Source organism: Salipaludibacillus neizhouensis (assembly GCF_002886185.1).
Taxonomy (GTDB): Bacteria; Bacillota; Bacilli; order Bacillales; family Salisediminibacteriaceae; genus Salipaludibacillus; species Salipaludibacillus neizhouensis.
The window spans coordinates 612,248-669,918 of sequence record NZ_KZ614146.1; the positions used below are offsets into that span (position 1 = coordinate 612,248).

The window sequence follows — 57,671 nt, forward strand, 5'->3', positions numbered from 1 at the left end:
GTGTCTATTTGCAGACACCTCCTCTTTTTACATTCTCATTAAGCAGTAATGGGTTCTTGCTGATTAATATCCCTTTTCTTACGACGATGTTGTAAGGTTCCAATTAAGAAAAACAATACTAAACCTGATAATTCAATTGGTAGATTCTCTGGATAAATAAGCATTATCCCAGAAATTAATAGTAGAATTCGCTCGTACCATTTGAAGCGATACACAAAGTAATTCATCATTGTTGCACTTACAGCCGCCATTCCAAGAAGGGCAGTAGCAACTAAAGTGATTACTTGGAATACTTCCGCGTCCTGTAACAATAGAGCTGGGCTATATACAAAAACATAGGGAATAATAAACCCAGCAATTGCTAACTTGAAGGCGGCGACACCTGCTTTCATCGGATTAGCTTTTGCTATTCCTGCACCGGCATATGCTGCTAAACACACAGGCGGTGTTATGTCGGCTACAATTCCAAAGTAAAAAACAAAGAAGTGAGCAGAAATATCCGGTACTCCATAAGCCATTAATGCTGGTGCTGCCATTGATGCAGTAACAACATAGTTAGCTGTGGTGGGTAAGCCCATTCCAAGTAAAATAGAAGCAATCATTGTAAAAAACAAAAGTAAAAATAAATTATCACCAGCAAGACTTAAAAGTCCACCAGCTATTTTCCCACCTAGACCAGTGAATACAACAATACCTACAATGATACCAGCGGAGGCACAAGCGGCGATAACCGGCAAGGCAATACGAGCACCTTGCTCAAAAGCGTCTATAATATCTTTAAAGCCCATTCGAGTATCCTTACGGAAGAAACTTACTAGATAAGCTGTACCAATACCAGTTAATGCCGCATAAGTAGGTGTAAAACCATTTACAAGCATTGTTATAATGGTTACTAACGGTAATAAAAGGTAAGCCCGTTTGGCAAGTCCGTTAAAGGAAGGTAATTCACTCTTCGGCTGGCCAGTAATCCCGTAACGTTTTGCTTCAAAATGTGTTCCCATGAAAACTCCGGCAAAATAAAGCGCAGCAGGAATAATACCAATAATAATGATGTCACTGTAAGAAACACTAGATACATATTCTGCCATAATAAATGCTGCAGCACCCATGATTGGTGGCATAATTTGTCCACCGGTAGATGCGGCTGCTTCTGCTGCGGCGGCAAATTCCGGTCGAAATTTAGCTCTTTTCATCATAGGTATGGTGAAAGAACCAGACGCAACTGTATTGGCGACAGAACTACCTGTGACTGTACCTTGCAGTGCAGATGCTGCTACTGCTGCTTTGGCAGTACCACCTGTATAACGTCCAGTTGCACCAAATGCAAGGTCATTAAAGTATTGACCTACTCCTGTTTTGGTCAACATAACACCAAAAAATAAAAATAAGTAAATATAGGTGGATGATATTTGAATAGGTGTTCCGAAAATAGCGTCGGAAGAAAAGAATAATCTCCTTGAGAGTCCAGACCAATCAAAACCACCGTGTCCGAAATACGGAATATTCGTTCCGTACATTCCATAAACAATAGCTAAGCCGGCAATGACTACGATTGGTACGCCAACTGCACGTCTGGTAGCTTCTAACAATAGAAAAATACCGAGCGTTGCTACGAGTATATCAAGTGGGGTAAACCCCATAATTCTTGCTGCACCTGTAATCCAATCATATCTAAATAAAATATAATAAACAGATCCCATAGATAAAAAGGCAAAAATAACATCGTACCAAGGTACTCCGACTTTTTTAGCACCATTTCTGCGCGCCGGATAAAGTAAGAAGATTAATCCTAGCGCAGTACCTAAATGCACAGATCCTTGCATTAGATAAACTAATGGTCCTCCAGTTTGCGGAAAGGCTCTCCATAAGTGGAAAAGTGTAAGGGAAATAGCAATAAAAGAGACAACCCAAGTCCACTTTCCTAAATTTTGACGAAACGATGATTCTTTATCATATTTTGCAAGTAATTCTTGTTGTTCTTTTTCTGACAACGTTTCTTTCTCGGCCATAGTTTCACCTCTACTCGTATAACTTTACATCATAATACCGTTTGAAATAATTCTTATCCACGAAAACGTAGGAGAGATGTATCCTGCTCTTTCGTCGATGTTCTGCAAATAATGGAGCGAAAGCAGAGATAACTGACTTGAAAAGTTTTAATAATGAACATGAAAATCAAATTTCATTTTAGAAAAGGCCGGACACTTAGATAAGAGATCCGGCCTCAATTTTATTCTTCTTCTTATTCAATTCCTTCTTCATCAAAATAACGTTGTGCACCTGGATGAATAGGAAGATCGTCTGAACCAAGTAGGATATTTTCTTTTGTTGTGTGATCTCCTTGAGGATGAGTGATATCATCACTATTCTCATAAAGAGCTTTAGTAATTGCATAACCAAGGTCCTCATTAATTAGATCTGTCGAACCTACAAGAACTGCATAAGCTGTAATAGCAGTCACGTCTTCGTCTAGGAAGTCATACGTGTCAGCGGGAATTTCAAAAGATCCGTAACCACTGTTTTCTTCTATATAAGCCAATCCATCTTCAGTTAATGAAATAAAGTTAACATCACGAGAAATAGCTAACTCTTCAATACTTGATGCCGGAAGTCCAAGAAGTCCAAAAGAAGCATCTAAGTTACCGTCTTGAATACGTCCTGCTGCATCACCAAAATCTTCTTCATAGGCATTATAATCGCCATCTTCAAGACCATGAGCCTCTAAAATGAGTCTGGCAGCTGATTGTGTACCACTTCCAGGGGGACCGATTGCAATATCTGCCCCTTCTAGGTCCTCAATAGTTTCAATCCCGGAATCGGCAGGTGTAACAATTTGCATAACTTCAGGATAAATGTGACCCATAAATCCGAAATTTTCCACAGCAACACCTTCAAAATCACCAGCACCTGTAAGTGCATCTACTGCAGGAAGGTGAACCGTCATACCTAATGCTATTTCACCTTGTAAAATATTGGATAGGTTATCCACGGAAGCACCAGAAGATACTGCACTTAAATCGAAACCTTCATACCCCTCGATATTAGCACTTATAACAGTTGCCATTTCCTGACCTAGTGGATAATATGTCCCACCAGTGCCACCAGTACCGATTTGAAGATTTCCTACATTGACATCACTCGCCACTTCGTCATTGGCAGCTTCGTCGTTCTGCGCCCCATCATTTTCATCGGCGGCATTTTCTTCTGCGGTGTTGTTTGCACCTTCGTTAACGTCAGTACCACCATTGTCTGTGGAATTGTCGTTTTCGCCCCCACAAGCAGATAGTACGATACTACCTGTTAAGAGTAACGCAAACATGGAACCAAATTTCTTCTTCAAAATCCATACCCCCTTATTTTTTTAGAGTTGAAAAAATATCAACACTTGTAATAAATGTTGATAGTCTCTTACATTTAATCAAAATTATGAAAGATTGTCAAAATAATTATATCCAAAAATATGTAATTATAGACTAACTGTTTCAGAGAATGTTAGAAATAATTGAATAGTAATTATATCTATTTCATCATTGAGACAGTCTTATTTAACCTCACGTTTGGTGTCTATCTTAAATTCCTCTATTTCCTGTTCATCTACAAAAGACATTCGTTCCCATTTACGGGTTTTCCATCGGTGGAGCATTAATAATCCTCTAAGCCATTCGTCCATAATCAATGCTATCCAGATACCAATTAGTCCTAGACCTAACCAAATACCAGCCGCATAGGAAATGGTTACTGAGACTCCCCACATTGATAATATGCCAATATAGACAGGGAATTTTACATCTCCAGCTGCTCGAAGGCAATTGATGACTATCAGATTGAACGCTCTTCCTGGTTCAAGGATTACGGTTAATAATAATAGTAAGCTTCCTAATTGAATGATTTCCTGATTACTAGTAAAGATAGATAATAATTCCTCAGAAAACAAAGCGAAAATGAGAGCTGCAAAAGTAGATACACTCATACCGATCCAGAGACTTTTTAAACACCTTTGATAAGCTTCTTCATTTTTTTTCTCTCCAATTAAATACCCTACAATAATTTGAGTACCTTGACCAATTGCTATGGCAAATAAGAAGGCAATCATCATAATGTTTAAAGTGTATACTCGAGTTGTTAAGGCTGTTGTTCCCATGGAAGCAATAAAATAAGTTATTACCATTTGTGATGAGTTGTATGACAGCTGCTCGCCTGCAGAAGGAATACCTATGCGAAGAAGATCTTTGAGCTCTTTTTTGGGGAACTTTTTCACAAGAAAACTCCATGGTAAATCACCATTTACTCGTTTGTATAACAAAACAAATAAAATAATAGTTCCTATTGTTCTACTCACAGCAGTACTAAGTGCAACGCCAGTTACGCCTAATACTGGAGCTCCAAACGCTCCAAATATAAAAATATAATTACCAAAGATATTTAAAACATTCATCCCTAACGTGACATACATGGCATCTTTTGTAAAACCATGACTTTTGACAATGGCAGATAGAGTCATAATTAATGCTTGAACGAAAGATACACCGCCTACTATTTTAATATATATAACAGCAGTTCCTAATAACTCATCGGGTAGATTCATCGCAGTCAGGATTTGTTCACCAAAGAAGAACAAGATAATACTTAGCAGGAAGCCAAATAAAATATTTGCTATTATTGACACTACTGCAATTTGTCCAGCACGTGATTCTTTCTTTGCGCCAATATTCTGAGCAATAAGAATGGTTGTTCCAGTCGCAACAAAACCAAACATAACAATGATTACACTCATTATTTGATTGGACACACCAACGGCTGCCACGGCATCATCGCTAAATTGGCTTAGCATTAGCGTATCTGCGTTTCCCATTAGCATATGAAGAAGAATTTCAATAAAAATTGGCCAAGTTAAAGCAAATAAAGTCATTTTGGCTGCTTTATTTGTGTTTTTTGTATCGCTCATTTGAATACCTACCTTTATAGAAAGTTGCACATTTTCTTTTGAATTCCTTTAACATCATACTTGAATTTATAGTAATATAGTAGATAATAAATCGATCAGTATTGGACAAAAACGACTTAGAGGTGATATGAAATGATGATGATTAAAACAGTGATTCCTCCACTACCTATTTTTATAAAAGGTGGAAGAGCTATTTTTAGAAAAGGAGAAGCTCATTTCAAAAGAAGGTTTCACATTTTTAACTTGATATTTGTTACAAAAGGAACTTTATATATGAAAGAAGAAGAGAATACCTATAGCGTTACTGAAGGAGAATATATTGTATTGGCTCCACATTTGGAACACGTAGGGAATAAAAAATGTACGGAAGAAACCGAATATAGCTGGATTCACTTTACTCTCTCATCTAACTATAAATTAGTAGAAGAAACAGAAGTAGATTGGTCGAATATCATTAAGCGGGAAAATACATTTATACATTCTGATTTATATGAACTATTTATTCCAAGAAACGGTGATTTCCAGAAGGTTGAGCATGCTAAAGACCTGTTTAACAATCTTCTTCAATTAAATGACTCAAATGATCCCGCAGAAAGAATGAAACAGCAAACCTATTTTTTTGAAATAATTGTTCAGTTACAAAAAGAAGCGTTAGAACTACCTACCAGTGCGCAAACGGTTTCAAATAGATGTATTCAGTATATTAAAGATAATTATCGAAAGAATACATTTAATATTAAAACTATGTCCAAAGATTTACTCTACCATCCAGATTATTTAACTAGATCTATGAAAAAAAGTATTGGAATGACACCAATTCAGTATGTGAATCATTACCGGCTTTCTCAAGCCAAAAAATCTTTGCAAGAAGGGAGTCTAGACTTGAAATCAATATCAAAGGAATCGGGTTTCTCAGACATTAGTTATTTTTCGAGGGTATTTAAGAAAAAAGAAGGGATGACTCCAGGTCAATACCGGCGATTAAGTAGTAATCGATACCATCTTAAATAAGAGTATGTAAGGTTTTAATTAGATGTAAATATTACATATTACAGAAGTAGTACATTCAGTTACTAAATTAGTAGGTGGTGCAAACGTATTGCACAGTATTACCAAGCAAGTAGATAAAATAGTAAAAGAACAGACTTTACGTCGGGAAGAGCTAGCGAATGAAACAGATTCCCTTAAAGAATCTGCAGGAATATTAAAGAATGATAGTAATGAAATCCATATAAAATAAGGGGTTTAGATAAATTAATTAAAAATAAGAAAAAAAAGGTTGTAATATTATCAGAGGCAATAGTATAATAAACTCATAAGTTAGTGCAAGCGATTTCACGATATAAGTCGTGAAATTGTTTTTACTAATTTTGTGCAAACGTTTGTCTAAGGGTAATCTAGTATTGCAAGGATAGAATCTAGTTTAAAAGTATGAATTACTAGAGGAGACTGGATGCATATCCTGTCTTAGCATAGCTAGTGGAATCACTCGGGTAGACTAACGCATAAAGCAGTACTTAATTTAACTGAGGGGGAAATGAAATGTTTAAAGGAAAGTTGTTTTTACTAACCTTAATTTTACTATTGTTATCTGTCGTTTTAGTCGCTTGTGGAGGAAATGAGAATGCGGAAACAAACAACGAAGGTAATACTCCTGTTGAAGAAACTAATGAAGCAAATGAAAGTGATGAATCCGCAAATGATGGACAAGTTCCTGAAAAACCTGAAGAGCTAACTATGTGGGTTAATGACGAGGAATCTCAAATTGCTGCTTATGAAACTATTGCTGATAAATTCACTGAAGAATACGGTATCGAAGTTACAATGACACCTTATGATATGTTAGATCAAACAGAAGGTATGTCTTTGGATGGTCCTTCAGGACAAGGACCGGACATTTTTTTCCAACCACATGACCGAATGGGGGACATTCACCTACAAGGTTTAGCTGCAGAATTGGAATTGACAGAGGACCAACTAGATCGCCTCTCTGAATATAATGAGGAAGCAGTCACTTCATTCAGTTATGAAGGTATTCAATATGGTATCCCTGCAGTTGTGGAGACCTATGCACTATTTCGTAACACGGAATTAGTTCCGGATGCGCCAGAAACTATGGATGATTTGATGGGCGTTGCTCGTGATTTAACGGATGGAGATACTTATGGATTCTTGATGGAAGCTAATAATTTTTACTTCTCTTATCCGTTTTTAACTGGACCAGGTGGTTATGTATTTGCACAGGGTGAAGATGGCGTTTATGATCCAGAAGATATTGGATTAAACAGTGCAGGAGCTGTTGAAGGTGCTGAACTTATTGGCTCTTGGTTCGAAGAAGAACTTATGCCTACTGGTATTGATATGGACGTAATGAATGGACTATTTATGGATGGTAAAGCAGGTATGGTAGTTACTGGGCCATGGGCTATTCCTGACTATCAAGAGGCACTCGGTGACAACTTAGAAATATCTGTGCTCCCTGAGTGGGATGGTGAAGTTTTGAGCTCTTTTTCTGGAAATAAAGGATGGTTAGTAAACTATTACACAGAGAGTGAGTATTGGGCAACTGAACTTGCGCTGTATTTAACAAATGCTGAGAGTTCTCAAACATATTTTGAGACAGCAGGAGAGCTTCCGGCTCACACTGCAGTTGAAATAAACGATGAGTTTATGTCACCTATTTTTGAGCAAACTCAACATGCTGAACCGATGCCGAATATTCCTGAAATGTCTCAAGTGTGGGATCCTATAGCTGATGCATTTGAATTCATTTCTCAGGGAGAGGATCCACAGGAAGTTCTTGACGAAGCGGTACAAGTAATACGAGATCAAATTGCAATAATGAATTAAAAGTTGTTGAGGAGGGGTTGGGTGAAATATTACCCGATCCCGAATCTTTTAATCAGGAGGAAGTTATCATGGCTAAAGAAAAGAGTAAAGACATAGAAAATCCAATCGTCAATCCTAAGCATAATTCAACGTTAGCTACGCTACTTTCAATTATTCCTGGACTTGGCCAAGCTTATAATAAACGATTTATAAAAGCTTCCGCCTTATTCATTCTCTTTGCTGCTTTTGTGATTGCGATGATGGATTTCGTTAGCACAGGTCTCCAGGGATTGGTGTCGTTAGGGAATGTTCCAAGAGAAGATGACTCACGAATCTTTTTAAGTAACGGAATTCTTTCATTAATCTTCGCGACGTTCTTTTTAACTTTTTATTTGCTTAACTTACAAGATGCTTATAAAGACGCAAAGAGAATACAATTAGGTTGGAAAGTACCCAATATGCGTGATGGATTTAGGAACGCGTGGGATACTGGCTTTCCGTACTTTTTAATAGGACCAGGATTATTATTACTCATTTTTGTTGTAGTATTTCCACTTCTATTCATGGTATTTCTGGCATTTACAAATTACGATTTGTACAATGCTCCACCAAGAAACTTATTGGAATGGGTCGGATTTGAAAATTTCACGAATCTATTTATGATAAGTGAGTGGAGAACTACATTTGTAAGTGTTCTATCTTGGACACTAATATGGACGTTTGTAGCAACGACGCTGCAAATTGGTTTAGCGATGTTCCTTGCAATTATAGTGAATGATCCGCGTGTGAAGTTTAAAAAACTAATCCGAACAGTTTTTATTTTACCTTGGGCTGTACCTGCCTTTGTAACCATTATTATCTTTTCTGCAATTTTCAATGATAATTTTGGTGCAATCAATTTGCAGATCATTGAACCATTATTTAATACGAGTATTCCCTGGTTACAAGATCCGCTTTGGACAAGAATAGCATTAATTGTCATTCAAGTCTGGCTTGGCTTCCCGTTTGTGTATGCTTTGTTTACAGGAGTTTTACAGGGGGTTTCAAAGGACTGGTATGAAGCTGCTGATATAGATGGAGCTAGTCGATTGCAGAAGTTCCGAGGTATTACGTTCCCTCATTTAATGTTTGCAACGGGACCTCTTTTAATCATGCAATACTCTTTCAACTTTAATAACTTTAACATCATTTATCTCTTTAACCAGGGTGGACCAGCTGTTCGTGGACAAACTGCCGGTGGATCAGATATTTTAATTTCGTGGATTTATGGATTAACTTTTGAAAATCAGCAGTTTAACATGGCTGCAGCTATTTCAATTATTTTAGGGTTACTTGTAGCGACTTTTGCCTTTTTACAATTTCGTCGTTCACGTTCCTTTAAAGAGGAGGGGACTTTTTAAATGAGTACAACTACACGAAAAACAAAGAGTAAGAAAAATCGAAATATATTAGAAATGTTAGGGATTTATTCCGTTATTGGCGTAATGTTTGTGATTATCCTTTATCCACTTCTGTGGGCTTTAGGTTTGTCACTGAACCCAGGACAAGGATTATTTGGTGCCCAAATGATCCCCGAAAATTGGTCACTTGCTCACTATGAGTGGTTATTCTTTGATCCGCGCAGCAACTATTTAACTTGGTACAAAAACACGTTAATAGTTGCAGTCTCCGTTTCGGTGATAGGCACATTTATTGTTGGTTTGACTGCCTATGCTTTTTCAAGATATAGATTCAAGGGACGTAAAAATGGGTTATATGCATTTTTATTATTGCAAATGTTTCCCGTTTTAATGGCAATGGTTGCTTTGTATATTCTCTTAAATACAATTGGTCTACTTGACAGTCTTCTCGGATTAATTATTATTTACGTTGGAGCATCAATACCAATGAATGCATTTCTAGTGAAAGGATATTTTGATACACTGCCGCGAGAACTTGATGAATCAGCAAAAATCGATGGAGCAGGTCACTTTAGAATATTCTTTCAAATTCTACTTCCATTAGCTAAACCAATATTGGCTGTTGTTGCTTTGTTTAATTTTATGAATCCTTTTATGGATTTTATTTTACCAAGGATTGTATTGAGAAGTCCTGAAAATTATACATTGGCATTAGGGCTGTTCAATTTTGTGAATGATGAATTCGCTAATAACTTTACCCGTTTTGCTGCAGGAGCAATACTTATCGCTGTGCCAATTGCCTTAGTCTATTTGTTTCTACAGAGATATCTTATTTCTGGCTTAGCTTCAGGTGCAACAAAGGGGTAGTGAGCAATTTAGGTTAGGAGCTACCACAGCATGAATAAAGTGTAGTAATGACTTCATTCACACCTGCCCGCTATGAGTCTACACTCATAGCGGGTTAATAAATTATTAACGTTTTTTTAGGTTGTGTGAAAAGGTTTCATAAATATTGTCTCTAGCAATCGGCTATAAAACCAAACCCGGAAGAAATATGAATAATTTGCAGTATGAAAAATTATATCCAGTGTTTATAGAAGACATTTTATCAAATATGTAGTTCCTCTAATATATGGTAAACTACTATAAAAGAAGGTTTGTCTAGTTTATTTTAAATATATTCAGCAAACATCGATTGCGACTGAAAACTATGGAAGGAGGCCAGATAGATGACAATAACAATAAAAGATGTAGCTAAGGTTGCAAATGTCGCCCCTTCAACTGTTTCCCGTGTAATAGCAAACAGTCCTAGAATAAGTGAGAGAACTAAAGAAAGGGTGCGTGAAGCTATGAAGGAGCTTGATTATCATCCTAACTTTAATGCTCGCAGTCTGGCGAATAAGAATACAAAAACGATAGGTCTTGTGATGCCTAATTCTGCAAATAAGACTTTCCAAAATCCGTTTTTCCCTGAAGTTATCAGGGGAATTAGTTCGAAAGCACACCAACTAGATTACGGATTATATTTGTCTACCGGTCAAACGGAAGAAGAAATATATGAAGAAGTACAAGACATGGTTCAAGGAAGACGAGTGGACGGAATAATACTGCTGTATTCGAAGATGAACGATAAGGTCATGAATTATTTGTACAAAGAAAAATTTCCTTTTAGTGTTATAGGCAGACCCTATGATCCAAACATGAAAGATGTTACTTATGTAAATAATGATAATTTCAAAGCTGCAAAAAATGTAACGGAATATCTTTTATTATTGGGTCACAGACAAATAGCATTTGTAGGTGGAAACTTAGATACAGTAGTTACTATCGACCATATGGAAGGATATAATCAAGCTTTATTAAACGCTGATATCTCACCTAGAAGTGATTATGTTGTCTTTCACGAGGAGCTGCAAGAAGGTGGTCAAGAAGCAGTGATTGATTTAATGAGCTTGTCCGAACGACCAACAGCTTTGATCGTAGCTGATGACATTATGACTTTTGGTGTGATGAGGATGTTAAATGAAATGGAAGTAAAGGTACCGGATGATATTTCCATTATTAGTTTTAATAATGTCATGATATCAGAGTTGTCTTCACCACCTATGACGACGGTTGATATTAATATTTTCAGTTTAGGTTTTGAGGCAGCTAATTGTTTGATTGATAGGATTATTCATCCCCTAACAGATGCAAAAAAAGTGATTATCCCCCATAAAATGATTAAAAGACAGACTTGCAAGCGGTTCTCACCTAAAGTTACAACGTAGATTTTTTGCGAAATAATCTATAAAAGCACCTACACGTACTACGTAGGTGCTACTCGCGTTGCACGCTGTGTTTAACAAAAGGCGCTACGGTTTTGTTATTAATTGATATTTGAAGCTGTTCTTAATGTTCTTATGATATAATATATGCAATTATTGGAAAGAAAAGAAGGTGTAAATTTGTTTCAATCTAAACTTATTAAAGTACTCGTTATTATTTTGTTAATGTTGTTAATCATTCTTGTAGGTACCCGAGTTACATTTTTGTTTACTCCTTTAGTTGTCTTTTTTCAGACACTCTTTATTCCGTTTATCATTGCAGGAGTATTATTTTACTTATTAAGACCCGTAGTAAATTTTTTACATAGCAAAAAGATGCCAACACCATTGGCTATCTTACTAATTTATTTGGTCTTGATTGGAGTAGGTATTTTGTTGGTTACTTCGATCGGTCCGGTTCTTCAGCGTCAAGTTATGAATTTAGTCGATAATGCTCCAATTTTATTTCAAGAACTGCAAAGATTAATCATCCAATACGAAGACCATGAAATCATTGCACGCTTTCAAGAGACAGAAAATTTTTCTATCGAAGAGACCACCAACAACCTAACTGCGTATTTAACTGAGGCTTTTGACTTTTTAGCATCAAATATTCTTAGTTTCCTTGGTGTCCTTACAAGCTTTCTCTTGATATTGATTATCGTACCTTTTATGTTATTTTATTTACTGAAGGATGGTAACAAAGCACCTCATCAAGTATTACGTTTCTTCCCAAAAAAACAACAAGCAGATGGATATCGTATTTTACATGATATGGATGAGAAATTAAGTTCTTACATTCAGGGTCAAATCATCGTCAGTTTTTGTGTGGGCGTTTTAATGTATATTGCGCTAGTCATTATAGGTGTGGAGTACTCGTTAATCTTGGCATTAATTGCGATGCTTACCAATGTAGTTCCGTTTATTGGTCCTTGGATTGGAGCAGTTCCGGCAGCAATTGTTGCTATTATTGACTCACCAATTACATTTTTATGGGTAGCCTTAGCGATCGTTGTCATCCAGCAAATAGAGAGTAATTTTATCTCACCACAAATTATGGGGAAAAAGTTAGCCGTACACCCATTAACCATTATTATATTAATTTTGGTGGCTGGGAAATTTGCAGGATTTCTTGGTTTAATCTTAGCTGTACCATTTTATGCAGTGACTAAAGTAATTGTTTCACACACGTATAGGTTATGGCAGCTTCGTAGAAAGGCTAATGCAGAAGACTCTCTGTGAGCAATCAGGATGAATGTCTGCGTATTTATTGATACAATAGGAATTAAAGATCAATATTGGAAAAGTAAAACAAAGGAGTGAAATGGTAATGAGTAGTGAGAATAAAGGAGTTACACAAATTGATAAGGATGAGCTGAAAAACATTCTTTCAGCTTCAGATTCTAATAAAATAGTGATCGATGTGCGAGAACCTGAGGAATATAACGATGCACATATTCCTGGAGTCCCTCTTATACCAATGCAAACTATTCCTGATTTGTTAGAAGGATTTGATAAAGAGAAAGAATACGTTTTTGTATGCAGAAGCGGAAACCGTTCCCAAAATGTTTCATTGTTCATGAAACAACAAGGGTATGAGAAGGTTGAAAATTATGATGGCGGTATGCTTGTATGGGACGGAGAAACAAAGCAGGGTATGGAGAAACACATTCAAAATGCCAGTGATTTAAAGACGTTAAAAAATAGTTAAGTTTATCTAAAACCTTCCGTTTTTAAAACGGAAGGTTTTAATTTTGTTTATAAAGGTAATAGATAAAACTAAGAGTGAAAGCACAACAAAAATTATATTATAGTTGAGGAGGCTAATTCATGTTATGGACAATAATTGGTATTATAATTCTTATGTGGATTTTAGGTTTTAGCTTTGAAGTTGGTGGTGGATTAATCCACTTGCTATTAGTAATTGCGTTAGTGGTAGTAATTATAAACTTAATTAGTGGACGTCGGGCTTGACCATATGAAGAGTAAAAAGTCATCCATTTTATTAACGGCGTATTTTTGATAAATAGTTACACAAAATAAGGGAGTGACCAATCATTATGGCAAAAAAGTGGTTTACATCCACGATGCTCGCAACTGCGGTAGCAGCAGGTACTTATTATTTAGGAAAAGAAGAAAACAGAGAAAAGCTTCAGCATAATTATAATCGAATGAAAGCCAAATTTAAAAATGAGACAAAAGAAGATCATGAACCTTATTTAGAAGAAAAAGTGGGTCATTCGGATCCTAACGATGAAGATGATAATTCTATGGTCGGTGAAGGTGCTGTCTACTCTGTTAATTACTACAATAAAACGCACAAAAATGATTAATATAAGTAAAGGAAAGCCTCTATTCACAATGTGAATGGGGCTTCTTTTTTGTGGAAAACTAGTTTTAGAACAGAGGGAAGTGGAAACAATATACTAAGTTAGGGAGGAAGTTTTATGACCAAAAACTTAGATATAATTGAAGAGGCCAAGAAAATAGTTGTAGCAATTATCACTGCCTTTTTCATGGCTATTAGTCTGAATTACTTTTTAATCCCTGCAAATGTATTTGCAAGTGGTTTTACAGGGATGGCTCAAATATTGTCAGAATTAGTGCCACTTTCACCTGGGATATTATTATTATTATTAAACATACCTGTAGCTGTTATAGGGTGGCTAAAGGTGGGGAAGAGCTTTACATTTTACAGTTTTTTAAATGTAGCTTTCACAACATTTTTCTTAGAAGCTATACCTGTTAAAGTTTTTTCAGAGGATATCATTTTAAATGCTGTTTTTGGTGGAGTTTTTGCAGGATTGGGTGCAGGGGTAATTCTCAAGTGGGGAGGATCGACTGGAGGAGTCGATATTCTTGCTTTATTAGCTGCCAAAAAAAATGATCGACCAATCGGCGTTTATTTTTTAATAATGAATGCAATTATTGTGGTAACTTCTGGGATGATGTTTGGGATGGAGAAAGCTTTATATACACTATTGAATTTATATGTTGCATCTCGTATTATTGATACAATACATACTCGTCACGTTAAATTAACAGCCATGGTGGTAACGAATAAAGCAGATGAATTGCAAGAGGCTTTTTATAAGAAAGTAATGCGGGGGGTCACACGAATCCCAGCCAAAGGAGGATATTCGAAAGAGGATAAAGAAGTATTATTAATTGTTATTACAAGGTATGAACTTTATTTTTTGCAGCAGGTCATCGATGAGGTTGATCCAAAGGCTTTCACAAATATCATGCAAACAACGGGAATTCACGGCATGTTTCGAAAAAATGACTAGTTTTTTAAGAAAAACGGCATAGCCGTCTTTTCTTAAATCCAGCGTCAGCTTCCGCCGCCCCCGAGTAGCACCTACGTAATGTATGTAGGTGCTACTCGAAAGGAGGTGGGTTTCTCTTGATACTTGCGGCTTGAAGATAGTTGCTAATTTTATAAATTTTTGTAAGAAAAGACGCTACGCGATTTTTCTTAATTAAAGTAGAAATGATTGTAACATCTCTTAATAAAATGACGTCGTTATATGTACCAGATAAAGAGAGGTGTAAAATATGAAGATACAGCGTTTATTATGGCTAATTTCACTTTTTACTTTCTTAGTCCTGGCAGGTTGTGGACAAGGGAGTAATAATGTATATGAAGAAAATATAAATGGATCGTCTGAAGAGGAGATGGTGGAGATAGATGGATTAAAGTACACGATGGCAGTGGAGAAGGAAAACGACGTAATTGAAGTTACATTGTCATTGAAAAACACATTAGAGAAAGATGCTATTACCGTAGATTTTTCCTCAGGACACCAGTTTGATATCTTCATTCATGATGAAGATGATAATCTTCTTTATGATTATGCAGAGGGAATGATGTTCACGCAAGCTTTTATTACAGAAACAATTAATGCTGGTGAGGAACTTACTTTTACGGATTCATGGAATTCAAATAACACTACGGATGCTGCCCCACTGAAGATTTCTTCTCAATTAAACATTTATCAAGTAGATGGGACTAATTTAGAGGGTACCCCATTTAAGTTGGAAAAGACGTGGACTAAATAAATGAGGACGCGTTCTCATTTGAAGGGCACAGAAAAAGTTATTTTTACTTTTACTGTGCCCTTTTGACAAAAATGTATAAAATTATCAGTTTTTTAAAGATTGTTGTATCCGCATGAAGCGATTCGAGTACTTCCCTTCAATAAAACCAACCATTTACTAAAGTGAGAACAAAGTCCGAAGTTCTTCTCTGGAAAGCTCCCAGAGGGGGAATGACTTACCATGGACGAGTGCTTTTTGGAGTTTTTCTTTTTCTTTAATGAGTTGTCCAATTCTTTCTTCAATTGTTCCTTGGTTTGTAATTGTATGAACCGTTACAGGTTTTGACTGACCAATTCGATGCACTCTATCCGTCGCTTGTGCTTCTACAGCAGGATTCCACCATCTGTCATAATGTAATACCTCTGTAGCCTCTGTTAAGTTCATACCAAAGCCACCAGCCCTCAAAGAAATAACCATAAAAGGAATAGTGCTATCTGTTTGAAACTGAGCAATCATTTTTTGCCTTGCTTTTGACGACAGCCCCCCATGGAAAAAAGGTATTTCCATTTGATGCTGAAACTTTCCCAACCGTTGAAACATTTTACCGACAAAGCGATATTGTGTGAATATTAGACCTCTCTTTTTTTCATGTATCCATCTATCAACCATTTCTGAAGCAAGGTCCCATTTTTCAGATCGTCCTTCTTCAAAAAGAAAATGATTCTCTTCCTGAAATAACTGATCAGGGTGATTACAGATTTGTTTTAGTTTCGTCATGGTTTTAAATAAAAGTGCTCGTTGCACTTGTATCGATTGGTTATCATAGGCAGTCATCAGTTCTTCAACCGTTGCCTCGTATAGAATAACTTGTTCATCTGTTAAGGAGACAGAATGATCGATCATTGTTTTTTCAGGAATGGCAAGTTCATGAAATTGTGATTCTTTTGATCGTCTCAACAGGAATGGTTGGATGACATCGCGAAGCTTGGTAATGTTTTCCGCTCTTTTTTGCTCATTTTTTTCTTGAAGGAAAGTTTCGAAAAACCATGCTTCATCTCTTAATAAACCAGGAATTAATAAATCCATGAGACTCCATACTTCCAAAGGATGGTTCTCAACAGGAGTCCCAGTGAGGGCGATAGAATGTAAAGCATCAAACTCTTTTATCGCTTGTCGTAGCTTTGTGCGACTATTTTTAAGCATTTGCGCCTCATCAAAAATACATCCGGTCCAGCGTAGATCCCGTAAGTATAGGTGATCCTGCTTTGCAATTGGATAGGAACAAATGATGACTTGGGTTGTCTTCACATTTTGCAGGAATGACTCTTTACGGGAAGAGGGAGAACCCTCATGATGATATACCTTCAATTGAGGAGCGAAGCGACATAGTTCATGTTTCCAATTATGTACCAGACTAGAAGGACATAGAATCAAAAAAGGTGTCTCACTTTTTTCATTACGCAATACCTCATCGATATAAGTAATTGTTTGGACAGTTTTTCCTAACCCCATATCATCTGCTAAACAACAGCCAAGTTGAAGCTTCCGCATGTGTAATAACCACTGAACCCCTTTTTTTTGATAACTTTTCAAAATAGGCTCCCATTTATGTCTTAAAGGGTAAGGAATGTCATTTTTATTAAGTAACATGTCTGCTGTCTTCTTATCGAAGCTCCATTCGATGGAATCCTTGGATGATCTGATTTGTTCATCTTTGCTATTTGAGTGGTCAGGTATTGAAAAGGATTGAGCGTGATTTTTGAGCGCTTCAAAAATAGGTATATGTTTGTTATTGGAAGTATCCATCATTTGATGTAATAATTCATTGGCTGTCTCTAGATCCCACATTACCCATTCATCGTGAAGACGGATCATCTGTTGTTTCTGTTCGACAAGATCAATAAACGTTTGTTGATTCATGATATCTCCATTTAACTGCATTTGCCAGTTAACTGTTGTACGTATCCAAGGAGTGGTTGAGAAATTCTCTTCCTCCATATGAGGGAGAGATACTGTTGCAGTAAGATTCGGTGTAATCTTTTGTCTGAATTTTTCAGGGACTAGCATAGCAACACCTAGAGATTCCAGTTCTTTAACATCATTCAATAAAAATGAAGAAATTGTCTCGTTCGATAGAAAAAAAGAGGTCGCTCCTTGTTTAGGTAATAGCCATTCGCATGTTTTGAAATGAGATATCTCTTCTTCAAGCCAAGCCAGTGGATTTTTTCTGAAAGGATGCTGGCCTCTCATTACATTTGTTACGGAAATAGTTTTCCCAGTCGTCCATTCTTTCATAAACCACTCGAACTCCCAGTCTGTTAAGAGAGATTCGGGTTCATACATGACTATCTGAAGCTGAAAATCAATTGGATTTTCGCCTTGCCAATGGTTAATACATAAAGGATAAAGGTGTCTCGATAATTTCAAGGTTTTCCAGGGATTTTCAAGCGCATTCACCCACTCCTTTACTTGGCTTTCAGATGTTTTAGCTGCCAATATAGAAAAGTAGGGTTTGATTTCAGTTTGATATGTTTCTGAAATGAATACATAATGCTGTAAGTATAGAAAAAGAAAAGAGTCAATTAGCTTTGGTTCCAATATTGAATAAGTACTTTTCTCAGCAATGCTATTCACGGAAATTTTTGGTGTGGTCACCACGTTGCTTTCAATATAATTTGGTGTTTCCCATTGCCCATAAATACTAGGATAAAGTTGTCTCTTGTCAACTTGATTTAACAGTTGGTTTGTTTCATTAAGTAAAAAGTGGAAAGACTCATCGAATAAGAACAAGGATGATTCTGACAAGTCTTTAAGCAGGTGAAGGGATGTCAAAGGCACGATAATCCCTTCTACACGGGTTACATTGTTATTAGATTGTATTTCGATGGTCGCAGTATCGAACATCACTCCATAGAAAGAAGAACGGTGGTCGGAAAATAATAGTTGTTTGATCGTTAGTATATCTTTTTCCCATCGAATCGTATCCTCTGTTATAAAGGTTGGTTTCTTTGAAGTACATGAAAGCACAATACCTTTGTCCATATTAGAGGGATCAATTGCTGCAACAATATGCCATTGATTATTTAGAGCGGCTATCAAATTGTTTCAACTCCTTTTGTAACGCTGCAAAACCCTTGTACCGTTTTTGTAACACAAGTAAAAATAATTGAAATTGCTCGGGACAATCAAGATCTCCCAGTATAGCTTGAATGTCTTTTAACAATACAACAGATGATTCATAATGTTTCTTCGTTTTTTTTTCTATTAATCTCTCAATCCAATGCATATACAAAGGGATTGCTAAATGGGAATTGTTCTTCCTTACAAGCTTGAAAAACTGTTGTTCTTCCATCGAAAGGATCGAGGGGTCACATGGGGATAGGCTCCATAACTCGATTCCTTGTTCATATCGATGGTGATAAGATAATAATTGGAATAATGTTCTTCTAACTGGACGATGAGCAATTTGTTTCTGAAGTTCTTCAATGACGCGATCCACTAAAAAGAATTTAGCTTCCTTATATTCAATATGTTCATAATAGTCTTTATACATAGCAAAATGAGGACGAATCATCCAGTTGCTTAACCAGACTTCTATATCGTTTTTAATATCAAAAGTAAAACTTGGTATCTGTTTCGAAACTTTCAATGATTCCACTTGTGGAAACTCAGCATTTGCTTTCTGGAGAAAAATAAAATCTTCTTGTGTGGTGAAATGGAAAGGTATTTTACAAAGGTATCCTTCTAATAACTTTTCAATTTCTTTTTTCTGTATCGAAAAGGAGCCGCGTATTTTCAATTCTTTTTTTATTTCCATAAAAAAGGAGAGAATAAGATAGGTTTTTTCATTCGGACTGATTGTGTCGGTGTAATGTGACAAAGCTACTTCGATTATATTCCTTAATGAAGAAATAAAAGAAGGATGGTAGTTCCATTCTTCACATAGCGTCTTGACAGCTTGGCTATATTTATTGATCACATCAACTGATAAAGAATCGCTTTTTACATGCTTTTTCATGGAAGAACGGCCTCCTTTTAATTATTCACCTCTTTATTTTACAGATACTTGATAATAAGCACAAATGCTCTCAATTAGCTTAAGTTCAAGAAAAAAAGCGTCTTTTTTTCCAGGGATTACATAAGATGGTTCATAAGCAAACAAATCGATAACAAGGATTAATCATTCGAAAATAAGGAAGAAGTGGAGGTGAGTTAAATCATGGATCCATATCATCAAGTTAGGCCGAAACAGTCACGGTCAATTGCCATTGAGCCTTCCATCAAATTATTTGTTATTTCTGCTGAAATAGACTATTATCTTATGAACTTAAAAGAAGCTCTCGATACTGATAATACGAACGATATTCGTTTGTTCAAAAGAAGATTATCATCTTTAGTCAAGAAAAGAGAGAATCTTTTGATATATATAAATGAAACATCCGGCTAGCTGATATTCCAGCTAGCTTTTTTCACAGAAAGTATAAGCTGACGCTGTATTTAATAAAAGACGGCTATGCCGTTTTTCTTACTACATTAACATTCCGGATAAAACGTGTTAAACTAATAACACTTACATATAAGGAGGTTTTATGAATGGCAATTGAAGTTAGAGGCGAACCAACACCTAACCCGAATGCAATGAAATTCACAGCTAATAAAGTACTATTTGAAGGATCAGGAAGTGCATCTTTTAAAAAGAATGACGAAACAGATCATCCGTTAGCAAAAGAATTATTAGCTTTAGAAGGTGTGGATAATCTTTTTGGTTATCAGGATTTTATCACAGTTAATAAAGAAGCAGGAGCAGACTGGGATTCTTTACTTCCGGATATCCAAGCTGCATTTGAGAAAGTTTACGAATAATATCTATAGAAAAGCTAACTTGGTTTTAACACCAAGCTAGCTTTTTTTATTGCTCTAATAACCGTTTTTTTAATACCGCGGAAAGCAACCGTTTTAAAAGAATAAAATTTATGAAAGAGATCTTCCGTATCTTTTAGAAATAATATCGTAGAAGCCTAAAGAATTGTAAAGCTTCTTCGTGGCTGCATTACTGATTCCTGTTTCTAACTCAATGCCTTTATAGCCCTCTTGCTCGGCCCATTGCAACACCTTTAAAAGCAGTTTCTTAGCAATACCTTGTTGTCGATACTCCTTCATTACATATAAATCATTTAGCCAAATATACGGTCCACCTTTGCCCAGAGATATGCCGCTGTTTAAAAAAGCACAGCCAACAAAGATATCATTTAGCTCTACAACAAAGAATTCAGCATTTGAATTTTTCTCTAATGCAAGTGAGATCGTTTGAGTTAAAGGTGCGCTGTGGTCGTTATCACTAAGGCTGTTCATTTGTTCTTCCATTACAGAAGTAATATTTTGAATCGTGATGTCATCAGCAGGCTTATCAACTTTAAATATTTTCAAGTCCTACACGTCCTTTCCGTTTTTCAATGAGAAATAATCCTCTAAATAAACAGCAATCCCGTCTTTTTCATTTGTATCCGTTGTTTCATTGGCTACATTTTTAAGTTCATCGATTGCATTTCCCATTGCTATACCATGTCCTGCGAACTCTAGCATTTCTAGATCATTATCTTCATCTCCAAAAGCGATAACTCGTTCTTGAGGGATATTGTAATACTTAACAATTTCTTTTAATCCAACAGCTTTATGTAAACCAGCTTTAATAATTTCAATGACATGCCAAGGTGCTCCCCAAGATCTTTGCTCAATGACTTCTGCATGAGCATCTTTTAGAAGTTGTTTAATGCTTTGATGCTGGTCATCTTCTGGTTGTATTAAAATAGAAGTGGGATCCCGCTTTATAAGCTGATGAAGGTTTCCGCTATCGGAGGGAGTTTGATTTACCGTGAAAGCTTCAGCAAAACCTCTGTTCAGGTGACGCAAATAATAGTCATCCATTACTTCCACCATCATATTTTTTACCTGAAGAGCTTCACATGTTTCTATAATCGTTTTAGCCGTTTCTTTATCCAACGGAGAATGTATCGTTGGAAAAAGAGCAGGAGCGACAGGGTGATGGATAAATGCTCCGTTAAAGTTAACCATAGGTGAATCTAAGAAAAGTTCCTGATAATATTGACTGCTGGCTCTGTAGGGTCTTCCAGTCGCAATCACTATCTTGTGCCCTAACTCTTTCAATTGGGTTAAAGCAGAGTGATTTCTTCTAGAGATTACTTTATCATCTGTTAATAATGTACCATCTAAATCTACTGCGATTAAATAAGGTTTCATTAAATTTCCTCCTGTCAGCACTGTTCTTGTGTCCTAGATCTTCCAAGAATAAAAAATAGGATTTTAAGCAAAATCATGATATAAATATACTATATCATGGCTATTCCATGTTAAAATACCTTTGTGAAGAAAATAATAAACAAACATTATCCCTAAGGATAGGAGATAGAAAGATGGAACAATTTTTCTCGACATTTACTGCAAGAACGATATGGACACCCGAATTAATCCTTGTCCTAGCTCTCGTAAGTATCATATATTTTTTAATAATTAATCGATTTAGGCATTTATTTGCTGATTCAAAACCAGTATCTCTAAGAAGACAGGTTTATTTTCATCTTGGTTTATTAGCTGTATACATAGGATTTGGAGGCCCACTCTATGTATTAGGTCATATTATGTTAAGTATGCATATGCTATCTATGGCGATTGTCTATCTGATTGCCCCACCTTTACTGTTATTGGGCATTCCTTCTTGGTTTTTCAAATCGATTGCCCAGCTAAACATAGTTCGCAGCATTTTTAAAGTAATCGGGTTTCCTTTATTTGGCTTGCTTTTATTCAATGCCATTTTTTCATTTTATCATATACCCTTTACTTTTGATTTCTTAATGACAAGTGAAGTTTGGCATAATGTTTATCAACTGGCAATGCTATTAGCAGCGATGCTAATGTGGTGGCACATTATCCCGCGACTCACAACGAAATATGAGTTATCGGAGCTAAAAAGAATCGGATACATGTTTATGAGTGGTGTTTTATTCACGCCTGCTTGTGCATTGATTATTTTTGCCAATGGTCCTTTATATGCTACTTATACAGATCCCTCAACATGGGCCGTTGCGATGAGTTATTGTCTTCCACCTGGTACTGACATGCCATTTGAAATTTTTTCCGGCGAGCAGGCTTTGTCTGTACTAAGCCCACTACATGATCAGCAATTTGGAGGGGCAATGATGAAAGTAATTCAAGAACTAGCTTACGCTGTAGCAATTGGTGCTACATTTAAACTATGGATGAAGAGAGATAAAGAAGAAACACCAAAACTTAAAATAAAAGAATATGATATGTATCAAACCGAGGGATAGAGAAAGAGGGGTTTTATGAAGAAGTTTTTGATTTTGGGGAGTACGGCAGTTTGTCTATTCATTTTATCAGGATGCAGCTTTTTGTATCAAGATGCATCGGAATCATCGCAGTCGGATGCAGTTATTGATGTTTCACAAACGGAGGAACCATGGCAAACTGCTGAATTTGAAGCAGTAAATCAATATGGTGACACTGTTTCTATTGAGTCACTTGAAGGCGAATGGTGGATCAGTAAGACAATTTTTACGAGATGTCCTACAGTATGTATGACAATGACTCCTAATATGGTCGAGTTACAGAGCGCTTTGGAGGAGAAAGGCGTCGATATAAGAATGGTATCGTTTACCGTTGATCCTGATTTTGATACACCTGAAAGATTAGAAGAATATGGAGAGTCTTATGGAGCTGATTTCAACAATTGGGACTTTTTAACAGGTTACGAATTTGAAGATATTCAACAATTTGCTCTAGAGTCTTTTAAATCGCAAATTCAACAAGTTCCAGAGGAAAGTGACATCATGCATCCTACACGGTTTTTCTTAGTCAATCCCGATGGTGTCGTTCATCGAATGTATAGTGGCGAGAAGAGTTTTGATCTTGAAGCTACCGTTGAGGATATTACTGAAATTACAGGATCATAAGCGCCACTTGCTGCCAATTACTCATTGGTAGCTTTTTTTATAATATTCTGCCAAGATTATAAGTAGATGAAGCAATAACTGTCGTTGGAGATATGTGTAATAATAAGAAATCACTCGTTTAGAAAAAAAGGATGTGTACATAGGAATGGTAGAAAAAAGAGATCCAATACAAGTAAAAGAAGCAGTATCTAGAGTGATGAAATACAGCAAAACAGGGGAATTAGAACATGTTTCTCTTGAGAACGCCGAAGGAAGATATTTAGCGGAAGATATTATAGCTGATCACCCTGTCCCGCCATTTGATAGATCGCCATTAGATGGTTTTGCTGTACAAAGTAAAGATACCAAAGGAGCAAGCTCAAGCAATCCTGTTCGACTAGAGGTTGTAGAAACGGTGGGGGCAGGACATGTTTCTACCAGTGTTCTTAAACCTGGGCAAGCTGTGAGAGTCATGACAGGTACAATTATGCCAGAAGCATGCGATTCGATAATCATGTTTGAACTTGCTAAAGAAGTGAATGAAAATAACCAAACATATATTGAGATAACTCGTTCGTTTGAAAAAAATGATTTTGTAGCGAAAGAGGGGGAAGAAACTAAAAAGGGCGAAGTCATTGTTAATGCCGGGAAAAAGATCACTGCTGGAGTGATTGCAGTTCTCGCTACGTTTGGATATGCGAAGGTTCCGGTAGCGAAAAAACCTGTTATAGGGATTTATGCGACAGGGACAGAATTATTAGATGTAGATCAGGATCTTGAGCCGGGAAAAATTAGAAACAGCAATGCTTATATGATCATTTCTCAAGTAAAACAGGCTGGTGGAGAGCCTTTGTACTTTGGTAAATTAGAAGACAATTTTGAACTGTGTTTTAAAGCAGTACAAGAAGCACTAAAAGAAGTGGATGTTTTAATTACGACTGGGGGCGTCTCCGTTGGTGATTTCGATTTTCTGCCGGCAATCTACAAAAAGCTTGGTGCCAACCTTTTGTTTAACAAAATAGCAATGAGGCCAGGAAGTGTAACTTCAGTTGCGGAGAAAGACGGGCAATTACTATTTGGCCTTTCTGGTAATCCTTCTGCCTGTTATGTAGGGTTTGAACTATTTACTAGACCTTGGATCCAAACTTATTTATTTTCAACCAAACCGTATCTTGAGTCTGTCAAAGGAACGCTGAAAGCAAACTTTCCCAAAGCAAATCCTTTTACACGATTTATTCGGAGTAAAATAGCCTTTGAGCATGGGAAAGTAGTTGCTCAGCCAATAGGGATGGATAAATCCCAAGTAGTAACCTCCTTAGCTTATTCAGATGTATTTGTTGCATTACCTGGCGGAACTAGAGGCTATAAATCAGGCGATGAAGTAGATATTATTTTGTTGAATTCTGAAGGGGATAGTGCTCCTTTTCAAGACCCGGTTAAATCAAGAAAAACTGACCAATGATTAACTCACATAGCAAAAAGCATCAAATTGTAGGATTTTCAAATTCAGGGAAAACAACGATAGCGAAAGCCCTTATTGAAGCAATTTCCAGGCGTGGTTTATCAGTAGGAGCGGTGAAACATCATGGGCATGGAGGTATCCCTTTAAAGCAAGAGTCCTTTGATACAGATTCGGCTAAGCATCGAGATGCAGGAGCTTCTGGGTCACTTGTTATCAGTGAGACTGAATGTAGCATGATCCTTTCAGATACAAGTCATCTGAATTTAGAGGATTTAGTCAGGATCTATGAATGTCTATCTTTTGATATGATTATTATTGAGGGATTTAAGCAAGAAAAATATCCTAAAACGATTATCATAAGATCTTCAGCGGATGAACATTTATTAAAAAGTTGTGTGGTCATTGAAGCAACGATATTCTGGGAGGAAGAGTTAGCGTTAAAGTGGGAGAGTAAAGGATTATTTCCTGTTTTTTTAATGAATGATCTAGAAAGTTATATACGTTGGTTTCTTCAAGCATATTGTAGAAGCGAGGGATAATAATGACAGTTAAAAATTTTGAGATAATTGAAAAACCAATTGAGGTTGATCACATAATAAGAAAAGTTGAAGACAGAAATGCCGGAGCAATCAATACTTTTATAGGAACAGTTAGAGAGATGACAAAAGGAAAAAAGACATTATATTTAAAATACGATGCTTATATTCCGATGGCGGAAAAAAAACTTGCCCAAATAGGAAAAGAGATTAACGATCGATACGCAGATGCAAAGGTAGCCATCACTCATCGCATTGGTGCATTGGAAATTTCCGACATTGCGGTAGTCATTGCTGTTTCAACTCCACATAGAGCAGATTCTTTTGATGCTAGCAGGTATGCGATTGAGCGAATTAAAGAAATAGTACCGATCTGGAAAAAGGAGCACTGGGAAGATGGAGAAGAATGGATAGGAGATCAATTAGAAAATAATGCTTATCCTTTAGGTGTACCGAAGGAGGAGGACGTAATAGATGATTAAAATTTTGTTGTTTGCAGAATTAGAAGAGAAAACAGGTAAAAGAGAATTAAGTGTCTCAATGGAAATGACTGTAGAGGAAATCAGAAAGAAGTTACTGAAAGATTATCCTCATGTAACGGGGTTAGCTTCTGCTATGGCTGCCGTTAACGAGGAATTTGCTGATGAATCTGTGAAGGTTAGGCAAGGGGATCTTATTGCGTTTATTCCTCCGGTTAGTGGAGGTTAACAACCCTTTATTTAAAAAGGTTTTAGGTGCGGTCTTTTGGAAACCGGTCCAGTTCCAGAAACAAGAGTGCATAAGATGCGTTAAGTTTTTATTATGATTAAAAAGGGAAACCTATACTTATGAGCATAAATTTGGAGGGGTATATAATGAATATGACAATTACAGATAAAGCATTCACCTGGTTTAAGGATGAACTAAATTTAGAAAAAGGCGATAATGTTCAATTTTTCGTACGCTACGGTGGATTTGGTCAGTTTCAATCTGGTTTTTCATTAGGTATTGCCGAAAAGTCTCCTGATGAACCTGCTGTTTCTACTGACAAAGAAGGTGTGACCTTTTATGTGGAGAAAAAAGATGAATGGTATTTCGATGGGAAAAGTTTTCAAGTGAATTACAGCGACGATAAAGGTGAAATAACATATGACCATGAAGATAGTAAGGAGAATAATCAATAAATAAGTGTTCGATTTAATAAGAGTGGGAGGTGACTTAATACTTAGTCATCTCTCATTTTTTAACAGGATCAAACTTTTACCATCTTAATGCTGGATTTACTATGATCCACCTTGATCCTTCATTTTTTCCAAGCATAATCTTTGATTTTTAGTACAATCTAAGAATACTGCTATTAAAATCGAGGTGAAGCAAGGATGGGGCAACAAAAACGTTTTAAGCATGGAGAGAAGGCTCCGAATAACGGCGTCTATATCGAAATTGGTGAGACGGGAAGTATGGTTCAAAAACCAAAACAAGTCCATTTAGAGGCAGGAGATAAGTTTCCAGAAAGTTCAAATCACAATCGTGTTTGGTCCTATAAAGTAAAGCCTGATAAATCGTGGGATTGACCACGATTTTTCTTTTTGCATATTAACCTGAATTCAATAACAAGAATGCGATAAGCCGTTTATTCTTCATGACAACAAATATATAATATTGTATGGGGACATTCAAAAAGGTAGATTTTTACTTTTTTGAATGTCCTCTGTATATGTTTTTCTACCATTCAGTAGTAAATTATCACGTCCACTAAAGAATGAATGTGATTTTTTTATTGTAATTTAGTCATTATTTTGCGAACCTTATAGAGAGAGTAGGTGTGTCATCTTGAAATTATTAATAGGGGTTATTATTTTTTCGATCGTAGCATTATCAGTATATGGATTATTGTTCAGATTTACTACTGACTGGCCAGTAGAAGTAATGGTAATTTGTTCTTTACTTTTGGGCGGCGCAGCAGAATGGCTGTTTTTTAAAATGAATAGAGAGAGTTAGCAATATATTTTGTCATAGTAATGTAATAAACGGAACTAGAGGAGATTTTGAATCTGTGTCGAATTAATTTTATAAAAGATAATAAATCACGGTATACACGGGACTAATCAAATGCATAGGTTAAGTCTGGCTGTTAATAACACTAGGAACGAAACCATCACTTTTAGAAGTATTAAAACTTATAACCTAGTAATAAACTGTGTGACAGGGAGTGCGTGAATGAATAAGGGAAAAAGGATTATTATCCTGTTTGTTATACCGTTAGTTCTTTTTTTATCCGGGTGTCAGCAAGCCCAAGGCAAACCTTTCGAAAAAGTGGGTCTATTACTCTCGCATCCAATCGATGATCAAGGTTGGAATATGAAAGGATACCAAGGAATATTAAAGGTCCAATCAGAGTTTGACGTAGAAGTCTTGATGAAAGAAGGGGTTCGATCAGAAGGAGCCGTTAGAAAATCGTTGGAAGAATTTGAAGAAGAAGACGTTTCATTAGTTATAGGCCATAGTCAATTATATGCGGATTTATTTATGAAGCTTAAAGGAGATTTTCCAAGCATTCATTTCGTAAGTTTCAATGGTGATGTTGAAGGTGAAAATATTACTAGTATTCATTTTAATGGTTACGCTATGGGGTATTTTGCCGGTATGCTTGCAGGAGAAATGACAAAGACAAACACAGTTGGAGTGATTGCAGCTTTTCCATTTCAACCTGAAGTAGAAGGCTTTGAAGATGGCGTAAATTATCAGGCCCCTGAGGTCGATGTAAAAGTTGACTTCGTAGAAAGCTGGGTGGAAGAGGAGGCAGCTCTCGAAATATTTGAAGGGATGAAAAATGAGGGTGCAGATATTTATTATCCAGCAGGAGATGGTTTTCACACAGCTATCATTGAAGAAGTGAAAAAAGAAGGGCTCTACGCGATAGGCTATGTCGGGGACCAGTTGGATCTCGGAGTATATACGGTCTTAACTAGTACCGTGCAGGAAGTTGAAAAAATGTATGAATATGTTGCTGAAAAGTTCAGTAAAGGAGAACTCGAAACAGGGAATAAGTACTTTGGTTTCTCTGATGGTGTAATTAGTATGGGGGAATATGGGAAAGAAGTTCCTTCAGAAACAATATCGTGGTTAAATGAACATGTGGACACATATATTAAAACAGGCCATTTACCGCATGAATTAGATGAATCGAATGGAGGAGGATCTCAATGAAAGTTCATACATTAGCTCCAGTTTCTTCCCGCGACTCCACACATTTACTAGGAGGCCTTATTCTTACTAGAGAACGCCTTCTCGCTCTTTTGGATGATATAGATGAATACGATCTGCATCATCATGTACATGATTTCCCCAGTGTTGGAGCATATATATTACATCTGGCTCAAATTGAGTGGTGGTGGAATAAAATGGTCTTGCGTCCTGATGGAATTACCGACTTGGATCGTGAACGCTTTTATTTTCAGGAAAAACAAGTTATCATTGCTCCTGAGGGGATGGAGAAAAGCTGGGTATTAGCCAGACTCGGTGAAGCTAGAATGCTAACGAGAGAATACTTCATGGAAATTTCAGATGTCGAATTTAAGAAGTCGAATTTGATCGAAAAAGATCAAGGTATGGGAGAATCTTATTCCCCTGAATGGGTCCTATACCATTTGAATTACCATGAGAGTTACCATTTAGGTCAAATTAATATGCTACTGAAGTGGATTGATGGTCAAAGATAAGATCATTCAATCATCTATTTATACAAGTTTAAGGAGTATGATGTATGTCAGAAGAACAATCAAAAGCAATTAAAAAATTAGCAGATCGAATCGTAAAAGGGTATGATATGATTCACCAGAAGAATTACCAAGAAGCAAAAGAACTATTAGAACCTTTAGTTCCTTTATTTCATCAAGAAGATAAACCAAATGTAACTCTTTTGTGCTATGTCTCGATTGCGCAAATTGGAACAAAAGACATCGATGCTTTTTTAACAACATATGAAGAATTGAAAGAGCAGACACCTAAGACAAAGAAAGAAGAAGCACTCATCAATCGTGTGGATGAAATGTTCCATGAACTTATGGAAACGATAAAAATTTCGCAAGATGATCAAGATATTTAAGCAGACCAAAGCCAAATGGGTAGTTATCGAAACCAAGCTCCTTTGCTTGGTTTTTGTTCTGTTCACAGATAGGAAGACTTGGACCATGTTTTCTTAAAGATTGTTGTTTTCGTCGAACAGAGAGTCTCGAATCTTACAGGGTCTAGAAAGCAATTTAAATAAAAGACGCTATGTGTTTTTCTTATTTAAATTCATATACGATATAAAACACTGTCTGAATACATTTAAGTGGTCATAGAGGATGACATTAAGTGGATAAACAATGACTCTTGCACTTTTCTTAGTACTAGGTCATAATCATAAGTATAAAAGATGTTTTGTTGAGGAGGAAACGAGATGCGAGCAGGTATATGGGGAATGGGGAAATACGTCCCGGAGCATGTCGTAACAAATAAAGATTTAGAAAAAATAGTGGATACTAGTGATGAGTGGATTCGAACACGGACTGGTATTGAAGAAAGAAGGATTGCGGCTGACGATGTAGATACATCTCATATGAGCTATGAAGCTGCAAAAGAAGCAATTGAAAATGCTGATATAAATCCGGAAGAAATAGATATGATTTTGGTTGCAACTGTTACTCCAGATCAAAGTTTTCCATCTGTATCATCTATGTTGCAAAAACAGCTGGGTGCTAGTAAAGCAGCAGCTATGGATGTTAGTGCGGCCTGTGCAGGATTTATATATGGGTTTGTTACTGCTAAACAATTTATTGAAACAGGAACATACAAGCATGTCTTGGTTGTAGGTACTGAAAAACTATCTAAAATTACAGATTGGGATGATCGTAACACTGCGGTATTATTTGGTGATGGATCAGGAGCGGCTTTATTAGGACCTGTTGCTGATGATAAAGGTATACTTTCATTTGAACTCGGTTCAGACGGCAGCGGTGGAGACCATATTCGTATGGAAAATCACCTTTTGATGAATGGTCGGGAGGTATTCAAATTTGCAGTTCGACAGATGGGAGAATCTTCTCTGAATGTGGTTCATAAAGCTGGACTCACAAAAGAAGATGTTGATTTTCTAATTCCTCACCAGGCTAATATAAGAATAATGGAAGCTGCGAGACAAAGGTTAGACCTTCCAATCGAAAGAATGTCAAAGACTGTCGATCGTTATGGAAACACTTCTTCAGCATCAATACCGTTATCACTTTGTTATGAACTTGAAAATAATAAGATTAAAGATGGCGATGTTGTTGTATTGGTAGGTTTTGGTGCAGGACTAGTATGGGGTGCTGTTGCATTAAAGTGGGGCAGATAAAGCATTAATGTTGAAAGGGGTTTTTTTTTATGAATAAACAAAGAGTCGTCATTACAGGCATGGGAGCTGTTACCCCGCTTGGGAATGACGTTAAAAGTACGTGGGAGAAAATAGTTAATGGAGAATCAGGTATCAAAGTTACTTCTAAATTTGAAAAAGGAATGTTTCCTGCCAGTGTTGCTGCGGAAGCATTAGAGTTTGATCCACTTAACTTCATGGAAGGAAAAAATGCCCGAAAAATGGATCGATTTACACAATTTGCTGTCGCTAGTGCAATCATGGCTGTTAAAGATGCGGACTTAACAATTGATGATTCTAATTCCGATCGCGTTGGAGTCTGGATTGGTTCGGGGATAGGTGGTATGGACACATACGAAAAGCAATTCCGTAATTATGAGAAAAAAGGACATCGAAGAGTTTCACCTTTCTTTGTTCCTATGCTCATTCCTGATATGGCTTCAGGTCAAGTATCTATCACATTAGGAGCGAAAGGAATTAATTCCTGTTCCGTAACAGCCTGTGCATCCGGAGCTAATTCAATTGGTGACGCATTTAAAGTGATCCAGCGTGGCGATGCGGATGTCATGATCACAGGGGGAGCAGAGGCACCTATCACAGAAATGTCATTTGCAGGCTTCTCTTCCGCAAAAGCTTTATCAACAAATCCGGATCCTAAAACAGCAAGTCGCCCTTTTGATAAAAATCGGGATGGCTTTGTCATGGGAGAAGGCGCAGGTATGCTCATCTTAGAATCATTAGAATCAGCCCAAAAAAGAGGGGCAACCATCTATGCAGAAATAGTAGGTTATGGTTCTAAAGGCGATGCTTATCATGTTACGGCTCCTGCTCCAGGTGGAGAGGGTGCCGCACGTGCAATGAATCAAGCTCTTGCAGATGCCGAAGTAGATCCTTCTGAGATAACTTATTTAAATGCACACGGGACAAGTACAGGACTAAACGATAAGTTTGAGACAATGGCTGCCAAGACTGTATTTGGAGAGCATGCAAAAAAACTTGCAATTAGTTCAACGAAGTCAATGACGGGTCACTTACTTGGTGCAGCTGGAGGAGTAGAAGCAATTTTCTCTATAAAAGCAATTCAAGATGGGATTATTCCTGCGACTACAAACTATGAGACACCAGATGAAGAATGTGATCTGGACTATGTTCCAAATGAAGCCAGAAAGCAAGACGTTTCCATGGTTATGAGTAATTCACTAGGATTTGGTGGACATAATGTAGCATTAGTATTCAAACGATTTGAGCAATAGTATTTAATAAAACCTGTCCTAAGTGGACAGGTTTTTTTGTGCAAAATAATATACAAGTATTCAAAGAACATTTGTTTTGTAAAGGTACTATCGTAATAAAGACACTTTTTTCTAGGATACATAGTATGTAAGCAGGTATTAAGTTTACATTTAACTAGTTAGAGAAAAGGGAGGTTGCAAAGATGATTAAACTAATTGATTCGTCGATAAGTGGAATGAAATACTATATAGAGAACATTCCATTTAAAGAAGCTTTTGCAAAAATCATTCCCTATAATCCGAATTTAAGTACAGAAGAATGGTTTAATTTTCTCTTGGATCAAGGGATGAATCCGTTAACGGAAGATACAAAACTCGAATGGCTCCAATGGCGAAGGAAATTAAATAAACCTCAAATAAAAAATCTCCTTGAAGATCTTCAAAAAGATTTTTCAGGACCAAATGTGGATATTATTCTATTCCCGTTAAATAAAGAACATTCGACAATGAATGACTTAGGTGGTAAAAATGGGTGCTCTTTCCCAAAATTTATTTTATTATTTTGGCATGAATCCGTGACTAACAATCACCTACAATCCTTGTTAATTCATGAATATCATCACGTAGCAAGAATATTTCATCAAAGTCAAGATGAACAAAAAATCACTTTAATTGAGTCAATGATTATGGAGGGATTGGCAGAATGGGAAGTTCTTTCGCGCTTAGGGGAGAATTATCAGGCCCCGTGGACGAAGCTTTATGCTGATCATGTTTTAGAGAAATGGTGGTATGACGTTTATCGTGAACATTTCTCTATTCGGGGTCGTATTCATCACCAATTATTGTTGTTTGGAGGGCGTGACGGGATCCCTCGCTGGTTAGGATATCAATTAGGTTACTACATTGTTAATAAATATTTTAAGCATAATCAACATGGAAGTGCTTATTCTAGATTATTAATTTCTCCAAGTGAGTTTTTAACTGTTATGAGCGAGTCTGGCAAAGCTAGCAAAAAGAAATAATAAAAAAGCAAGTCTTATTATTGTTCGGCGAATCATAGTATAGACTATCGTAATGACTGACCGTATGTAAAAAGGTGGGAGGGATGTACATTGCGTATCTTTTTCCTTTTTTTTGGATTTGTACTAGCTTTGACCGGTGGTATCACTCTTGTTGCTTATTTAAATTTGTTAACGATAGGATACAGTGTAATAGAATATTTATTATTTGTAGCTAAAAGAGTAGAAACATACCTTTTTATTATTGGGATCTTAATGATTTGGTTGAGTGGTATATTAATTAAAAGACGTAAAAAAAAGAATCAATTTACGAAGAAATAATAAAGTGTGGAATATAATGGATGATTTCTGCGAATACTGTTTGCAAGGAAATAGTTAGGAGGAACGTCCATGATCCATATGAGAGATGTTTGGGTAAATTGGTTTGAAGGGGAAGAGAATAGTTATAATGTTAGTGAATTTTTTGAATGGAAAAAGCATGATCGGATCGAGCTTATAGACCAAATCGTAGTTGTAAAGGTACATTCAAACCTAATAGAGTATATCGAAAACACGTTACAGGAGCTCCCAGAGGGGTTGTTATCTGATGTGTATAAACAAAGTTACCTTCGCCAGAAAAGTGAACGTAAACCTACGGAGTATTGTTTCATTGCAACAGATGGATCTAGAGCAATTATTGTAGATACGATAGGCTATCACACACCAATTAGAAAAAGCAGAATGGTTCCAAGACAAGAAGAGCAATTAAGATTGCTTGTTGAAGACTTACCTTTTCAAGACTATCATATGGATTATCTTGATTGTGAAAAAGAATATCATTTGCTATCGCCAGAACCTCAGCTTATGAACGGATTAGTAAGACGAGAAAAACAATTAAAGCAATTATTATTCATGGCGTTAGATCAGCTTTATGAAGAGGCTGAACTTGCTGAATTAAGATATTGGTATACGGAGTGGATCCCCGCAAAATATGCTGATATACAGCTTATGGGTTTTGACGATGTGTGGACATCCCTCTTCAATGATGTAAAAAGTGGTTGGTCGCCTCGGCACGAAGAATTTTGTCATGCTCTTATAAAAGGACAACCTTTCTTTGAGAAGCTATGGGCACTTCAGAATGAAGAAGAAACAACAAAAAAAATGAAAAACAAAAGTATATAAGCAAAACGGAATTTAGCACTTATGTGGAGGCACTTATGAATTTGAATAAGTGCCTCTGCTAATGGTGCTTTTTTAAAACAATTAGCTTGGTTTCTTAAAGATTGTTGGTTTACTTCGAACAGAGGTACTTGATTTCTCTCTTGGCAGCCAACGTTACCATTATTCTGTAAGACGTTTTATTACTACCGGTTTCTTCCTAGTCCCATTGCTTTTTCAGCTTTTTTCAGCATTTTAAATGCAGATTTATTTGCTCTTTCTGCTCCGCGATCCAAGTGGTCATCTAGCTCTGTGGAGTTCAACAACTCATCATATTTTGTTTGGATCGGTTTTAAAACAGAAACAACTGACTCTGCAACTGCTTCTTTAAATGGGCCGTATCCATTGTTTTTGTGTTCTTCTTCAATTTCCTTTATCGTTTTGCCGGAACATAAAGAATAGATTGTTAACAAATTTGAGACACCCGGCTTTTTTTCTTGATCGTATTTAACTTCATTATCGGAGTCTGTGACAGCACTTTTAATTTTCTTAGTTATTTGCTTCTCATCATCCAACATAGAAATATAACTTTTAGGATTTGGATTTGATTTACTCATTTTTTTCGTCGGATCCGTAAGTGACATAATACGAGCGCCAACTTTAGCGATTTTCACTTCAGGGATTGTAAAAATGTTGTTAAATTTATTATTAAACCTTTCTGCTAAGTTTCGTGTCAGCTCTAAATGTTGTTTTTGGTCTTCTCCAACTGGTACGACATCGGTGTTATAGAGAAGAATATCTGCAGCCATTAATGGTGGATAAGTGAGAAGAGCTGAGGATACAGCTTCTTTACCATCTGATTTATCCTTGAATTGCGTCATTCTTTCTAACTCCCCAATGTAACTTACACATTGCATCATCCAACCCAATTGCGCGTGTGCTGGAACCTCTGATTGAATAAAGAGGGTTGATTTCTCAGGATTTATTCCCACTGCTAAATAAAGGGCCGACAGACTTCGAATATTTTTTCGCAGTTCCAATCGATCTTGAGGCACTGTTATCGCATGTTGATCAACGATACAAAAAAAACAGTTATAATCCTCTTGTAGTTCCACGAAATTTTTCATAGCTCCTAGATAATTTCCAAGCGTTAATGTCCCACTTGGTTGAATCCCTGAAAAAATTGTTTTCATCTTTTATCATCCCTTCATGTCTTTTCGAAATTGAATTGTGTCTCAAAGAAAACAAAAAAGCCCATTCATCCCTGTGAATAGGGACGAATGGACCGTGGTACCACCCTGTTTATTTCCTTCATATTTCCTGGAAATCTCTCGTTACCCTCGCATCATAAATAAATGTAAGGGGTCTCTAAATAACGTTAGAGGGACCGGACAAACCTACTGAATGTTCAGCTTGTCAGCTCAAAAGGCCATTCCTTTTCACCACATGTTCTGCTCGCACCAACCGCAGACTCTCTGATCATGCTTCAGGAAAAGTACTCTTCTTTATCATAGCTGTTCTTTTTGAATTAACGTTATTATAATCTCTCTTGCTGGAAAAAGCAAATTGTATAGAAGTTTTACTATTTTGTCTATTTACAATTCAGTTGATTAATTTTTTAAAACAGTGCAGTATTAAATTATCAAAGAACAGATGTCCTCATAGAGAGGACACTCCACTGGAGGAAGGAAACTTTATGAAGTTAATTATAAAATTGGTTGTAGGTATTGTTGTTGGAATTATCATAGGACTTATAGGAATAGAATGGCTTTCACGTCTGGCAATTACATTCAAGGAAGTTTTTGGAGAATTTATAGGTTTTATGATTCCATTTATTATCTTATTTTTTATAGCCTCCGGCGTATCTAAATTAGGAAACGAGTCTGGTAAGTTAGTTGGATTAACGGTTGGTGTAGCCTACACTTCTACAGTATTAGCTGGAATAATAGCATTTTTTATATCGATATCAGTCATGCCTTATATTTCGTCTGAGCAAGTAATACCTAATGAAGGAAATGGACTTAGCGGGTTTATATCATTTGAAATTGAACCATTAATGGGAATAATGACTGCATTAATTTTTGCCTTTGTATTTGGTATTGGGATGGCAAAACTAAATAGTGAGGTTCTCATAAAAGCATTCGATGAAGGAAAGTCAATAGTGGAGTTTATCATTGTCAAAGTCATCATTCCATTACTTCCTTTTTATATTGCGGGCATTTTCACAGAACTTTCTTCGGAAGGGACTGTGTTTAGTACGTTGCAAGTATTCGGGATCGTACTGATTGTAGCCATCGTCACTCATTGGATTTGGTTAACAGTGCAATATATCATAGCTGGTATCTATAATGGAAAAAACCCTCTATATTTAGTGAAAACGATGTTGCCTGCGTATTTTACTGCACTTGGTACGATGAGTAGCGCAGCCACTATTCCAGTAACTTTGAAACAAGCTAAAGAAAATAAAGTGAGTGAAAATATTGCTGATTTTACTATCCCATTAAGTGCGACGATACATCTTTCAGGAAGTGTTATCACCATTGTAAGTTGTTCCGTTGCAGTAATGTCAGTATTGGATGGGTACAGTATTCCTAGTTTTCTTGAGATGTTGCCCGTTATAGCAATGCTGGGGGTCACGATGATCGCGGCTCCAGGTGTACCAGGTGGTGCAATCATGACTGCCAGTGGAATTCTCATATCAATGCTAGGTTTCAGTGAGGCGGCTATTGGTTTGATGATTGCTCTTTATATGGCCCAAGATAGTTTTGGTACAGCTGCGAACGTTACAGGCGATGGTGCAATAGCTTTAATTATTGATAAATTTATGTCAACGCTAAAAAAGTAACAATGAATTAAGATTGCTAGACAGAATAAAAAATAGCTTAATTATAAAACTATTGATGAACCGTAAACACCAAGAAGCTAATGAAAGGTGAAATTTAGCCTTTTCATTAGCTTTGCTTGTACTTTGTCCCTTTTTTCTTTCATACATATAGGAGAAAGGAGGGATTTCTCATGTTTCGTCAACGAATTCAATGGCTGGCTTTATGTTTAATGTTGTTTATAGGAGGAGCATTTTATCTTCAATCATCCAACGATTATATACTTGTGGAGAAAGCAATGTCTTCAAAAGAATCTGAGAAGATGCAAGCCGAAAATATGCTGTCTGGGTTTCAACTGCCGACATTGGAGGGCAGTACACTGGAATTTGAGGAGTTATTAGGAGAAAAAACGTTTATATTTTTCTTTGCTTCTTGGTGTCACGTATGTGCAGGACAATGGGAGGAAGTTTTAAAGGTGGAACAGCAAGTTGAAAATGTTAATATTATTGCGATTAATTTAACACAAGAGGAAGAAAATACAGAGCAGGTAAAACAATACTTGAATTATAAAGATATAGGAGATGTTCAAGTAGCCTTGGATGAAAAGGGAGAAGCTCGACAAAGATTCGGGGTAATTGGTATTCCAACTAGTTTCCTAATTAATAAAGATGGAGAAATAGAAACGAGATCAGATGGATTTATGTCATCTGAACAATTATTGACTAGAATAAAAACATCTGACAGGTAGACCCTGTCAGATGTTTTTATTCTGAAGTTTAACTGAGTGTAAAAATGATATAACTTGAAATAAGATATGCGACAACTAAAGCAGAGGAAGGGAGATAATAGTTTTTTAATGATACAGCTTTTGATCTAGCAAAAAGCATACCACCGATAATGATAATGTTTAGTCCTAGTAACGCGATAACTGTGAACGTGGTGACAGGATGAACCATAGTAAGAATGGCTTCCTGTCTGTAAAGTATATCTGCGAACACTAATATCATAATATTAAATAAATTACTACCTAATATATTTCCAACAGCTAGATTATAGTTTGCTAGTTGAATCGCAACAAGAACTGTAACCACTTCAGGGAGAGACGTCGCCCCTGCAATGAGGAAGGTTCCTACAAAGCTTGAACTAATTCCAGTTGACACCGCAATTGCATCTCCGGCAATTGTCAACAAAGAACCGGAAATAAAAATAACGGCAGCTGCAATTACAAAACCAACTTTTGCTTTTTTTAAAGAGATTGCTCCTGTATGATATGCCTCCGTTTCCTCTGACGATGCTGCAGTCTCAGGTACGGCAGAATTTGCATTCGATTTGCCGATAATTTTTAGACCTACAATATAAAAGATAACCATGAGGTACATTTCAATTCCAATATTCATAAAATGATAGCCAGAAGGAAGCATAACTGAAATAAATATGATTGCGGAGAGACCGAAGCTCATATACGCAGTGGTAATGTTACCTCGATCCACATAGGTTAAGACTTGTTTTTTTCGGTAGTAAAGATCTAAAATTGCGAGAATGAATAAGTTAAATAAGTTACTTCCTAACACATTACTGACGGCAATATCAGGATTATCAACGGCTATAGCGGTAATGCTTGTCGTTAATTCCGGTAATGAAGTAGCGCCTGCTAACAACAGTGTACCTACCATCATACCGCCAAGTGAGGTCCTTTCACCTATAATATCTGCATAAGTGGATAATTTAACAGCGGATAAAACAGTTGCAACAGCTGCAACAATAAATAATATGTACATCATGATTATCGGCTCCTTTTTTTCATAAAAATAGACCTTTTTATGAAAAGCCCTCTAAAGAAAAGAGATTTTTTCATAAAAAGGTCTTGCGTACTTTGGACATCCAAAGCTTCATGAACCGAGTACATATTGTACCGTAATGACGACTCATGAACCATTATAAATAGTGGTCGCTACTCCCCTTCTTATAAACGGAAGGTTGTGAAGTTATGCTAAAAATGTATCATACCTCCGCAAATGATGCAATATTTTTAGTGAGACTATTTTATAAGATTGGATGTGTATCATCTTTTGATATTTGCATATACTTTACGATTTTATCGTCTAGTTTTTCAAGCATTTTTTTTGCTTTTTCTTCGGAGATCTCTCGATAGTGATGGGTACCACCAGGTTCCTCATCTTGTTCATCGGCAATCGCAACAACTTCCTGTAATGGTTTACGTGCTATGTCACGTTGAGGCAGGTAGGAATCAGTGTGAAGTAAGATAGCTAAAGCAATTTCTTTAGCAGCCACAGGATTTTCTCCGAGACGAATCAGTAGCTTATGTGCTCTTTCTGCACCCTTAATGGCATGAATATCATTTTCCTTATATAAATCATAATCCCATTGGCCATTTTTATACCAAGTATAATGACCGATGTCATGCAGAAAAGCAGCTTTTACAGCTAAATCTGGATTAACCCCTCGTTCCTTTGCAAAGCGAAAAGCATGATACGCGGTTGATATAGCATGTGCTAAACCAGCTCGCTTGACATATTTTTGTGCAATATGATGGTTATATATATTCATAAGGGATACTCGACTCATGTAACATCTCCTCCTTTAAGATTTTCTAGCTTGCCCCTGAACCTATAAAAAAGTATATTGTTATATACTATACGTAAATCACCTTCAATTGTCAAAGGATTCAGCATACAGTTTTGATGAAAAATATAACAATTTGATGGTCGAAATTTATTATAATTATTACTCTCTTTAATACATTTCTTTAGCATTTTTTTAGGTGTTATTTATCTTGAATTAAACTATGGTGAGTTTAAAGTCTTTCTCTATTATTTAAAGTTTATTAAGATCGTTACTTCTATTTATAAATAATAATTCTAAAGCCTTCTAAATTGTCTTATTTATTTATTTAAATAATACTCTAAATTATCCATTGGTAAATGATGAATTAACATGTATACTTTATTAAGTGAATCATTTATTTATATGTCATTTACAATCGAATCAAGTCTAGTTTTATATTAAACTAGTCGGGAACGAGGTTAAATGAGATTAGAAATACATATTAGAAAAGGTAGGTTAGGCATTATGGGTAAGAGACATTTAAGTTTTATCACGGCATGCAGCATTGCCACGCTGTTATGGACAAGTCCTTCTCCTGTATTCGGCGCAGGCGAAGAAGAAAACGTACGAGTGGCAAGTTATCATAAGGAGAAACTAACTTTACTCGCGGAAAGGGAATGGCCCGAAAGAATCGCCCGTTACAGATTTGACTCTGGATATACGTTTGAATATCCAGATGCAGTTAGAGGTGTTTTTGTAACTGGTCATTCAGCAGGAGGATCCCGTTTTAATGAACTGCTGGAGCTCATGGATAATACTGCTTTAAATGCTATGGTTATTGATATTAAGGACGATCATGGATATCTAACATATAAACCTGAAGAAGACTCACCTTTCTATGATATTTCCCATAATATGATTAAAGATACAGAAGAGATGATGAGTACATTAGAGGAGCATGAAGTGTATCCAATTGCCCGAATTGTTGTATTCAAAGATACGTTACTTGCTAAATCCCAACCAGAACTTTCTTTCCTTGAGAATGGGGAAGTTTGGAAGAACGGACGAGGCGAAGCATTTGTTAACCCGTTTTTGGAAGAGGTTTGGGAATATAATGTTGACATAGCTATCAAAGCTGCGGAAATGGGCTTTCAAGAAATCCAATTTGATTATGTGAGATTCCCTGAAGGATTTGAAAACAGGGATCAAGAGTTGGAATATGGTCGAGGAGAATACACTGACGAAGATTCAGTCAGTAATCGGGTGGATGCTGTAACGGAATTTGTGGCGTATGCTAAAGAAAAACTTGAGCCTTATGACGTTGATGTTTCGGTTGATATATTTGGCTATTCAGCAACGATCACTGAAGCACCGGGAATTGGCCAGAATTTTTCGAGAATTTCTGAAAACGTTGATGTTATATCATCGATGATTTATCCGAGTCACTGGACACCTTATTTTGGTATAGATAAGCCGGATTTACACCCTTATGATTTGGTGGATGAGTATTCTCAAGTAGAAAATGAAGTGTTAGAAGCGTTAGATAACCAACCTGTATCAAGACCGTGGTTACAAGATTTCACTGCTTCTTACCTCGGATCCGGAAATTACTTGGAATATGGAAAGCAAGAAGTAGAAGATCAAATTCAAGCACTATATGATAATGGTATTCATGAGTTTCTACTTTGGAATGCTGGTAACCGTTATACTGAAAATGTTGATTATATGCTGGATCTTGATTTAAGTGACGTACAAGAAAACATAGAAACAACCGAAGATAGTGAAGACAGTGGAGAAATCGAAAACAACGAAAATAGCAGCAGTGGCGCTGAAAATGAAAACTAAAAAATAAAGTGAAAAAGTTCGCTTACTGAGATACTTAATAAAAGGAAATCAGGGCGAACTTTTTCTTTTTACAGCCTTTTTAAACGTTGTTGTTTAATGGAAATACTTGAAGAAACGAAAAGAGGCAACCTCAACGGAAAAAGCAATAGCTTAGCATATTTTCGTAATACGCTCCCCCTCTACTTCCCTGATTTATTAAAAACAACAATTTTTAATAAATCAGTTTTTTAAAATATAAATTCTTTATATAGGACAATTAAAGAGCTTTCTTGGTGTTAGAGGCAGAAAGACTACCCTTTTTCATGCATAAGTTGTTACATCAGATGCAGAGAAGCCACAAGTACTCTTATCGTTCTTAAAGCCGGTTTCAATATTAGATAAAACATATTATAATTAAAATAAGTAAAGAAATTAATTTATCTGGGTTAAATAAAGATTAATGGATACCCTAAACGGTGAGTACCATGAAACATTATGGAGGTAAAGTTAATGAATTGGTATGAGAAACTTAATCAATATTTTCCTATTGAGGAAATGAAATCACAAGATCATATGGAATTATTATTGAAAGAAAAAAAAGAAATATACAAAAAAGATGAAGGTCCAATGCATGTACTAATGTACGTTGATGCAGATGACTTTATCTTCGTTGATTATTTGTTTGTCTCTAAAGATGCACGTGGCCAAGGACTTGGTAAAAAGTTATTAAATAAACTAAAATCGTATGATAAACCGGTTATCCTTGAGGTAGAACCAGTAGATTATGAGGATACGGATACGGAAAAAAGACAACGTTTTTACAGAAGAGAAGGATTTAAACATGCTAAGTCCATAGGTTATACTAGACGGTCTCTTGCTACTGGAAAAGTCAACGAATTGGAAATTCTTTTTTGGTCACCTTCAAATGAGTCTGAGGAGAGTATCTACGACAAAATGTGTCATACGTATGAAACTATTCATACCTATAAACATGAACAACTCTATGGTGAATCAAATGATCATATTGAGAAAGTTCTTTCTTATGAAGAAAAGTCAAACAAAGAACCAACTTCTTAGATTTAGCTTTTGTATTTAAGTAAGCATCATTAAGTCCTGAAGTCGTCTTAGTACACTAGGGAAGGAGAGTTTTACATGGGTAGTAAAGCTAAAAGAAAAGGAAAAAAGAAGTTATTATGGAAAGACCTATTAAAGCGGAAGTGGGAAGAAGTAAATTCTCCTAAAAAGGGTCCAGTTTCACATTTTAAATGGATCGCATAGTAAAAACGGGGAAAGCCAGCTCGTCTTCAATTATGTGAGCTGGCTTTCCACTGTAGAATATTTATATTCTAATTGATAATATTTATTTTTAATTGAAAATGTGATATACTTAACGTACAGTGGAAATAAAATATTCTTAGTTTTGTTTAGCTAATGTTTTATTGATAAAACTCAGTTAGTTTATTTGCTCAGCAGGTGTATAATCCTTTTAAATGTACACAAAGATAAAAAGTTTAATGATTATCTAAAAAAAGGTTTAAATTAAAATTCGAACGGGAAAACAGAAAACATGTAATTAATTAATCGTATGTTTGCTTTTTCATATCTAGTTTTAACAATAATATATCCAATTAACACAGTATTATCATCATTTTAATTAAACTATTGCTAGAGAAAATAATAATATATACAATTTGCTCAATTTTGAAAGGAGTGTTTGCTTTATGGTTACATTGTTTACATCTCCAAGTTGTACGTCTTGTCGTAAAGCTAAGTCTTGGTTAGAGGAACATGATATTGCTTTTGTGGAACGGAATTTATTTTCTGATCCATTGTCTGTAGAAGAAGTAAAGCAAGTTATTCGTATGACGGAAGACGGTACTGACGAAATTATTTCTACCCGTTCCAAGGTTTTTCAAGAGCTTGATGTGGAATTGGATTCTATGCCGCTTCAAGAGCTCTTTCAATTAATAAGCGATCATCCAGGGTTGTTGAGAAGACCTATTATTCTGGATGAAAAACGTATCCAAGTTGGATACAATGAAGCTGAAATCAGACGTTTCTTACCAAGAAAGGTTCGTACATTCCAACTTCAAGAAGCAACTAGACAGCTTGTTAACGAGTAATATTAAACCTTCCGTTTAAATACGGAAGGTTTCTTTAATTATTGTCCTTACAGAAGCGAAGCATTCTTTGGCATCTGAGGGAATACAACTTTCCGATTAGGTTTATACTTAATTGGCAATGTTATTTATGTGAAGTGCACTAAAACTAAGAGACAAAACAATAAATGTTCTTATATTTTTGTTTTATTTCTTGAAAAAAATAATGCAATTCCTTGAATTTTGTTGTTTAACGCTGCTATGATTAAACAACTTACTATTAGTGAAGGTATAAACCAAGCTATAGGGAACGATATGGATGATAAAAATGATATAATGAGGTCTTCATGCAAAAGCATTTTTCCAGCAGTAAAAACTAAGACTGCAGCACCTAGGTAAATAACGATTGGGAATTTCGTCATGATGAATAAAATAATTTTACTTCCCCATATAATTATCGGAATGGAAATCATTAGACCTAAAAATACGAGCATTGTGTTTCCTCCTGCGGCACCGGCAACAGCAAGTACGTTATCGAAGCCCATTACGATATCTGCAATGACAATTGTTTTAATGGCATCTCTAAGTTTTGTATGTGAAGGTAGGTCTAATGGATCTTCTTCAATATGGATTAGCCTTAGTGCTATCCAGAGGAGAAATAATCCACCTATTCCCATAAGAAACGGAACTGTGAGAAGATGGACGGCTATAATGGTAAGGCTTCCTCGTGCTACAACTGCTAGGAGAATGCCTGAAATAATTGCCTTATTTCTCAAATGGACTGGAAGGTTTCGACAAGCTAGGGCAACCACGATAGCATTATCGCCACCTAGTACAATGTCAATCCCTATAATAGTTAATAAAGATATCATAAATTCTGAGTCCAAAACTTTAAACCCCCTTGCGTTTCCATGAATTGAAAAATAATTTTACTGGTAATTGAACGAAGAGTCTTTTACAATATATACAAGCCCTTATAGATTAAGAACAGTTTAGGGAGAATACTTTAATTATAAATTTTGAGAAATTCGAGCATATTTATTTCAATTTTGAATTATTTGCTCTAGAATAAGAATAAGTTCATTTGATTCATTTTTATTTATTAAGGGAATAAGAATGATAAGAGACAATTTGATGTATAATTATGATAATTAAGTAAATGTAAGATATAATCTCTCGAAAGGGTGAGAGCACATGGAAATTGAAAGAATTAATGAAACTACAATTAAGTTTTACATTACCTATATTGACATTGAAAGACGAGGATTTGAAAAAGAGGAAATTTGGTACAATCGTGAACGTGGTGAAGAACTCTTTTTTGAGATGATGAATGAAGTAAATGATGAAGATAGCTTTGAGTTGAATGGTCCTTTATGGGTTCAAGTACATGCTCTTGAAAAAGGACTTGAGGTAATTGTAACTAGAGGACAAGTAAACGATGGGAACGTCAGACTAGATATACCTGTCGGAGACGATAAGGGGGATGCATCTGTGGATAATAATATCGTTGACATGTTAGATCAACAATTTACTTCTGAAAAAGTGAACAATTTAAACAAAGATCAATCTCTAAGTGTTGTTATTGGTTTCCGCGAATTTGAGGATGTGATTTCTCTTAGTCATCGATTTACGGATCATATTGAAACTAGTTTATATCACTTCGAAAATTCGTACTTTGTCTTTGTAACTTTAGACGAGACTTATTCGGATGAAGCTCAGGATAATATGCTCAGCCGGATGTTGGAATATGGTTATGAATCAGACGTATCTATTCACCGAATTCAGGAATATGGTAAGTCAATTATTAAGATAGAGGCGTTGGATGTATTAAGAGAACAATTTAGTTTGTAATATTGACCAATTATTTTTAAGAGCACTGAAAAGTCACTTTATACTTATCAGTGCTCTTTTTGTTTGGTTTTTTTAAGATTGTTAGATGCTTCGGTACAGAGGGCTCTAGGCGCTTCTTTCCGCAGGCAACGACTTTTGCACGCCCCTCGGGAAAAGAATGTGTCTCTTCCTCTCTTAGCAGTTCTCTGAAGCAGCATTCGCCGATACAACTCGAACACTACTCTACTCGCGGATTATCCACGGAAAGCGAGCGGTAATTCTTCCAAACAACCTTCGATGATAACAAGAGAAGTTTTATGTAATTTAATTAGAAAGTATTTAGTAGGAAAGATATATACATATACTTGAACATATGTTCTGTTTTTTATATACTCTTAAAAAAGGAGTGATAAAATAACTTGTATACAGCCGACCGAGATGATGGTCAAACAATTTATTTACATGCTAAGAGTTGGAGAAAGGAAGAACTATGTATAATGAAAGAAAAGCATGCTTTTTCGTGTCCATCTTGTTTAGAGAAGGTTGTTTTAAAACTAGGAGATCGTCAGGCGTGGCATTTTGCACATTCACCTACCTCTATTTGTAACTTTCATCGAACAAATGAATCTTTAGAGCATTTAAATACCAAAAAAGCAATTTTCAGATGGTTGGAGGACCATCAATATAAGCCAAAAGAGGAAATGTATCTGCCGGAATTAAGAAGAAAACCTGATTTATGTGTTGAAATTAATGATCATTTTGTTGTGATAGAGATCCAAAGATCAATGTTGGACATTCAAGTCTTTTTAGATAGGCATTATCAATATATAGATGCCGGATATTTTCCAATCTGGATTGGCGTCCAATCAAAACCCGTAACAAATTTATATTCAATACAACCGATGAAACAACTTCAGACACTCCTCATTCGTTTCTCACGTATTCCCCACATTATGTACTATAACCTTTCAGAACAAAAGTTTATCTCTTTAAGCCATTTCATCTATCTGCAACCTAGGAAAACTTTTACCGTTACACATATTTTCCATGAATTTAGTAAACCATTGGAAACCTTAATAAACTCTGATAATGAATTAACGCTTACTAACAAACAATTAAGATCATATGCCACGATTTTTTACAGAGAGTGGTCAAAGCAAACGAATAAAAATAGATCAAAAATATTTCTGTCAATGACTCCGATTGAAAAAAAGCTTATTCCTTATTTTCAAAAACACCACTTAAACCTTAATTATTTTCCCTCTGTTTGTAACATTCCATTAAAAACTCAATTTTTACTTGAGACACCACCGCATCTATGGCAGACGTGGATAGTTTTAAAGTGGATAAATACTACTCCTTTAAATACTAAGGTTTCCTTATCTGAAATCTGCCGTGATTTTTATCAAGAAAAAGCCTCCCTACTTTTTTATTTCCGGCCCACTGTTGAAAATTCTAAAAATTATACTCGAATACTCATTGAAGAATATTTTCAATTTTTATGTTTTATTGGAGTATTGACGAAGATTTATCCAGGAATCTATAATGTTAGTCACCATGTATCTATTCAGAAAACGATGGACACGCTGATAAACGACGACCGTTATATATTAGAAAAGATTAAAAAGTTTTTCCGATATGATAAAATTTTTATGCATTGATAGGATATTCCATTCTTTTCAAGAATAGGTATGTATGTTAAGAATAGCGTAAGTACCTGGATCACTGACATTATCATCTTATATGTTAAACTAAGGAAAAGTGTAAAATACTCGTAACAAAGTGAAATTATGGCTGTTTTCATATAAATCTCAGCCCAAATTATATTAATAAATGGAGGTATGTTGAAAAACATGACAAAAACGACAGGTTTACCTAAGAGAGAAGAGGTTTTAAAGGAAAACACGTGGGATTTAGAGGATATCTTTGCCACGGATGAGGAGTGGGAAAATCAATTTCAAGAGATAAAGGCAATGTTGCCGGAAGTAAGTTCCTATAAGGGAACTCTTGGCGATTCAGGGATGCAATTATTCCATGCGTTGAAGTATCAGGATAAAGTTTCCGAAAAACTTGGTAAGCTATATAGCTATGCTCATATGCGATATGACCAGGATACAAGAAACTCTTTTTATCAAGGACTTAATGACAGAGCCAGCCAATTGCTCTCTCAAGTAAGTCAAGCTGCTTCCTTTTTAACACCTGAACTTCTATCCATTCCACAAGAAACATTAGATAAGTTCTTAAAAGAGACTCCGGAGCTTGAATTATATGAGCATTTGTTAGAACGATTAAATCATAAGCGTCCACATGTTTTAACAGCGAAAGAAGAATCATTGTTAGCTCAAGTTGGAGAAGTAACGGATGCACCTTCTACAACTTTTGGGATGCTAAATAATGCAGACATGAAATTTCCAACGATTAAAGATGAAGATGGAAATGATGCAGAAATAACGCATGGCAGGCTTCTCAATTTTCTTCAAAGTGATAACAGAGAAGTACGAGAAGATGCTTTTAAAGCAGTCTATGCAACATACGATAATTATAAGAATACGTTTGCAAGTACTCTTAGTGGAAACGTTAAAAAGAATATATTCAACGCGAACATTAGAAAATACGCTTCAGCAAGACAAGCGGCACTTAGTGAAAATCATATCCCAGAAATAGTCTATGACCAATTAGTTTCTACAGTAAATAATAACCTTCATCTTTTACACAGATATGTGGACATCCGTAAAAAGGCTTTAGGAGTGGAGGAACTCCATATGTATGATTTATATACACCTATTGTGAAAGATGTGAAGATGGACGTTTCTTATAAAGAAGCGAAAGAGCTAATGGTAAAAGGTTTAGAAGGACTTGGAGCAGAATATAATTCGATCGTTAAAGAGGGTCTTGAAAACCGTTGGGTAGATGTAGAAGAAAACCTTGGAAAAAGAAGTGGTGCCTATTCTTCGGGTACATTTGGAACAAAGCCGTATGTGTTAATGAATTGGCAGGATAATGTCAATAATCTTTTTACGTTGGCACATGAGTTCGGGCACTCTGTTCACAGTTATTATACAAGAAAACATCAACCATTACCCTACGCTGACTATTCTATTTTTGTTGCTGAAGTAGCTTCAACTACAAATGAAGCATTACTGAATAACTATCTACTTAACAAAGAAGAAGATAAGCAACGTCGACTATACTTACTGAATAATTTCATGGAAGGGTTTAGGGGAACGGTTTTTAGACAAACAATGTTTGCAGAGTTCGAACAAATTATTCATGAAAAAGCGCAGAATGGTGAGCCATTAACTCCAGATACGTTGAGCGAAGCTTACTATCAGTTAAATAAAAAATACTTTGGTGAAAATATTGTCATTGATGACCAAATTGGATTAGAATGGGCGAGAATTCCTCACTTTTATATGAACTTTTATGTTTATCAATATGCCACAGGCTATAGCGCTGCTACAGCACTGGCAAACCAAATACTAGAAGAAGGAGAGCCAGCAGTTGAAAGGTTTACGGACTTTTTGAAGGCAGGCAACTCCGACTATCCGATTGAAGTCCTTAAGGAGGCTGGTGTAGATATGACGTCAGCAGAGCCAATTCAACAAGCGTTAAATGTATTCGAAAAAACATTGGATGAATTGGAGTCATTGCTGTTCGAAAAATAATATTTTAGATCTGTTGAGGTAGTAATGTTACTATCTCAACAGTTTTTAATATTGTTCTTTATCTTCACCTTCATTATAGCAATAACTTAACTTATTAGAAGATGGCCTCCTTTAAAAACCACGGAATCTATGTCGATTAGTGAATTGATGAATAGTAAATAGAATAGATATAAATAAACAAGGAGCAGAAATCCAAATAGGAAATAATTGTAGTAACCCAATGAATGTAAAATAGAAACTAACTAAAATAAATGCAATTCCTGCCCAAGTCAATTTCATTTGAACCCCCCCTTGAAAAAACTGCAGTAAAGTTTAAACTCTTAATAAAATACATATGCAAGTTTAGGACTAGAATTAACCTAATAATGGATACGAAACATAAAAATGCCCGAGAGTTTCCTCGCGGGCAAGTAATCATCTATATGTCAGCCGATAAATTTCCATAATGAGCCGTGCTTTGTTTGAATTTCTTCGACTTGTTGTTGTAGTTGCAGTTTTTTCATTTCTTTATGAACCATTTCCATCGACATATCGAAAACAACTGATATTTCTTTTGACGCAACGAGAGAATAAAAAGAAATAAATTGCTTTAAAGATAAGGGAGGGCATTTTTCCGGTTTTTTGCCGATCATATCTGCAATAATATCCACATAGATCTGATAATTATATAACCCTTGCACCTTTAATCCTGGTTCATCTATATCATCATTAAAGAACACCATTGTGGGTAATGTTTCTACGTCCATTTCTTTGGTAGTCCTTACGTCAGAATTTAATGCTTTTTTAGCTGCTTCAGAATGAAGGTCATTGGCAAATTCATTAACATCTAATCCTTTTACATTCTTAGCACAGGATATAAGCACTTCTTCTTCGGCAATATTCTGTTTGTGTAAAAATAAAGCCTCTCTGACGCGCCTCAAGAATTTAGAGCCAATGGCTATTCCCTGTAATTCAGCTGCTTTAATTGCAAGAATTGCTGAATAAGGAGTAGTCAGGCGATTTTCATACCACACATCCCCATCACATGGCATTCCTGTGCGACAGGCGGTTTCGTGATAGGATTTTGCCATTTCTTGAACGCGGGCATTGTATTTAGAACCAACTGGAGTGTTGAAAGATCGCATTTCATTACCCAGTAGTGTTTTAATCGTGAAGTAGTTAGAGTATTCCATCTGAAGTTTCTTAATCACAGGCTCTAACGACCAGCATTCTGGGCATAAAGGATCGATAAACACGTATATTTCCACAGGTTTTTTTTTATTATTAGTGGTGTAAAAGGATTCTGGGTCGGTAGGACAACAAATACCCAAATCATCATAACAATAAAATGTCCCTTGGTCTAAAGTCATGTTTTATTCCTCCTTTGAGCGGTATCTGTGGTGTGATTGTCAGGATTTTCGCTGTTAATCATATGTTTTGCTGTGTAGGATAGCCTCTCAAACATAGCGTTTCGCAAAGGTTCCTCGATATTTGTATCAACTAGTGCCTGAGCCATACATGAGAGCCATGAATCTGCTCTGGCAGGTGTGATTTCAAATGGCATATGTCTTGCACGCAGCATTGGATGACCATGTTCCTCAGTATACAAAGATGGACCTCCAAAAAACTGGGTTAAAAATTGCTTTTGTTTACGTGCAGTTTCGGTAAAGTCATCAGGAAATATAGGGGTTAAATCAGGATGTTCTGATACTAACTTATAAAACCTGTCTACTAAAGAAATTAATCGATCTTCTCCTAATAATTCGTAAGGAGTTGTTTTATTATATCCAGTCATGTTGTTCCCCTTTTATTTCAGATACTATAATTATTGTAGCAAGGCATTTATACTGTGGCAACAAATATGAACTATAACGTGAAAATATGGTAATTTATTGCTTTATTAATGGAAGAGCAGAGTGTACATAACAATTTATTTGTTATATAAATATTATGTGTACAAAAAAAGTTCAATCCATAAGGATCGAACTTTTACACTTATACATAAGATTTATTTGTTAATTGTTCATAGCTCCCCATAACCCTGGGAACATAAGCTTGTGTCTCTTTAAAAGGAGGAATTCCTCCGTGCTTGTCCACATTTCCAGGGCCAGCATTATAGGCGGCTAATGCAAGAGATACATTACCGTTATATTTATCTAACATCGCTTTAATATATCGTGTGCCTCCGTCAATATTTTGCTCTGGATCATAGCTGTTTTTGACACCTAATCCTTTGGCAGTTTGAGGCATAAGTTGCATAAGTCCCTGAGCACCGGCGTGACTAGTTGCTTGGGGTTTAAAACCAGATTCGTGCTTGATAATTGAATAGATGAGTTGCTCATCAACACCATGTTTATCAGCGGCCTTTTTTATTAAAGGGAGGATCTCTTTATCTTGGGAAGATTGGCTAACCATATCGGATGCAGCAATTCCCATAGATGATATTGGCTTAAGCTGCAGGAGTTCATTTTGTATATGATTACTTTCCTTCATTTCGAAAGTAGAAAGTTGTTGCTGTAAAATTTGATTGAATACTCCTTCAGAAGAAGAACTGGAAGAACCAGTATTATTTAATTTATCTAATTGAGTTTTGCCCCAGGATTGAAAGACTTGCCATTGATAATAATTATTCATGAAGTTTGTATCCATGTTTTGCTCCTCTGATTAGTTTCTTTTTAATTTTTCTTTATAAAAACGTTCAATTTTATTTGGAGGTTCTGTCCAAGTCAAACTCCAAGATTTCAATAGATCTTCGAAAGCTTTACGACCTGCGGTTTCTTCTGTGCACTCAAATTCCATTTCAAAATCTGTGCAATCGAAATAAAAACTTTTATCTAAGACTAATAAGCCTTCAGGAAGGTTGCATTCTGTTCTTTCTGTGGTAAGTTTTCCTAAGTATTGAAGGTTAAGTTTACCAAAAGGAAGTTCCAATAAAGACTCAAGTTGATGAGAAACTTCACCACTAGGAATTGTCCCTTTTTGTTTAAGTATTTTAAATTCGTCTTCATTTAATAATTGGTGTGTTTCAAGTAAACCAATTTTATGTGGCTGTTTAAGTGTTAGGATAAACTTCTTTCCCTTATATCGGACTCTAAGTGCAGATTGTTTAGCTTGTAAGCCCATATTTTTAGTGTCAAAATAGTGGTTGACTTGTTCAAAAATAGGGGAACTATTAGGTGAATAGTATCTAAGTAACTTTGAATAAGTAAGTTCTGAAATAAGGTTTTTAAATTCGATTTCAATTTCTTGGCTCAAATTAACTCACCTTCATATTAAGAATTTTTAGATCCTTATTATTATTCCATACCTCCATTGAATTAACAATCACCATTTCAACATGGTAGGGGTATATTGGTAAAGGACAAGAGACTGCTTTTTGACATATTGCAAACTAGTTAAAGTAGTAGGATTGTATACATGTATCTAAAGCGGTTATGCTTTCCTTATGATACCATATTTAATATGATAAAATGAGAACTAGAAAGATGCAAACAGTATAAATTTACATAAATGAAATATTGGTGGTGACTTACTATGATGGATTGGGATGTCATGCTCACTCCTTATAAACAAGCAGTAGAGGAACTTAAAATTAAACTTAAAGGAATACGTGACGAATATCAATTATCTACAAAGCATACGCCAATTGAATTTGTCACTGGGAGAGTAAAACCGATTTCAAGTATTTTAGAAAAAGCAAAACGTAAACATATTTCTTTGAATGAATTGGAAGAAGAGATGCAAGATTTGGCTGGGGTTCGAATTATGTGTCAGTTTGTTGGTGACATTGATACTGTCGTTAAACTGATCACATCACGCACAGATTTTGAAATTGAAGAAGAACGAGACTACATTAAACACGAGAAACGTAGTGGCTATCGTTCTTTTCATATGATTCTTCGCTATCCCGTTCAGACAATTGAAGGGGAGAAAAGAATCTTAGTCGAACTACAAATCCGGACGTTAGCAATGAATTTTTGGGCGACAATTGAACATTCATTACAATATAAATATTCCGGGAAAATTCCACAGGAAATAGAAGATCGACTTCAAAGGGCTGCTGAGGCTGCCTTCCAATTGGATGAGGAGATGTCCAAAATTCGGGGTGAGGTGCAAGAAGCGGAACAAATTATGTCAAAGCAAAGAGATTCACTTAGAAAAAGACCATAATTTTTGAAGGGAGATCATAATATGAAGTTTAATGTTCGTTCCAGAGGAGATAATAATTCCAATATTCTTACACAAAAAATTAAAAATTACCTTCAGGAATTTGAATTAGAAATGGATAAATCAGAGCCAGATATTGTTATCTCTGTTGGTGGAGATGGCACACTTCTAGAAGCATTTCATGAATACAATAACAGACTTTCGGAAACTGCCTTTGTTGGTGTTCATACGGGCCATTTAGGTTTTTATGCAGACTGGAAACCAGAGGAGGTCGAAAAATTAGTCATTCATATAGCGAAGACTCCCTATAAGATCGTTGAATATCCTATTTTAGAAGTGATTGTGCGACATCACGGTGATCAAGAGCCTGAACGGTTTATGGCTTTAAATGAGTGTACTGTTAAAAGTATGGTCGGCTCACTGGTCATGGATATTGAGATTAAAGGGGACTTATTTGAAACCTTCCGTGGGGACGGACTTTGTATATCTACTCCTTCTGGGAGTACTGCCTACAATAAAGCGTTGGGAGGTGCGATTTTGCATCCATCGCTATCATGTCTTCAATTAGCTGAAATGGCTTCTATTAACAATCGTGTCTACAGAACAGTAGGTTCTCCACTTGTTCTGCCGCAGCACCATACGTGCATATTAAAGCCAAAAAGTGATGTTGATTTTCAAGTAACCATCGATCATCGCACACTTGTTCAAAAAAAGGTGAAGTCTATCCAGTGCCGTGTCGCGGAAGAAACAGTTCGTTTTGCGAGGTTTCGTCCTTTTCCTTTCTGGAAACGAGTGAAAGAATCATTTATAGCAGAATGAAAAGTTGCTTAAAATGAAACTATCATGGAACATTGCTGAGGAAATAGAAGGTATGACACTGAAAGAATTTCTCCGGAATAGTCAAGGTATTTCGAGAAAAATGCTCGCTGATATTAAATTTTGTGGTGGAAAAATAGTAGTAAATAATAAAATCGAAACGGTACGGTATGTGTTAAAAGCAGAGGATAATGTTCTCATCATTCTTCCTGCTGAACAAGTGAGTAAGAACATAGTACCTGTGAAGATCCCTTTGTCGATTATTTTTGAAGACGACCACATTATGATTGTTGATAAACCAGCCTCACTCGTTACAATTCCTACTAGGGATAATACGGAGCCTTCACTTGCTGGTGCTGTGCTTCATTATTATCAAGAAATCGGCTGGAAATCTACCTTCCATCCTTTAAATAGGCTGGATCGTGATACGTCTGGATTATTACTCATAGCAAAACATCGGTTGGCACAAGAGTTATTTCGTAAACGAAAAGAAACACCTGTCAGCCGAACTTATTTAGCTATCGTTAATAAATCCATGCGATGGCGTTTCGGTACAATTATTGCGCCTATTGCAAGGAAAGAATCAAGTATTATTGAACGAGAAGTTAATGAGAAAGGAAAATATGCGCGGACTCACTATGAATGCTTAGCAACTGACAAAGACTCCACACTTGTCAAAGTTAAATTGGATACGGGGAGGACTCACCAAATTCGGGTACATATGGCTTGGCTTGGTCATCCACTTGAAGGGGATACATTATATGGAGGGACAAAAGGAAAAATGTCCCGACACGCACTACATTCCTCTGAACTATCATTTAAGCACCCAGTCACTCAGGAAAAGATGATTTTTAAAGCTGAACTTCCTTTAGACTTTCCTATATTTTGAATGTGAAAGGTTTCATTTAATTATATAAATGAAACCTTTCACTTGCGTATGGTTGGTGAGAATCAACGGAAGTGGTTGTTAACTCGGGCCATCGAAAGGCTGTTAGCGATCCTCCAAATACACATCCTGTATCAATATTAAATGTTTTACCGACTTTTCTAGCAGTTTTAACCGGAGTGTGACCATAAATAATATGTGAATTGCTCGGATAGTTTGATGCCCAGTCTCTTCGAACGGGCCTTCCATCAGGAAGCGTCTCTCCTGTTATATCCCCATATAATACAAATGTTTTTACGCGTTTATTCTTTTCGCCGATCATATCAGGGCGAATACCAGCATGGGCTACAACTAAGCTGCCTTGATCAAGAACTAAATATAAAGGCGACTGTTCATATACTTTTTTAAATTGATGGGAAATAGCTTTTCTGTTTTTTAATGGTAACTGCTCTAGTTCAGAAACGGTTGTTTCTAAACCGTTTTTAAGTTGAACATTTCTGCCTTGAAAATACCGATACAATTTGTCACAATGGTTTCCAGGACAATATAAAGCGTGGCCAGCTAAAATCCAGTTACACACTTGAGTTAAAACTTTAACGGAAGCGGGACCTCGGTCAGTTAAATCACCTAAAAACACAGGAATTCTAGAATCCGGGTGAGCGATGGATTTTTCTGAAACAGAATAACCAAGCTCTTGAAGAAGCTCTTCCATTTCTTTGAAACACCCGTGTATGTCACCAATTACATCATATTTTTCCATTAGTGCCTCCCAGCAGACTTTTATAGATCTATAATCTCAAATTATTAGTTGAAAAACAAATTTCAACGGATCTGTAAACTGCTCGAGGAGCCTCGCGGATCATCCACGGAAAGCGAGCGGCCATTCTTCTAAACAGCCTTTCGTGATAATAAAGCTACAAATTAATAAAAAAGACTTAGGTTTTTCAAAGACTGCAATGGAGTTTTTCTTACAGGTTGTTGATTATTAACCTAATGTGACATTGACTAGGACAGGGATTGCGAGTAAAATTATGACCAAGTACTAATAACTAGTATATGCCCTGAGGAGGAAAAAGAATGAAAATTGATTTAAGTCAACGAACCTATATAGTTATGGGAGTAGCCAATAAAAGAAGTATTGCATGGGGGATTGCCCAATCTTTAGCAAAAGCAGGAGCAAAACTGGTGTTTACATACGCAGGTGAACGACTTGAGAAAAATGTTCGCGATTTGGCGAATACAATAGATAACGGACATGATCATCTCGTATTACCTTGTGATATTACAAGTGATGAAGAGATCGAAAAGACATTTACTGATATTAAAGGTAAGATTGGTACGATTCATGGTATCGCTCACTGTATAGCCTTTGCGAATAAAGAGGAACTTGATGGAGAATATTTAAATACGACAAGAGAAGGATTTTTGTTGTCCCAAAACATAAGTGCCTATTCTTTGACAGCCGTAACGAAAGCAGCTCGACCGTTAATGGTTGAAGGCGGAAGTATTGTTACCCTCACTTATTTAGGCGGAGAACGTGTCGTGAAAAACTACAATGTAATGGGTGTTGCAAAAGCAAGCCTCGATGCAAGTGTAAAATATTTAGCAAATGATCTCGGAAAGGAAAATATTAGAGTGAATTCTATTTCAGCAGGACCTATTCGTACACTGTCAGCAAAAGGTATTGGCGGATTTAATGAAGTATTAAAAGAAATAGAAGCGAAGTCTCCTCTAAAACGGACGGTGACGACAGAAGAAATCGGTGATACTGCGTTATTCTTAATGAGCGATTTGTCTAAAGGAATAACAGGAGAGATGCTGCATGTAGATAGCGGCTATCATGTAACAGGTCTTATGTAAGAATGTTAGTAAATTCTGTAGTACAGAAAGTCCCCACGAATTGTTTTTACAATTCGTGGGGACTTTTTTTGAGCCCATAATTTATAAAATTTTAATTTTAGAGATTGCTGTATCCATTCGGACAGAGTTGGGGATCCGCCCTAGTTTATCCAAAGTTAGACGGAGAGATCATTTTGAATGGAGTCAGTACGGAAGCTGACGCTGTTCATAGTCATTTCATCCTATTTCTTTCAATGTAGGTATTTTATGAAATCCTTTCTCAGTCTGAACATATTGTAAAGAGTAAGAGAAAGGAGTAATAAATCATGGAGATATCTTGGCTTCATTTAGTTTTATTAGGGTTAGCGGTTTTCCGGATAACACATTTAGTTATTTATGACAAAATCACAGAAAGGTTTCGTGGGAAATTTCTTGAAGAAAAAGAAGTAGTAAATGAAGAAAGTGGCGAATTGGAATGGCTTATCTTAGCAAAAGGGAGAGGAGTTCAAAAATTTCTTGGTCAGTTATTTATATGCCATTGGTGTTTATCCATATGGGTCTCTTTTGTTTTCATTGGGATGTATTGGATATTTCCGGAGATAACGATTATTTTAGCATTTACCTTGTCTATAGCTGCTATTGCAGCAGTGATAGATGAAATTTATGTTACTTATTTTTAATTTATTTTTACATTTATAAAATTAGAAAAATGCAGCGTGAATTTTCGCCACTCCGAGTAGCACCTTTGAAATACGTGTAGGTGTACTCGGGAAAAAGGGGAGGACCCTTGATACATGTGGCGTAAGAGAGCTATCAACTTACCTCTTAAAAAGAGGTCCTTTTTATGAAACCTTAACAAGAGGTCCTTTTAGGTTATTTGTAATAGAATGAGATGGATGTGTCGGATTTGATTCCATGAGGTATTTGAACT

63 protein-coding genes and 1 other annotated feature (1 of these 64 cut by a window edge) are annotated in these 57,671 nt (G+C 36.1%); of the genes, 45 read left to right on the forward strand and 18 right to left on the reverse strand.

Annotated features, from left to right (window positions below):
* Positions 1-38: 38 nt before the first annotated feature.
* The 3 genes from CEF18_RS02735 to CEF18_RS02745 all read right to left on the reverse strand — a co-directional run bounded on the left by CEF18_RS02735 (position 39) and on the right by CEF18_RS02745 (position 4,945).
* Entirely contained in the window at positions 39-2,009 is a 1,971-nt protein-coding gene (locus tag CEF18_RS02735; RefSeq protein WP_110935066.1) for a TRAP transporter permease, read from the reverse strand.
* A gap of 233 nt (positions 2,010-2,242) precedes the next feature.
* Positions 2,243-3,340 carry a TAXI family TRAP transporter solute-binding subunit gene (locus CEF18_RS02740; protein WP_223292214.1) on the reverse strand — a complete coding sequence of 366 codons (1,098 nt, stop codon included), beginning with the start codon at positions 3,338-3,340 and terminating at the stop codon, positions 2,243-2,245.
* Positions 3,341-3,541: 201 nt separating this feature from the next.
* Positions 3,542-4,945 carry an MATE family efflux transporter gene (locus CEF18_RS02745; protein WP_110935067.1) on the reverse strand — a complete coding sequence of 468 codons (1,404 nt, stop codon included), beginning with the start codon at positions 4,943-4,945 and terminating at the stop codon, positions 3,542-3,544.
* Positions 4,946-5,077: 132 nt separating this feature from the next.
* On the opposite strand from CEF18_RS02745, the gene CEF18_RS02750 reads away from it, so the two are divergent.
* The 12 genes from CEF18_RS02750 to CEF18_RS02800 all read left to right on the forward strand — a co-directional run bounded on the left by CEF18_RS02750 (position 5,078) and on the right by CEF18_RS02800 (position 15,542).
* Positions 5,078-5,956 (forward strand): AraC family transcriptional regulator, encoded by an 879-nt coding sequence (locus tag CEF18_RS02750; RefSeq protein ID WP_110935068.1) that lies wholly within the window; start codon positions 5,078-5,080, stop codon positions 5,954-5,956.
* Between the two features lie 88 nt (positions 5,957-6,044).
* Entirely contained in the window at positions 6,045-6,185 is a 141-nt protein-coding gene (locus CEF18_RS25680; RefSeq protein WP_183041046.1) for a hypothetical protein, read from the forward strand.
* 302 nt (positions 6,186-6,487) lie between these two features.
* Positions 6,488-7,795, forward strand: a complete 1,308-nt coding sequence (locus tag CEF18_RS02755) for an extracellular solute-binding protein (protein ID WP_110935069.1) — start codon at positions 6,488-6,490, stop codon at positions 7,793-7,795.
* Positions 7,796-7,863: 68 nt separating this feature from the next.
* A complete protein-coding gene (locus tag CEF18_RS02760) occupies positions 7,864-9,174 on the forward strand; it encodes a sugar ABC transporter permease (protein WP_110935070.1) in 1,311 nt (436 codons plus the stop codon).
* Entirely contained in the window at positions 9,175-10,041 is an 867-nt protein-coding gene (locus tag CEF18_RS02765) for a sugar ABC transporter permease (protein ID WP_110935071.1), read from the forward strand. It begins immediately after the preceding gene.
* A gap of 362 nt (positions 10,042-10,403) precedes the next feature.
* The gene (locus tag CEF18_RS02770; protein ID WP_110935072.1) at positions 10,404-11,444 is read left to right on the forward strand and encodes a LacI family DNA-binding transcriptional regulator; all 1,041 of its coding nucleotides are present in this window, start codon (positions 10,404-10,406) and stop codon (positions 11,442-11,444) included.
* Positions 11,445-11,621: 177 nt separating this feature from the next.
* A complete protein-coding gene (locus CEF18_RS02775) occupies positions 11,622-12,722 on the forward strand; it encodes an AI-2E family transporter (protein ID WP_110937565.1) in 1,101 nt (366 codons plus the stop codon).
* A gap of 88 nt (positions 12,723-12,810) precedes the next feature.
* Positions 12,811-13,191, forward strand: a complete 381-nt coding sequence (locus tag CEF18_RS02780; protein WP_110935073.1) for a rhodanese-like domain-containing protein — start codon at positions 12,811-12,813, stop codon at positions 13,189-13,191.
* Positions 13,192-13,310: 119 nt separating this feature from the next.
* Positions 13,311-13,454: a lmo0937 family membrane protein gene (locus CEF18_RS02785; protein ID WP_110935074.1), complete on the forward strand. Its 144-nt coding sequence runs from the start codon at positions 13,311-13,313 to the stop codon at positions 13,452-13,454.
* A gap of 86 nt (positions 13,455-13,540) precedes the next feature.
* Positions 13,541-13,813 (forward strand): hypothetical protein, encoded by a 273-nt coding sequence (locus CEF18_RS02790; RefSeq protein ID WP_110935075.1) that lies wholly within the window; start codon positions 13,541-13,543, stop codon positions 13,811-13,813.
* A gap of 114 nt (positions 13,814-13,927) precedes the next feature.
* Positions 13,928-14,770, forward strand: coding sequence for a YitT family protein (locus CEF18_RS02795; RefSeq protein WP_110935076.1), 843 nt, complete (start codon positions 13,928-13,930; stop codon positions 14,768-14,770).
* Positions 14,771-15,038: 268 nt separating this feature from the next.
* On the forward strand, positions 15,039-15,542 hold the full coding sequence (locus CEF18_RS02800; protein WP_110935077.1) for a BsuPI-related putative proteinase inhibitor: 504 nt from the start codon (positions 15,039-15,041) through the stop codon (positions 15,540-15,542).
* Positions 15,543-15,698: 156 nt separating this feature from the next.
* Here the strand turns inward: CEF18_RS02800 and CEF18_RS02805 are convergent, their stop codons facing one another.
* Together CEF18_RS02805 and CEF18_RS02810 are read right to left on the reverse strand one after the other, a co-directional pair.
* Positions 15,699-18,620: a DEAD/DEAH box helicase gene (locus tag CEF18_RS02805; protein WP_110935078.1), complete on the reverse strand. Its 2,922-nt coding sequence runs from the start codon at positions 18,618-18,620 to the stop codon at positions 15,699-15,701.
* Positions 18,601-19,539, reverse strand: a complete 939-nt coding sequence (locus tag CEF18_RS02810) for a hypothetical protein (RefSeq protein WP_110935079.1) — start codon at positions 19,537-19,539, stop codon at positions 18,601-18,603. Before CEF18_RS02810 ends, CEF18_RS02805 begins: the two co-directional genes overlap by 20 nt.
* Before the next feature lie 201 nt (positions 19,540-19,740).
* On the opposite strand from CEF18_RS02810, the gene CEF18_RS02815 reads away from it, so the two are divergent.
* Positions 19,741-19,968, forward strand: coding sequence for a hypothetical protein (locus CEF18_RS02815; RefSeq protein WP_110935080.1), 228 nt, complete (start codon positions 19,741-19,743; stop codon positions 19,966-19,968).
* A 146-nt stretch (positions 19,969-20,114) separates the two neighbouring features.
* Positions 20,115-20,384: a NifU N-terminal domain-containing protein gene (locus CEF18_RS02820; protein ID WP_110935081.1), complete on the forward strand. Its 270-nt coding sequence runs from the start codon at positions 20,115-20,117 to the stop codon at positions 20,382-20,384.
* 108 nt (positions 20,385-20,492) lie between these two features.
* Here the strand turns inward: CEF18_RS02820 and CEF18_RS02825 are convergent, their stop codons facing one another.
* Together CEF18_RS02825 and CEF18_RS02830 are read right to left on the reverse strand one after the other, a co-directional pair.
* Positions 20,493-20,948, reverse strand: coding sequence for a GNAT family N-acetyltransferase (locus CEF18_RS02825; RefSeq protein WP_223292215.1), 456 nt, complete (start codon positions 20,946-20,948; stop codon positions 20,493-20,495).
* Positions 20,949-20,951: 3 nt separating this feature from the next.
* Positions 20,952-21,779, reverse strand: a complete 828-nt coding sequence (locus tag CEF18_RS02830) for a Cof-type HAD-IIB family hydrolase (protein ID WP_110935082.1) — start codon at positions 21,777-21,779, stop codon at positions 20,952-20,954.
* 173 nt (positions 21,780-21,952) lie between these two features.
* On the opposite strand from CEF18_RS02830, the gene ctaG reads away from it, so the two are divergent.
* From ctaG to CEF18_RS02910, 17 genes are all read left to right on the forward strand, one after another.
* The gene (ctaG, locus tag CEF18_RS02835) at positions 21,953-22,867 is read left to right on the forward strand and encodes a cytochrome c oxidase assembly factor CtaG (protein ID WP_110935083.1); all 915 of its coding nucleotides are present in this window, start codon (positions 21,953-21,955) and stop codon (positions 22,865-22,867) included.
* Positions 22,868-22,882: 15 nt separating this feature from the next.
* On the forward strand, positions 22,883-23,509 hold the full coding sequence (locus CEF18_RS02840) for an SCO family protein (protein WP_110935084.1): 627 nt from the start codon (positions 22,883-22,885) through the stop codon (positions 23,507-23,509).
* 145 nt (positions 23,510-23,654) lie between these two features.
* Positions 23,655-24,950 (forward strand): molybdopterin molybdotransferase MoeA, encoded by a 1,296-nt coding sequence (locus CEF18_RS02845; protein WP_110935085.1) that lies wholly within the window; start codon positions 23,655-23,657, stop codon positions 24,948-24,950.
* Positions 24,947-25,489 carry a molybdopterin-guanine dinucleotide biosynthesis protein B gene (gene mobB / locus CEF18_RS02850; RefSeq protein ID WP_110935086.1) on the forward strand — a complete coding sequence of 181 codons (543 nt, stop codon included), beginning with the start codon at positions 24,947-24,949 and terminating at the stop codon, positions 25,487-25,489. Before CEF18_RS02845 ends, mobB begins: the two co-directional genes overlap by 4 nt.
* A 2-nt stretch (positions 25,490-25,491) precedes the next feature.
* Complete coding sequence (locus tag CEF18_RS02855; protein ID WP_110935087.1) at positions 25,492-25,968, forward strand: molybdenum cofactor biosynthesis protein MoaE; 477 nt, start codon at positions 25,492-25,494, stop codon at positions 25,966-25,968.
* Positions 25,961-26,194 carry a molybdopterin converting factor subunit 1 gene (gene moaD / locus CEF18_RS02860; protein ID WP_110935088.1) on the forward strand — a complete coding sequence of 78 codons (234 nt, stop codon included), beginning with the start codon at positions 25,961-25,963 and terminating at the stop codon, positions 26,192-26,194. The genes CEF18_RS02855 and moaD overlap by 8 nt, the downstream gene beginning before the upstream one ends.
* Positions 26,195-26,340: 146 nt before the next feature.
* The gene (locus CEF18_RS02865; RefSeq protein ID WP_110935089.1) at positions 26,341-26,649 is read left to right on the forward strand and encodes a HesB/YadR/YfhF family protein; all 309 of its coding nucleotides are present in this window, start codon (positions 26,341-26,343) and stop codon (positions 26,647-26,649) included.
* A gap of 195 nt (positions 26,650-26,844) precedes the next feature.
* Complete coding sequence (locus tag CEF18_RS02870) at positions 26,845-27,039, forward strand: YjzC family protein (RefSeq protein ID WP_110935090.1); 195 nt, start codon at positions 26,845-26,847, stop codon at positions 27,037-27,039.
* Between the two features lie 259 nt (positions 27,040-27,298).
* Positions 27,299-27,466 (forward strand): hypothetical protein, encoded by a 168-nt coding sequence (locus CEF18_RS25685; protein WP_183041044.1) that lies wholly within the window; start codon positions 27,299-27,301, stop codon positions 27,464-27,466.
* A gap of 219 nt (positions 27,467-27,685) precedes the next feature.
* A complete protein-coding gene (locus CEF18_RS02875) occupies positions 27,686-28,675 on the forward strand; it encodes a BMP family ABC transporter substrate-binding protein (protein WP_110935091.1) in 990 nt (329 codons plus the stop codon).
* A complete protein-coding gene (locus CEF18_RS02880; protein WP_110935092.1) occupies positions 28,672-29,187 on the forward strand; it encodes a DinB family protein in 516 nt (171 codons plus the stop codon). The genes CEF18_RS02875 and CEF18_RS02880 overlap by 4 nt, the downstream gene beginning before the upstream one ends.
* Positions 29,188-29,231: 44 nt before the next feature.
* Complete coding sequence (locus CEF18_RS02885) at positions 29,232-29,573, forward strand: hypothetical protein (protein WP_110935093.1); 342 nt, start codon at positions 29,232-29,234, stop codon at positions 29,571-29,573.
* A gap of 336 nt (positions 29,574-29,909) precedes the next feature.
* Complete coding sequence (locus CEF18_RS02890; protein WP_110935094.1) at positions 29,910-30,842, forward strand: beta-ketoacyl-ACP synthase III; 933 nt, start codon at positions 29,910-29,912, stop codon at positions 30,840-30,842.
* 29 nt (positions 30,843-30,871) lie between these two features.
* Positions 30,872-32,113, forward strand: coding sequence for a beta-ketoacyl-ACP synthase II (gene fabF, locus CEF18_RS02895; RefSeq protein ID WP_110935095.1), 1,242 nt, complete (start codon positions 30,872-30,874; stop codon positions 32,111-32,113).
* 182 nt (positions 32,114-32,295) lie between these two features.
* Positions 32,296-33,114 carry a DUF2268 domain-containing putative Zn-dependent protease gene (locus tag CEF18_RS02900; RefSeq protein WP_110935096.1) on the forward strand — a complete coding sequence of 273 codons (819 nt, stop codon included), beginning with the start codon at positions 32,296-32,298 and terminating at the stop codon, positions 33,112-33,114.
* 90 nt (positions 33,115-33,204) lie between these two features.
* Positions 33,205-33,432, forward strand: a complete 228-nt coding sequence (locus CEF18_RS02905) for a hypothetical protein (protein WP_110935097.1) — start codon at positions 33,205-33,207, stop codon at positions 33,430-33,432.
* A 69-nt stretch (positions 33,433-33,501) separates the two neighbouring features.
* Positions 33,502-34,272: a DUF3603 family protein gene (locus tag CEF18_RS02910; protein ID WP_110935098.1), complete on the forward strand. Its 771-nt coding sequence runs from the start codon at positions 33,502-33,504 to the stop codon at positions 34,270-34,272.
* A 182-nt stretch (positions 34,273-34,454) separates the two neighbouring features.
* Here CEF18_RS02910 and trpS read toward each other — a convergent pair whose 3' ends face one another.
* Positions 34,455-35,441 carry a tryptophan--tRNA ligase gene (gene trpS, locus CEF18_RS02915; protein ID WP_110935099.1) on the reverse strand — a complete coding sequence of 329 codons (987 nt, stop codon included), beginning with the start codon at positions 35,439-35,441 and terminating at the stop codon, positions 34,455-34,457.
* A gap of 76 nt (positions 35,442-35,517) precedes the next feature.
* Positions 35,518-35,769 (reverse strand) — a binding site (T-box leader).
* Between the two features lie 175 nt (positions 35,770-35,944).
* On the opposite strand from trpS, the gene CEF18_RS02920 reads away from it, so the two are divergent.
* Complete coding sequence (locus CEF18_RS02920) at positions 35,945-37,093, forward strand: dicarboxylate/amino acid:cation symporter (protein WP_110935100.1); 1,149 nt, start codon at positions 35,945-35,947, stop codon at positions 37,091-37,093.
* Between the two features lie 170 nt (positions 37,094-37,263).
* Positions 37,264-37,818, forward strand: a complete 555-nt coding sequence (locus CEF18_RS02925; RefSeq protein ID WP_110935101.1) for a TlpA family protein disulfide reductase — start codon at positions 37,264-37,266, stop codon at positions 37,816-37,818.
* A gap of 28 nt (positions 37,819-37,846) precedes the next feature.
* Here CEF18_RS02925 and CEF18_RS02930 read toward each other — a convergent pair whose 3' ends face one another.
* Positions 37,847-38,851, reverse strand: a complete 1,005-nt coding sequence (locus CEF18_RS02930) for a sodium:calcium antiporter (protein WP_110935102.1) — start codon at positions 38,849-38,851, stop codon at positions 37,847-37,849.
* Between the two features lie 262 nt (positions 38,852-39,113).
* Positions 39,114-39,656, reverse strand: coding sequence for an HD domain-containing protein (locus CEF18_RS02935; protein ID WP_110935103.1), 543 nt, complete (start codon positions 39,654-39,656; stop codon positions 39,114-39,116).
* Positions 39,657-40,118: 462 nt separating this feature from the next.
* Here CEF18_RS02935 and CEF18_RS02940 point away from each other — a divergent pair, with 462 nt between their 5' ends.
* The 4 genes from CEF18_RS02940 (at position 40,119) to spxA (ending at position 43,582) form a co-directional block, all read left to right on the forward strand.
* Entirely contained in the window at positions 40,119-41,480 is a 1,362-nt protein-coding gene (locus tag CEF18_RS02940; protein ID WP_223292216.1) for a putative glycoside hydrolase, read from the forward strand.
* A 489-nt stretch (positions 41,481-41,969) separates the two neighbouring features.
* On the forward strand, positions 41,970-42,536 hold the full coding sequence (locus tag CEF18_RS02945; protein ID WP_110935105.1) for a GNAT family N-acetyltransferase: 567 nt from the start codon (positions 41,970-41,972) through the stop codon (positions 42,534-42,536).
* Positions 42,537-42,611: 75 nt separating this feature from the next.
* On the forward strand, positions 42,612-42,737 hold the full coding sequence (locus CEF18_RS26740) for a hypothetical protein (protein ID WP_259457911.1): 126 nt from the start codon (positions 42,612-42,614) through the stop codon (positions 42,735-42,737).
* A 443-nt stretch (positions 42,738-43,180) separates the two neighbouring features.
* The gene (gene spxA, locus CEF18_RS02950; protein WP_110935106.1) at positions 43,181-43,582 is read left to right on the forward strand and encodes a transcriptional regulator SpxA; all 402 of its coding nucleotides are present in this window, start codon (positions 43,181-43,183) and stop codon (positions 43,580-43,582) included.
* A 170-nt stretch (positions 43,583-43,752) separates the two neighbouring features.
* Here spxA and CEF18_RS02955 read toward each other — a convergent pair whose 3' ends face one another.
* On the reverse strand, positions 43,753-44,445 hold the full coding sequence (locus CEF18_RS02955; RefSeq protein ID WP_110935107.1) for a TerC family protein: 693 nt from the start codon (positions 44,443-44,445) through the stop codon (positions 43,753-43,755).
* Positions 44,446-44,752: 307 nt separating this feature from the next.
* Between CEF18_RS02955 and mecA the strand changes: the two genes are divergently transcribed.
* The 3 genes from mecA (at position 44,753) to pepF (ending at position 49,053) form a co-directional block, all read left to right on the forward strand.
* Positions 44,753-45,409 (forward strand): adaptor protein MecA, encoded by a 657-nt coding sequence (mecA, locus tag CEF18_RS02960; protein WP_110935108.1) that lies wholly within the window; start codon positions 44,753-44,755, stop codon positions 45,407-45,409.
* Between the two features lie 398 nt (positions 45,410-45,807).
* Entirely contained in the window at positions 45,808-47,049 is a 1,242-nt protein-coding gene (locus CEF18_RS02965; RefSeq protein ID WP_110935109.1) for a competence protein CoiA, read from the forward strand.
* 180 nt (positions 47,050-47,229) lie between these two features.
* Positions 47,230-49,053: an oligoendopeptidase F gene (pepF, locus tag CEF18_RS02970; protein WP_110935110.1), complete on the forward strand. Its 1,824-nt coding sequence runs from the start codon at positions 47,230-47,232 to the stop codon at positions 49,051-49,053.
* Between the two features lie 111 nt (positions 49,054-49,164).
* Here pepF and CEF18_RS25690 read toward each other — a convergent pair whose 3' ends face one another.
* The 5 genes from CEF18_RS25690 to CEF18_RS02990 form a co-directional block, all read right to left on the reverse strand.
* The gene (locus CEF18_RS25690) at positions 49,165-49,332 is read right to left on the reverse strand and encodes a hypothetical protein (RefSeq protein ID WP_183041043.1); all 168 of its coding nucleotides are present in this window, start codon (positions 49,330-49,332) and stop codon (positions 49,165-49,167) included.
* Positions 49,333-49,478: 146 nt separating this feature from the next.
* Positions 49,479-50,402, reverse strand: coding sequence for a ClpXP adapter SpxH family protein (locus tag CEF18_RS02975; RefSeq protein ID WP_110935111.1), 924 nt, complete (start codon positions 50,400-50,402; stop codon positions 49,479-49,481).
* Positions 50,399-50,827, reverse strand: coding sequence for a globin domain-containing protein (locus CEF18_RS02980; protein WP_110935112.1), 429 nt, complete (start codon positions 50,825-50,827; stop codon positions 50,399-50,401). Before CEF18_RS02980 ends, CEF18_RS02975 begins: the two co-directional genes overlap by 4 nt.
* Positions 50,828-51,027: 200 nt before the next feature.
* Positions 51,028-51,681, reverse strand: a complete 654-nt coding sequence (locus CEF18_RS26935) for a lytic transglycosylase domain-containing protein (protein WP_110935113.1) — start codon at positions 51,679-51,681, stop codon at positions 51,028-51,030.
* Positions 51,682-51,696: 15 nt separating this feature from the next.
* On the reverse strand, positions 51,697-52,287 hold the full coding sequence (locus CEF18_RS02990) for a CYTH domain-containing protein (protein ID WP_110935114.1): 591 nt from the start codon (positions 52,285-52,287) through the stop codon (positions 51,697-51,699).
* A gap of 279 nt (positions 52,288-52,566) precedes the next feature.
* Between CEF18_RS02990 and CEF18_RS02995 the strand changes: the two genes are divergently transcribed.
* The 3 genes from CEF18_RS02995 to CEF18_RS03005 are packed head-to-tail and all read left to right on the forward strand — an operon-like array spanning position 52,567 to position 54,904.
* Positions 52,567-53,202 carry a GTP pyrophosphokinase gene (locus tag CEF18_RS02995; protein WP_110935115.1) on the forward strand — a complete coding sequence of 212 codons (636 nt, stop codon included), beginning with the start codon at positions 52,567-52,569 and terminating at the stop codon, positions 53,200-53,202.
* 21 nt (positions 53,203-53,223) lie between these two features.
* Complete coding sequence (locus CEF18_RS03000) at positions 53,224-54,018, forward strand: NAD kinase (protein WP_110935116.1); 795 nt, start codon at positions 53,224-53,226, stop codon at positions 54,016-54,018.
* Positions 54,019-54,031: 13 nt separating this feature from the next.
* A complete protein-coding gene (locus CEF18_RS03005) occupies positions 54,032-54,904 on the forward strand; it encodes an RluA family pseudouridine synthase (protein WP_110935117.1) in 873 nt (290 codons plus the stop codon).
* Between the two features lie 16 nt (positions 54,905-54,920).
* On the opposite strand, the gene prpE is transcribed toward CEF18_RS03005, so the two are convergent.
* Positions 54,921-55,661, reverse strand: coding sequence for a bis(5'-nucleosyl)-tetraphosphatase PrpE (gene prpE / locus CEF18_RS03010; RefSeq protein WP_110935118.1), 741 nt, complete (start codon positions 55,659-55,661; stop codon positions 54,921-54,923).
* 317 nt (positions 55,662-55,978) lie between these two features.
* Between prpE and fabI the strand changes: the two genes are divergently transcribed.
* Both fabI and CEF18_RS03020 read left to right on the forward strand, forming a co-directional pair.
* Positions 55,979-56,761, forward strand: a complete 783-nt coding sequence (gene fabI, locus CEF18_RS03015) for an enoyl-ACP reductase FabI (protein WP_110935119.1) — start codon at positions 55,979-55,981, stop codon at positions 56,759-56,761.
* A 305-nt stretch (positions 56,762-57,066) separates the two neighbouring features.
* Positions 57,067-57,420, forward strand: coding sequence for a DUF1360 domain-containing protein (locus CEF18_RS03020; protein ID WP_110935120.1), 354 nt, complete (start codon positions 57,067-57,069; stop codon positions 57,418-57,420).
* Between the two features lie 193 nt (positions 57,421-57,613).
* On the opposite strand, the gene CEF18_RS03025 is transcribed toward CEF18_RS03020, so the two are convergent.
* On the reverse strand, positions 57,614-57,671 hold the final stretch of the coding sequence (locus CEF18_RS03025) for a hypothetical protein (protein WP_110935121.1). It continues 617 nt past the right edge of the window; 58 of the gene's 675 nt are visible here — the last part of the coding sequence; its start codon lies off the right edge, out of view — the gene reads right to left on this strand; its stop codon occupies positions 57,614-57,616.

Bases quoted from the DNA above. Each gene is read 5' to 3' on its own strand.
- CEF18_RS02735 (WP_110935066.1), bottom strand. From the start codon at position 2,009: ATGGCCGAGAAAGAAACGTTGTCAGAAAAAGAACAACAAGAATTACTT.
- CEF18_RS02745 (WP_110935067.1), bottom strand. From the start codon at position 4,945: ATGAGCGATACAAAAAACACAAATAAAGCAGCCAAAATGACTTTATTT.
- CEF18_RS02750 (WP_110935068.1), top strand. From the start codon at position 5,078: ATGATGATGATTAAAACAGTGATTCCTCCACTACCTATTTTTATAAAA.
- CEF18_RS02755 (WP_110935069.1), top strand. From the start codon at position 6,488: ATGTTTAAAGGAAAGTTGTTTTTACTAACCTTAATTTTACTATTGTTA.
- CEF18_RS02760 (WP_110935070.1), top strand. From the start codon at position 7,864: ATGGCTAAAGAAAAGAGTAAAGACATAGAAAATCCAATCGTCAATCCT.
- CEF18_RS02765 (WP_110935071.1), top strand. From the start codon at position 9,175: ATGAGTACAACTACACGAAAAACAAAGAGTAAGAAAAATCGAAATATA.
- CEF18_RS02770 (WP_110935072.1), top strand. From the start codon at position 10,404: ATGACAATAACAATAAAAGATGTAGCTAAGGTTGCAAATGTCGCCCCT.
- CEF18_RS02780 (WP_110935073.1), top strand. From the start codon at position 12,811: ATGAGTAGTGAGAATAAAGGAGTTACACAAATTGATAAGGATGAGCTG.
- CEF18_RS02785 (WP_110935074.1), top strand. From the start codon at position 13,311: ATGTTATGGACAATAATTGGTATTATAATTCTTATGTGGATTTTAGGT.
- CEF18_RS02790 (WP_110935075.1), top strand. From the start codon at position 13,541: ATGGCAAAAAAGTGGTTTACATCCACGATGCTCGCAACTGCGGTAGCA.
- CEF18_RS02795 (WP_110935076.1), top strand. From the start codon at position 13,928: ATGACCAAAAACTTAGATATAATTGAAGAGGCCAAGAAAATAGTTGTA.
- CEF18_RS02800 (WP_110935077.1), top strand. From the start codon at position 15,039: ATGAAGATACAGCGTTTATTATGGCTAATTTCACTTTTTACTTTCTTA.
- CEF18_RS02810 (WP_110935079.1), bottom strand. From the start codon at position 19,539: ATGAAAAAGCATGTAAAAAGCGATTCTTTATCAGTTGATGTGATCAAT.
- CEF18_RS02815 (WP_110935080.1), top strand. From the start codon at position 19,741: ATGGATCCATATCATCAAGTTAGGCCGAAACAGTCACGGTCAATTGCC.
- CEF18_RS02820 (WP_110935081.1), top strand. From the start codon at position 20,115: ATGGCAATTGAAGTTAGAGGCGAACCAACACCTAACCCGAATGCAATG.
- CEF18_RS02830 (WP_110935082.1), bottom strand. From the start codon at position 21,779: ATGAAACCTTATTTAATCGCAGTAGATTTAGATGGTACATTATTAACA.
- ctaG (WP_110935083.1), top strand. From the start codon at position 21,953: ATGGAACAATTTTTCTCGACATTTACTGCAAGAACGATATGGACACCC.
- CEF18_RS02840 (WP_110935084.1), top strand. From the start codon at position 22,883: ATGAAGAAGTTTTTGATTTTGGGGAGTACGGCAGTTTGTCTATTCATT.
- CEF18_RS02845 (WP_110935085.1), top strand. From the start codon at position 23,655: ATGGTAGAAAAAAGAGATCCAATACAAGTAAAAGAAGCAGTATCTAGA.
- mobB (WP_110935086.1), top strand. From the start codon at position 24,947: ATGATTAACTCACATAGCAAAAAGCATCAAATTGTAGGATTTTCAAAT.
- CEF18_RS02855 (WP_110935087.1), top strand. From the start codon at position 25,492: ATGACAGTTAAAAATTTTGAGATAATTGAAAAACCAATTGAGGTTGAT.
- moaD (WP_110935088.1), top strand. From the start codon at position 25,961: ATGATTAAAATTTTGTTGTTTGCAGAATTAGAAGAGAAAACAGGTAAA.
- CEF18_RS02865 (WP_110935089.1), top strand. From the start codon at position 26,341: ATGAATATGACAATTACAGATAAAGCATTCACCTGGTTTAAGGATGAA.
- CEF18_RS02870 (WP_110935090.1), top strand. From the start codon at position 26,845: ATGGGGCAACAAAAACGTTTTAAGCATGGAGAGAAGGCTCCGAATAAC.
- CEF18_RS02875 (WP_110935091.1), top strand. From the start codon at position 27,686: ATGAATAAGGGAAAAAGGATTATTATCCTGTTTGTTATACCGTTAGTT.
- CEF18_RS02880 (WP_110935092.1), top strand. From the start codon at position 28,672: ATGAAAGTTCATACATTAGCTCCAGTTTCTTCCCGCGACTCCACACAT.
- CEF18_RS02885 (WP_110935093.1), top strand. From the start codon at position 29,232: ATGTCAGAAGAACAATCAAAAGCAATTAAAAAATTAGCAGATCGAATC.
- CEF18_RS02890 (WP_110935094.1), top strand. From the start codon at position 29,910: ATGCGAGCAGGTATATGGGGAATGGGGAAATACGTCCCGGAGCATGTC.
- fabF (WP_110935095.1), top strand. From the start codon at position 30,872: ATGAATAAACAAAGAGTCGTCATTACAGGCATGGGAGCTGTTACCCCG.
- CEF18_RS02900 (WP_110935096.1), top strand. From the start codon at position 32,296: ATGATTAAACTAATTGATTCGTCGATAAGTGGAATGAAATACTATATA.
- CEF18_RS02910 (WP_110935098.1), top strand. From the start codon at position 33,502: ATGATCCATATGAGAGATGTTTGGGTAAATTGGTTTGAAGGGGAAGAG.
- trpS (WP_110935099.1), bottom strand. From the start codon at position 35,441: ATGAAAACAATTTTTTCAGGGATTCAACCAAGTGGGACATTAACGCTT.
- CEF18_RS02920 (WP_110935100.1), top strand. From the start codon at position 35,945: ATGAAGTTAATTATAAAATTGGTTGTAGGTATTGTTGTTGGAATTATC.
- CEF18_RS02925 (WP_110935101.1), top strand. From the start codon at position 37,264: ATGTTTCGTCAACGAATTCAATGGCTGGCTTTATGTTTAATGTTGTTT.
- CEF18_RS02930 (WP_110935102.1), bottom strand. From the start codon at position 38,851: ATGATGTACATATTATTTATTGTTGCAGCTGTTGCAACTGTTTTATCC.
- CEF18_RS02935 (WP_110935103.1), bottom strand. From the start codon at position 39,656: ATGAGTCGAGTATCCCTTATGAATATATATAACCATCATATTGCACAA.
- CEF18_RS02940 (WP_223292216.1), top strand. From the start codon at position 40,119: ATGAGATTAGAAATACATATTAGAAAAGGTAGGTTAGGCATTATGGGT.
- CEF18_RS02945 (WP_110935105.1), top strand. From the start codon at position 41,970: ATGAATTGGTATGAGAAACTTAATCAATATTTTCCTATTGAGGAAATG.
- CEF18_RS26740 (WP_259457911.1), top strand. From the start codon at position 42,612: ATGGGTAGTAAAGCTAAAAGAAAAGGAAAAAAGAAGTTATTATGGAAA.
- spxA (WP_110935106.1), top strand. From the start codon at position 43,181: ATGGTTACATTGTTTACATCTCCAAGTTGTACGTCTTGTCGTAAAGCT.
- mecA (WP_110935108.1), top strand. From the start codon at position 44,753: ATGGAAATTGAAAGAATTAATGAAACTACAATTAAGTTTTACATTACC.
- pepF (WP_110935110.1), top strand. From the start codon at position 47,230: ATGTTGAAAAACATGACAAAAACGACAGGTTTACCTAAGAGAGAAGAG.
- CEF18_RS25690 (WP_183041043.1), bottom strand. From the start codon at position 49,332: ATGAAATTGACTTGGGCAGGAATTGCATTTATTTTAGTTAGTTTCTAT.
- CEF18_RS02975 (WP_110935111.1), bottom strand. From the start codon at position 50,402: ATGACTTTAGACCAAGGGACATTTTATTGTTATGATGATTTGGGTATT.
- CEF18_RS02980 (WP_110935112.1), bottom strand. From the start codon at position 50,827: ATGACTGGATATAATAAAACAACTCCTTACGAATTATTAGGAGAAGAT.
- CEF18_RS26935 (WP_110935113.1), bottom strand. From the start codon at position 51,681: ATGGATACAAACTTCATGAATAATTATTATCAATGGCAAGTCTTTCAA.
- CEF18_RS02995 (WP_110935115.1), top strand. From the start codon at position 52,567: ATGATGGATTGGGATGTCATGCTCACTCCTTATAAACAAGCAGTAGAG.
- CEF18_RS03000 (WP_110935116.1), top strand. From the start codon at position 53,224: ATGAAGTTTAATGTTCGTTCCAGAGGAGATAATAATTCCAATATTCTT.
- CEF18_RS03005 (WP_110935117.1), top strand. From the start codon at position 54,032: ATGAAACTATCATGGAACATTGCTGAGGAAATAGAAGGTATGACACTG.
- prpE (WP_110935118.1), bottom strand. From the start codon at position 55,661: ATGGAAAAATATGATGTAATTGGTGACATACACGGGTGTTTCAAAGAA.
- fabI (WP_110935119.1), top strand. From the start codon at position 55,979: ATGAAAATTGATTTAAGTCAACGAACCTATATAGTTATGGGAGTAGCC.
- CEF18_RS03020 (WP_110935120.1), top strand. From the start codon at position 57,067: ATGGAGATATCTTGGCTTCATTTAGTTTTATTAGGGTTAGCGGTTTTC.